The organism is Sorangium sp. So ce1014 (genome assembly GCF_051521505.1).
Classification (GTDB): domain Bacteria; phylum Myxococcota_A; class Polyangia; order Polyangiales; family Polyangiaceae; genus Sorangium.
In genome coordinates this window covers 4,879,382-4,937,052 of sequence record NZ_CP150356.1, presented here as the reverse complement: position 1 = coordinate 4,937,052, position 57,671 = coordinate 4,879,382, and the positions used below count along the sequence as shown (strand labels likewise).

Below are 57,671 nucleotides of genomic sequence, written 5' to 3'. Positions count from 1 at the left end.
TCACGCTGATGTCGCTCGCGATGGACGAGGCGGACGACCGCCCGCTCGATCCGAGCGCCCCGCCCGAGGCGCTCGGCAACACGCTGCGCAGCTACCGCGCCGACGCGACCGGCGCCTGGCTCTACCAGGCCTTCGCCGTCTTCGAGGCCCCCGAGATCGCGGCCAAGCACCTCGGGGTCTCGCCGGACGGCCTCGGCGTGGCCAGCGGCGGCCTGCCCGTGGAGGGCTTGCTCTACGGCGGGGGCCTCGCGAGCCTCCACCAGGCGCTCCTCGGGCTCCACACGGCCGGCTACGGCACCCGCGCCCTCTCAGGCCCTCCGATCGGCCTGCTGGGCAGCGGGTACTGGGACCGGTTCACGGACGGATTCCTGCACTCGATCGCGCCGGGCCCGGTCACCTACCCGTCGATGCCCGACCTCGGGCCGGTCTACGAGGCGGCGAACTACGGCGACACGTTGCGGCTCTGGGTCGAGCCGCGCTTCGCCGAGGTGTTCGGCTCGCTGGGCGTCTACGACCACCTCACGGGCAACACCGCGCGCTTGAAGAAGGCGCGCTGGATCGTGGCCAACGCGATCGAGGGCGGCGCGCCAGCGCTCTATGCGCGCACGTCCAAGGTCTGGGGCTCGCCGGCCCCGAGCCGGGCCATCCTGAGCTTCATGCTCTTCGACCCGGCCGCGCCCCTCCCGGCGGATCCTCGGCCCGCGATGCCCACCGCCTTCTTCGAGCGGGCGCCGGGCCGCGGCGCCGTCCTCGCGCGCTCGGACTGGACGAAGAGCGCGACGTGGTTCACCTGGCGGTGCGGCTGGGTCACCATCAACCACCAGCTCGGCGACTGCAATCAGATCGAGCTCTACCGGAAGGGAGAGTGGCTGACCAAGGAGCACACGAGTTACTCGAACAACCTCATCGGGACCACGGTCGACTACCACAACACGCTCTCCCTGCAGAACGACCAGCCGTCGCGGCTGCGCTGGTTCGAGAAGGAGCTCGCCCCGCGAGGCGGCCAGTGGCGCGAGGGGCGCGCCGCCGGCGATCCGACCGCGCGCATGAGCCGGGGCGCAGGCTACGTGTTCGCCGAGGGGATCGCGACGGATCTGTACAACACCCGCCCGAACGCCTGGACCCCATCGGACGCCGCCCTCGACATCGTCCACGCGAGCCGGTCGGTCGTCTGGCTGGAGCCCGATCACGTGGTCGTCTACGACCGCGCGGCGTCGCGCACCGCCGGCCGGTTCAAGCGGTTCAACCTGATGACGACCGCGGCGCCGCAGCTCTCGGGCCGGACGGCCAGCGCCGTGACCCCGAAGGGGCAGACGCTGTTCGTCCAGAGCCTCCTGCCGCTGAACGCCCGCATGACGGCCGTGCCGGTCGAGGACGTCGACGACGCGGCGCAGATGGAGCCGACGACCCACCGCCTCGTCGTGGAGGACCCGGCCGGCCCCGCGGACGTCCGCTTCCTCCACGTGCTGCAAGGCGCGGACGCGGGCGCGAGGATGGACGCGGCCGCGCGGATCGAGGGCGCCCAGGGCTCCGGCGTCGAGGGCGCCCTGGTGGCGGGCAGGGCCGTCCTCTTCCGCTCGGACCTGCGAGCGACCCCGGGGCCCGTGTCCTATCAGGTGCCCGGCACGACGCGCAGGCACGTGATCACCGGCCTCCAGCCGAAGGCCGGCTACGACGTGGCCGTCGTCTCCCGGGGCGCGATCCTGGAGGTCCGCGTCACGCCGGGCAGGGCCCACACGACCGACGACGCGGGCGTGCTGACGTTCGGCGCGCCGTAGCGCGCGGCCCGCGCAGGGCGGCGCGGCGGGCGCCGGCGCGATCCCGGCGCGGCGCTGCCTTCAGGGCTTCGCGGAGAAGACCCTGTCGAGCTCCTCTTTCCCGAACACCGGCGCCCAGGGCAGGAGCTCGTACTGCGCCAGCCCGTGCTTCGTGAAAGGATCGCCGTCCCGGATCTGATCCAGCGTCGCCCCGACCGCCTCGTCCGGCACCCGGAGCAGGACCACCCCGCCAGAACGTGGATCGAGCGGCCCTGACGCGAGCAGCAGCCCCTGCTCCATCAGCCTCTTCAGATAAGCGCGGTGGTCGTCGACGACCTTCAGCACCTCGTCGAGCGGTCGCCGGTAACGGATGATCGCAATCGCGTACATGATGTCTCGATTCCTCGGGCCGCAATCTACCAGAGCGCAGCGCCCGGCCGAGCCTGTTCCTGCCAGGCCGCCGTCCGGAGGAGATCGCGCGGCCGCGTAGGGCGCGAACGCGCGCCAGCGGGCTCGCCGCGACGGGCAGCGAGAAAAACCATTGCATCACCGGAATGTGCCACCATCGCGATCTCCAGGCTTGACTTGGCGGCCCGTCCTACGGAAGCGCGGCGGCGTGGCGGATCCCGCGCGGTCGCACGCCCCCCTTTCCCTTCGCGCTCTCGTCTGGCAGTGTGCGCGCCCTCCGCTGGAGACATCTGTATGGCGCGACCCCCGAAAGCAGCACCCGCTCCCATTCTCCCTTCCTCGCCTGCCGCCGCGCTCGCGGCGTACGGCCGTGTTGAGCCGAAGCTCCTCGAGCTCGGCCCTGACGACCTCGTGACCGTCTACGTCGAGGTCCCCAGGGCCGTGAGCTCCGTGCTCTCCGCCCTGCCCCACCTGCGCGAGCTCCGCGACGAGATCGTCCGCGATCTCCCGAACCACCCGATCGAGATGCTGGACGAGCTCGAGGACTACGCCCTCGCGGCGTGGTACTCCGACCTGCTCTACAGCACGCCGGCGAGCGAGCTCGACGCGAAGAAGCTCACCGACGACGCCGGCGCCGTGCGCGAGGGGCTCCTCGTCGCGGCCGAGGCGCTCGCGTACAGGAACCTGCTCGACAAGCAGCGCATCGCCGACATTCGCAAGGGCAAGGGCCACACGGATCTCGCGAGCGATCTCATCGCCCTGGTCGAGCTGTTCCGCAGCTCCTGGGACAAGGTCCGCGCGAAGACGGCGGTCGAGGACGAGGAGCTCGAGCGCGCCGCGGATCTCGGCGTGCGCCTCCTCGCCGCGCTCGCCGCGAAGCCCGGCAAGGGCTCGTCGGCGGCGCCGAAGATCACCGACGCGAGCGATCGCCGCGCGCGATCGATCTCGCTGGTCGCCAAGGCCTACGAGGAGTGCCGCCGCGCCGTCGCCTACCTGCGCTGGCACGAGGGCGGCGACGGCGACCTGGCCCCGTCGCTCCTGCAGAAGCCGCGCGGCCGCCGGCCGAACGCCGAGAAGGCCGCCGCGGCCGCGAGCGGCGCGTCCTCCGAGGCGTCGGCGAAGGCGACCGCCGACGAGGCGTCCGCCGCGGAAGGCGACGCGCTCTCGTCCTCCGAGCCGGCGAACGACGCCGCGCCGATCGCCAGCGCCTGAGCGCCGGCGCCTCGCGAACGCGACGAGGAAGGGCGCGGGGGCCCTCGAGCCTCCGCGCCTCTCCGCGCCCGCTCCCCTCCGGCGCTCTCTCCTCGCTCTCGACCCGCCGGCCGCGATCCGCGGGCTACCGGCTGCGGCTCGACTCCTCGATGAGCTCGACCTTGTAGCCGTCCGGATCCTCGACGAACGCGATCACCGTCTTGCCATGCTTCATCGGGCCCGGCTCGCGCGTGATCTTCCCGCCCGCCGCGCGGATGCGGTCGCAGGCCGCGCGGATGTCGTCCACCCCGAGCGCGATGTGCCCGTACGCCGTGCCGAGCTCGTATTTCTCCACGCCCCAGTTATGCGTGAGCTCGAGCTCCGCGTGCTCCGGGTTCTTCCCGTAGCCGAGGAAGCACAGCGTGAACTTGCCCTCCGGGTAGTCCTGCCGCGACAGGAGCTGCATCCCGAGCACGTCCCTGTAGAAGCCGATCGAGCGCTCGAGATCGCCGACCCGCAGCATCGTGTGCAAGATCCTCATGCCGACTCCTTCTCCTCCGGCGTCCGCGCCAGCGCGGCGCTCAGCCGTACCGCACCGAGATGATCTCCATCTCCGTCTCGCCCGCCGGGCGGCGCACCGTGATCACGTCGCCCGCGCGCTTGCCGAGGAGCGATCGACCGACCGGCGAGCGCCAGCTGATGCGCCCGACCGCGCTGTCGATCTCGTCCTCGCCCACGATCTGGTAGGTGTGGCGCGCGCCGTCCTCGTCCTCGATCTCGACCTTCGCGCCGAAGAAGACCTTGTCGCCGCGCTGCTCCGCCGGGTCGACCACCACGGCCTTCTCCAGCCGCTTGGTCAGGAAGTGCATCCGCCGGTCGATCTCGCGCAGCTTCTTCTTGCCGTAGATGTACTCGGCGTTCTCGGACCGGTCGCCCTGCGCCGCCGCTTCGGCGACCTCCTGGACGATGCGCGGCCGCTCCACGGAACGGAGCCGCGCGAGCTCCTCGGACAGCTTCCTCGCCCCGCCGGGCGTGATGTAAGCCGGGTCGGACATGGTTCGATCGCGACGGAGCCTACGCCGCGCCGCCCGCCAGATCCACCACCGTTGCGCCCGGTGCGGAGTCCCCAAAAACACCCCCGTCGGAGCCCCTGATCACCTTTGATTTCCACAAGATGGCCTCCCTGTCACGGACGGTTGTTGACGCGCCGCGGCGGCATGCTACGCGAATGAAGAACTGTGCCGCAGCTGCGCGGAAGACCGGGAAGGGAACCGGCTGCCAGCGCCCCTCGCCGCGGCAACGAGGAGGTCTCCCATGTCGAATGCCCAAACCCACCAGAACCGCTACAAGGCTGACCTCCGCGAGATCCGCTTCCTCCTGTTCGAGCAATTCCGCCTGGACGAGCTGCTCGGCAGCGCGCCGTACGACGGGTGGGGGCGCGACGAGGTCTCGATGGTCGTCGACGAGGCGTACAAGTTCGCGTGCGAGGTCTTCGGCCCGCTGAACGCGGTCGGCGATCGGGTCGGCTGTCGCATCGAGGCGGGGCAGGTCAAGACCCCGCCGGGGTTCAAGGGGGCGTGGGACAAGCTGTACGAGGCCGGGTGGAAGTCGGTCTCCGTCTCGCCCGCCTACGACGGCCAGGGCGGCCCCTTCACGCTCTACACGGTGGTCGAGGAGTTCCTCTGCGGCGCGAACGCGGCGCTCAACATGTACCCCGGGCTGACGTACGGCGCGGCGGAGCTGATCGAGCACTTCGGGACGCCGCGGCAGCGCGACATCTACCTGAAGCGGATGTACGGCGGGCAGTGGAGCGGGACGATGTGCCTGACCGAGCCCCAGGCGGGCTCGGACGTCGGCTCGTCGCGGACGACCGCGGTGAAGCAGAAGGACGGCAAGTACCTCATCCGCGGCACGAAGATCTTCATCTCCGGCGGCGACCAGGATCTCACCGAGAACGTCGTGCACCTCGTGCTCGCCCGCGCCGAGGGCGCTCCGCCGGGCACGAAGGGGCTCAGCCTGTTCGTCGTGCCGAAGCTCCGGGTGGACGACGACGGCGCGCTCGGCGAGCCGAACGACGTCCTCGTCGGCAACATCGAGCACAAGATGGGCATCAACGGGTCGTCGACGTGCGTGCTCAACTTCGGCGAGAACGACGCCTGCCTCGGGGAGCTCGTCGGCACCGTCGAGCACCAGGGCATGCCGCAGATGTTCCGGATGATGAACGGCGCGCGCATCTCGGTCGGCCTGCAGGGCGTGTCGGTCGCGTCGTCGGCGTACCTGAACGCGCTCGAGTACGCGAAGGACCGCAAGCAGGGCTCGTCGATCCTCCAGTGGAAGGACGCGACCGCGCCGCGCGTGCCGATCGTCGACCACCCGGACGTGCGGCGGATGCTGCTCGACATGAAGAGCCGCGTGGAGGGCATCCGCGCGCTCATCATCAAGCTCGCGCGCCACCAGGACGCGGTCGCCGTCTACCAGGGCAAGGACGACCGCGCGGCCGCGTACAACCAGGGCCAGGTCGACCTGCTCGTGCCGCTCGTGAAGTCCTACTCGTCCGATCAGGCGTTCCGCATCTGCGAGACGGCGATCCAGACCTTCGGCGGCGCCGGGTACACGAAGGACTATCCGGTCGAGCAGTACTGCCGCGACGCGAAGGTCTTCTCGATCTACGAGGGCACGAACCACATCCAGGCGATGGACCTCGTCGGGCGCAAGCTCGGCCAGGCCGGCGGGGTCAACCTGCAGGCCTTCCTGAACGACGTGGCCGAGTTCGTGAAGGCGAACGACAAGCACCCCGTCCTCGCCGCGAGCGTCAAGGAGCTGCGCGAGGCGCACGAGGCCGTCGCCGGCTCCGCGATGCGGCTGCTCTCGTGGTTCCAGATGGGCAAGATGCCGATGGTGCCGCTCTCGGCGAACCGCTTCCTCGAGATGATGAGCGAGCTCGCGATCGGCTGGCTCCTGCTCGACGGCGCGGTCATCGCGCTCAAGGCGCTGGAGGCCCTGCCGCCGGGCGACGCCGGCGCGAAGGACCGCGCCTTCTACGAGGGCAAGAAGCACGCGGCCCTCTACTTCGCGGCCAACGTGCTGCCGCACGCGAAGTTCTCCGCCGAGCTCCTCGGCCGCGAGGACTCGTCCGCCCTCGACATCCCGGTCGACGCGTTCGCGACCGTCTGATCTCCCTCCTCCCGGTCGAGGCGCTCGCGACCGTCTGACGTCCCTCCCCGCGCCGAGCCCGCCTCCGGGCGGGGTCTCGGCCGCGCGGGGCGGGTTCACTCACTCCGGGACCGTGAGCCGCTCCGCCAGGTTCCGGACGGGCACCGGCATCGTCGGGTCGCGCGACACGGCCATGATGTCGGCGCGGAGCGCGCGCACCTCCGTCAACCGGAGCCACGAGAGCGCGAGCCGCGTCATGCTCGGCAGGCCCCTCGCGAGCACCGTACGGACGACGTCGGCGGCGGGGAACGAGAAGGCCACCTCCTCGGGAGGCAAGCCCGCGGCCTTCGCTGCCGCCTCGATGCTCGCGTCGAAGTCGTCCCGCTTCGACTCCAGCACCTCGAAGTAGGCGCGCCCGCGCTCGGGCGCCAAGGCCTGAGCCGCCCCGCCGCCCTCGGGCGCGAAGACCCAGGTCGCCGAGCTGTCGAGCCCCACCCGCGCGCCCGACTCGAGCGTGACGAGCGGCAGGAAACGACCGCCTTCGAGCGGCTCCCCGCCGCCGGCCTCGAGCAGCTCGCGCACGAGGTCCTTCAGGTTCGCGCTCATGGGCCGATGTTCGCACGGAAACCCCGGCGGTGGGCAATTCGGCAGACACAGATACGCCCCCTTCCGGGCGCGCGGCCGCGCTTCCCGCCCCCGAAGCGCGCGGCGGTGACAATTCGCGGCGACTGCGGCGTGACGAGGAACGACGAGGAACGACGAGGAACAACCGTGGAGAACGCGCCGAGCGGACGCGCCATGTCGCTTTGCTTGGAAAACACGTCGGGTTGGCCGGAATAAGAATAGTATGGGGATTCAATTCAAAGTTGATGCACTGGTACTGCTTGGGTTCATTTCGGCTGCCGCGGCGATGAGCAGCGGTTGCGCGTTCGGGGGCGACTCCGTGGAGCTGCAGGTCCAGGATCGCTCGTCGGAAGATGCCTGCGTCCCGAGCAAGAACAAGAACAAGGTCGATTCGTCGTGCGGGCTGTGGGTCTCGAGCACGGGGAACGACGGCAACGCGGGGACCTCGGGGGCGCCCCTGCGGACGATCTCGAAGGCTCTCCAGCTCGTCTGGCACCAGGGAAAGCGCGTCTATGTCTGCGCCCAGGAGTTCGATGAGCCGCTGCTCGTGCCCGGAGGACACACGATCTTCGGTGGGCTCGATTGCCGCGACAACTGGCGCTGGATAGGCGACAAGAAGAGGACCACGCTCACCGCTCCTGAGGGCGAGACGCCGCTCAAATTCCACGGCGGCAGCGGCGTGGCGGTGATCGAGGACATCCACGTCATCGCGCGCTCGATCCCGCCGACTCACACCGAGCTGGCCGGCCGCTCGTCGATCGCCGCGAACACCTCGGGGATCGGGGTCGACTTCAACCGGTGCATCCTCGAGGCGGGCGACGGGGCGCCGGGCGCCCCAGGAGACGCGCTCGTGAACGACCCGGCCGAGGCGGGGACGTCCGGCACCTTCGGCAACGCCGCGTGCACGTCCGCGACGGTCGCCGGCGCTGCCCCTGTGAGCAACACCTGCGGTACGCCCGACGACCGCTCGGACGACTCGCGCAGCGGCGCCGGGGGGACGGGTCGGGTCGCGTCGGGCGCCGACGGGGACGATGGGGGCCCGACCGGCGCGACGAACGGCGGAACGGGCGAGACAAGCTCCAGGACCTGCACGCCAGGCAAGGTGGGCGCGGATGGCGCCGCCGGGCGGCCGGGCGCGGGGGCGACCGGCTTCGGCTCGCTCTTCCTGGACGGGTACACCGGCCCGCTCGCCGGCAATGGGTGGCCGGGGTTGCCGGGCCAGGGCGGCGGCGGCGGCGGCGGCGGAAAGGGCGGCACAGGCACGCTGATGTGCCCGTTCGCGAGCTCGGCGGGCGGCGCCGGCGGGGGCTCCGGCGGCGCAGGTGGCTGCGGCGGGCTCGGCGGCAACGGCGGAGGCGCCGGCGGGGCGAGCATCGCCGTGTTCGCGGGGAGCGCCCGGGTCGACCTCACCGACGTGGTGCTGAAGACCGGCCGCGGCGGCGACGGCGGAGACGGGGGCCAGGGCCAGGACGGCGGCCAGGGCGGCCAGGGCGGGCCAGGCGGCATCCTGGGCAAGGCCACCGCGCTGAACTTCGCCTGCGGCGGCGGCCCGGGCGGCCAGGGCGGTCAGGGAGGCCGCGGCGGCGGCGGGCTCGGCGGCCACTCGATCGCCATCGCCTATGCGGTCAGGGCGCCTCTCCTCAAGAACACGACCATCGAGATCGGCGAGGTCGGGACCGGCGGGCTCGGGGCCGCGCGGGCGTACAACGGGGCGGACGGCGTGGCGGCCGAGATCTACGATATCGAGCAGGGGCTCGGGCAGTAGCGGATAGGGCCTAATCCGGCGGCGGCGGCGGCGAGGGCCAGCTCCGATCCTCCTGCATGCAGCGGAGCTGCGTCACGCGCCGTCCCTCCGAGGTGCTCACCGCGATCTCCCGGACGGGCGCGTCGCGCCGCGCGCGCCGGCTCAGCTTCTCGACCACCAGAAACCCCTCCCGCTCACCCGCGAGGCGGAGGAACTCGTCGAACAGCGCGACGTGCCCGCCGCGCGCCCCGTCCTCGGCCGTCGCGATGCGCCGCTGCGTGGCGACGCCGATCGCCAGCGCGTCGCCGCGGGCGCGCACGACCATCGCCGGATCAAGGCCGCGCTGGCTCTCGTCAGAGACCGTCCAGATCTCGGCGACCCCCGCCTCGGCGAGGCGCCGCTTCATGTAGGAGAAGGCCGACTCGAGCGTGTTGTTCCGGTACGGGACCGCCCTCGACTCCATCGGATCGACGTGGTTCCGCCAGAACGCGATCAGCGCGTGCGCCCAGCGCCTGGCGTCGAGCCGGCGGTCCTGGAACGGCCAGTCCCCGGCCGTCGCCTCCGCGCAGGCACGGAGCAGCGCCTGCTCGTCGATGCCGCGCGTCGCCAGGCAGCGCGCGCAGTGCATGTACCCCGTGCCCCGCTCGAGGAGCGCGCCGCACATCGAGCAGATGTCGTTACCATAGCCAGGGCCCATGTACCGGAGCCAGCCGACGCTGAGCTGCTGGTGAGCCGCGCGGCGCTCCTCGTTCCACGCGATCTCCCGCAGCCCGTCCTGAAGGGCCCTCGAGGCCGCGCGCCGCTCATCATCTCGCTGCGTCATCCGCTGTCCTCCAGCGTGAGCCCTGTTCGCGCCGGCCCGGCAGTGTAACGCCTGGGCCTCCACCGCGCTTCGCGAGGCGACACAAACCGCCCGCACGCGATCCTCGTCGCGACGGCATCGGGCGCGTCGCCGGGCACACACAACGCCACATTGTTGACATTGACTTTCATTTGCCGTTACGCTATGCGTCGACAAGATGTCGCGGTTTGCCTCAGTTCTCGTGCTTCCGTTGCTCTTCAACAACGCCGGTTGCGGTGGAGAGCCTGCGCCCAGCGACCCGCTGGCGGGCGTCCAGCTGATCGGCGATGACCTCAGCGACATCCCTTTGCACGGCGCCTCGGCGGAGCAGGTAGCCCGGTTCAAGGAGGGCGACGCGCTCTTCGACTTCGTGTTTCGCGAGCGCGACGGGCTCGGTCCGCTCTACATCCGCGCCTCGTGCGCGGGGTGCCACGAGGGGGCCGCGCGCGGCCCGGGCGCCGTCCAGAAGATGGCGCTCGTCGACGACGACGGCGTGACGCCGGCGGTGGATCAGGCGGGGCTCCCCTACGGGCACACGATGCGGCCCTACGCGGTCGGCGGGGCGACGACGCTCTCGCGACCCGAGATCGAGGGGACGATCAAGCTCTCGCAGCGCCTCGGCCCGCCGGTGTTCGGGCGCGGTTACATGGAGGCGGTCGATGACGCCGAGATCGAGCGGGTCGCGGCCGAGCAGGCCGCGCGGGGCGACGCGATCCGCGGGCGCGTCAACCGCGTGGTGTTCCACTCGAAGAAGAACGCGGACGAGTCGTTCCACACCTTCGCCGAGGGCGACGAGGACCTCATCGGCCGCTTCGGGTTCAAGGCGCGGGTGGCCACGCTCGACGACTTCACGGCCGACGCCTACCAGGGCGACATGGGCATCACCTCGCCGCTCCGCCCGGAGGAGCTGCCGAACCCCGACGGGCTCACGGACGACGCCAAGCCGGGCGAGGACGTGGCCATCGACACGGTGAACGCCGTCGCCGACTACATGCGCTTGCTGGAGATCCCGAAGCGCGCGCCCGCCGACGAGCACGGTCAGGCGCTGTTCGCCGAGGTCGACTGCGCCGGCTGCCACGTCCCCTCGCTGAGGACGCGCGCCGACTACCCGATCGCGCAGCTCGCCGACATCGACGCCCCCGTCTACACCGATTTCCTCCTGCACGACCTCGGCCCGGACCTCGCCGACGGGCTGGCCGACGAGTCGGCGAGCTCCGCTTCCTGGCGGACGGCGCCGCTCATCGGCATGCGTCACAGCACCTCGTACCTCCACGACGGCCGCGCCATGACCATCGAGCAGGCCATCTTGCTCCACGACGGCCCGCGCTCGGAGGCGGCCGCTTCGGTCGCCGCGTTCCGCGCGCTCTCCCGCGAGGATCGCGAGGCCCTCATCGACTTCGTGCGCTCGCTCTGAACGACGTTCGAAGGCGCGCGCCCGCGCCCATCCACTTCGCGCGCTCGCTCCGGGCGAGCCGCGGCAAGGAGCTCGAAGATCCATGCAACTCCCCGCCTGCCTGCGGTCCGGTCTGGCCATCGCCGCCGCCGCCCTCTCGCTTCCCGCGTGCGGAAGCGACAACGAGACGCTGTACACCGACGCGGATTACGAGCGGCGGGCAGTGGTCGACGTGAAGGCATTCATCCAGGACAACCTCGACCAGTTCGCCGCCGCCACGGCCGCGCTCCAGGCGGCCGCGCCCGAGCCGGACGAGGACGGGTGGAGCGCGACGAGCGACAAGGAAGCCGTCGACGCCATGAAGGCCGAGTGGAAGAAGGCGCGTCAGTCCTACGAGCGCGTCGAGGGGGCCATCGCGGTCGTCTTTCCGGATCTCGACACCTCGACGGACGCCCGCTACGACGCGTTCATCGAGGTCAAGGCCGACGACGACCTCTTCGACGGCGAGGGGGTGACCGGCGTGCACGCCGTCGAGCGCATCCTCTGGGCGGACGAGATCCCGCAGCCCGTCCTCGACTTCGAGTCGGCGCTCACGAACTACAGCCCCGCCGCCTCCCCGGCCACCGAGGCCGAGGCGGCCGCGTTCAAGGACGAGCTCTGCGAGCGGCTCAGGGCCGACGCGGAGAAGATGCAGACCGATTTCGAGGGCCTCGCGCTCGACGCGCCGTCCGCGTACCGCGGGGTCATCAGCTCCATCCTGGAGCAGGTCGAGAAGACGAGCAAAGCGGCGACCGGAGAGGAGGAGTCGCGCTACGCGCAGTACACCCTCGCCGACATGCGCGCGAACGTCGCGGCCGGCGTGCAGACCTACGCCGCCTTCCAGCCGTGGCTGCTCACCAAGGGGGCCGAGGGCGCGGACGTCGACAAGGCGGTGCTCGCCGGCTTCGATCGGCTGTCGAGCGCCTACGACGCGATCGAAGGCGACGCGCTGCCGCCGCTGCCCGAGGGGTGGAGCGACGAGGCGCCGACCGAGGCGCAGCTCGCGACCCCGTTCGGCGTGCTGTTCTCGCTCGTCGAGCGCGAGAGCGACGACGCGACGCCGGGCACGCTCGCGCACGACATGACGCGATCCGCGGATCTCCTCGGGATCGACGAGCTGCCCTGAAGGCAATCACGCGTCAGGGGGGCGCGTCAGGGAGGGCGCGTCAGCCGGCGGCGTTCCAGCGCACGAGCACGCAGGTCACGTTGTCAGGGCCGCCGTGCAGGTTGGCGCGGTCGACGAGCGAGCGCGCCGTCGCCGCGAGGTCGTCGCCCTGCGCGAGCACCTCGATGATCTCCGGCTCGGGGACCGGGCCGGAGAGGCCGTCCGAGCAGATGAGCAGGAGATCGCCGGCCTCGGGCCGCTCGATGCGCGTGGCGACGTCGACGGTCTTCCCCATCCCGAGCGCGCGCGTCACGACGTTGCGGGCGAGCAGCGGATCCACGTCGTCGGGCAGCTCCTCGCCGCTGCGCAGGTGCTCGTTCCAGAGCGAGTGGTCCTCGGTGAGCCGCTCGAGCCGGTGCTGGCGGTAACGGTAGACCCGGCTGTCGCCGACGTGCGCGATGCACGCCGAGGTCGCGTCGGCGTAGACGCCCGCGAACGTCGTCCCCATCCCGTAGAAGCGCGGATCGCGCTGCCCGACCTCGAAGATCTGCTCGTTGGCGCGCCAGATGGACGAGACGAGGCGGAACTCGAGGGGCGCCGCCAGCTCGTCGTACCCCGTGGGCTGCGTGATCTCGCCCTCGCCGTCCTTGCAGCACGACTGCACGATGTCGACCGCCATCCGCGACGCGATCTCGCCGCCGGCGGCGCCGCCGATGCCGTCGGCGACGACGAAGAGGCCGAGATCCAGATCGACGGCGAAGCTGTCCTCGTTGTGCTCGCGCTGGCGGCCAACGTGGCTGTCACCGGCGGCTTCGATGCGGAGCGGGGGGTTCACGGAGCTTCCTCGTCGGTGACACGCGTGTCGACTCCGGGCAGCATCCAGCGGCCGGACGCCTTGCGCAAGTCAGGAAGGGGCTCAATTCGAGCGGAGAGCGCCGGGCCGCTCGGGCTCGCGCGGCCAGGCTAGGCTAGGCTACGTGCGCAGCGCGGCGGTCGCGGGCGACCGGAGCGGCGGGTGGGCGCCCTGCGGCCCGCGGAGCGGCTCGGCAGGGGGCGGGACGCTCGCCGCGCGGACCTCGAAGCGGCCGTTCTTCCAGGTCACGAGCCCGCCCGAGAGGCGCGCGGAGCTGCCCGAGCCCGGCTCGGACCTCAGCCAGACCAGGGGGCGCGCGGCGAAGACCGGCTTGGTGCAGGCGATGTCCTCGAAGGCGGCGGACCACGAGCCGGAGTTGCCGAAGAACAGCCCGCCCTCCCAGGTGCCCTCGGGCGTGTGCGTGTGGCCGAAGACGACCGCCCTGGCGCGGTGGGCGCGGGCGACCTGGCGCGCGGCGCGGCTGACCCGCTGCCAGGTCGCGTCGAGCGGGAGCTTCGGAACGAGGCGCTCGTAGACGACGAGCCCCGCCGGCGCGACGAGCGCCGCCGGCGTGAGCCAGCCCGGCACGAGCAGCAGCCACACGAGGGCGACCGCGACCGCGAGCAGCCCCAGGGCGGCCCGGTCGAGCCAGAGCTCGCGCGCGACGAGCCCCAGCCGGTCCTCGGCCGGCCGCGCGAACAGGCGGGCGTGGCGGGCGACGGCGCGGAGCGGGGCGCCCGTCTCCTGCGCGGCGGCCGCGAGGCACTCGCGCAGGCGGGCGCGCCGCTCCGGCTCGCGCCGGCGCACGAGCTCGACGACGGTGCGGAGCGCGCCGAGCGCCCAGGCCCCCGCGAGCGTGCGGCGCGAGAACATGTAGTAGCGCGCCCAGTGCGCGAGGTAGCCGAACGCGGACAGCATGAACGAGGAGTCCACGTGCGGGTTGAAGTAGCCCATCCGTGAGACGAGCAACCGGCACACGAGCGAGCCCATGGTCGGCTGGATCTCGCCCGGCTTCCGTCCGAACGGGACCATCGGGTAGCGGTAGCTGCAGTAGGCGTCGTACTGGTTGCCGTGCTCCACGATGATGCCGTCGGGCGTCTTGTGGAACCAGGCGCGGAACACGACGCGAGCGCCCAGCGCGGCGCGCGAGATCGCGCCGGGGCGCGAGACATCGGCCAGCGCGGCGAGCGCCGCCTCGACCACGCGGGCCCGGACCAGGTCGCGCACCTCGGGCAACGTGAGCTGGACGTCGTGGTTGCCCGAGATGAACACGACGGTGTGTCCATCGGCGACGACGCGGCCCAGCGCCTCGATGAACACCGGGTGATCCGCGAGGATCGCCGCCATCGCCGGGACCGCGTGCTCGGCGCTGCGCGGGAGGTCGTGAAAGACGCTCTGCTGGTCGATCACGCGCGGCGCGTCGAAGTCGAACACATCGCCGTTGAGCACCAGCGTGAGCTCATGCCGCCCGGCGTCGCGCGCCGTGCCTTGCTTCATCTCGTCCCGAAGCGCGTCCAGCATCGCCGCGACTTCGCTGTCGGGGGAATACGGAGCCTGACGGTAGCGCATCCACAGACCGTCACCCGGCTCGAGCTCACAAAGATGGATATCTGAGATTGCCACCGTATGGAGCATCTCGTCAAGGTGACACACGCGCCTGTCCACGGCCTGTCAGGGAATGGTCACGACTCGGTGTCGGGCGGCGCGGAGGGCGCGTGCGGACGCGGCGCTGCTGCGTCGTCCTGGGCTCCTGGCTTCCTGGTTTCCTGGCTCCCTGGCTTCCTGGCTCCCTGGCTAGGCCTTGCGAGGGCTTGATCCTCGGGCGCCCTCGGGTGGCGACTGTCGGGCTGTCGGGGAGTGTGGTGTCTTGGGCGCCGTGTCGTCCGCGGCCGTCGTTATGACGACGACGCCTGCTCGCTACGGCTGTCCCTTGCGCTTGATGATCATGAACTGCACGCGGCGGTTCTTCTGGCGCCCTGTCTTGACGCGGTTGTCCCCGAGCGGCTGCTCGAAGCCGTAGCCCCTGGCGACGAGCTTCTCCCGCGGCACCCCGGCGGCCACGAGCCACGAGAGGACGGCCTCCGCGCGCTGCTGGGACAAGCGCAGGTTGTACCCCTCGGTCCCGCTGTCGTCCGTGTGGCCTTGCACCTCGACGAGCTCGATATCCGGGTTCTGCTGGATGGCGTCGCGCACCTCGTACAGAATCTCGTCGGAGACAGGATCGACCGTCTGGGTGCGCGTCTTGCCGTAGACGACGAACTGCACCGGCCTCGACGTCGTGATCTCGTCAGCGCTCACGCGGACGAACTTCGGGCAGCCGTTCTGCCGTGGATCGGGATCGGAGAGCCCCCGCTCGTTCGGGCAGGCGTCCGCGGCGCCGCGGACGCCGTCGCCGTCCGGATCGTCCGGGCAGCCGTTCTGCTTCGGGTTCTTGCTCGCTGGCCCCTTGAGCTTCGGGCAGGCGTCCGAGGCGTCGGCGATGCCGTCGCCGTCCGCGTCGCCCGGGCAGCCCACCTTCTTCGGGTCGTCGCTCGGGCCGCCGCGCACGCTGGGGCAAGCGTCGATGCCGTCATGGAAGCCGTCGTCGTCCGAGTCGTCCGGGCAGCCGTTCTCCGTGGGGTCGGCGCTGCGAGCACCCGGGGTGGACGGGCAGGCGTCGTCGATGTCGAGCACGGCGTCGCCGTCGCGATCCGCTGGAGGGCAGCCGTCCTTCGCGGGGTCGGGCGACGGATCGCCCTTGACGTCGGGGCAGGCGTCGATGTGGTCATCGATGCCGTCGTCGTCCTTGTCGCCCGCGACGGCGGAGGCCTGCGCGCGCTCCGGGGCAGGCGCCGGGAGCGGCGCCCAGCCCACCATGCCGACGGCGCGGACGGTCGGCGAGCCGACGGCCGTCAGGAGGCCGGGCCCGACCGCGGCCCCGAACGTCAGGCCGCCGAGGACGCGCAGCTTGGCGCCGAAGAGGAGCTCGGCGTTGACGCCCGCATCCGCGGGCGTGGCCGGCACGCTCGATAACACGAGCTCCTCACCGAGCGGAGCTGCGCCGTACAGCTCGGCGCCGAGCTGGAGGAGATCGCCGCTCATCAGGAGCCCCGCGGCGCCGCCGAACGTGACCAGCGGCGGGCGGTTGGCCCCTCCGCCGAGCTCGACGCCGCCGCTCGCATTCCACAGGAAGCCGAGCGTCGAACGGGCCGAGCCGACGCGCCCGCCGACGCTCGCGTGAAAGGCGCCGCGGACCTCCGCGTCGCCGGTGTACTGCGCCGGCGAGCCCGTGGGCAGGAACAGGTAGCCGCCGAGCCCGAGCTGGACCGGACCTGCGTCCTCGCCGAGCAGACGGAGCCGCGCGCCGAGGCGGAAGTCGCCGAGCTCCGGCGCCGTCAGCTCGGTGAACTGGACGCCGGGGATGGCCGGGTCGTCGCCCGTTTGCGCGATGGCGAGCGGCGCATCGATCGAGAGCAGAAAGCGCTCCCACAGCGCGAGCGAGGCGTCGAGGCGCAGGTACGCCTGCGAGGAGACGATCGCGACATCCGTCTCGCCGCCGCTCGTGCGGATCGGCTGGTGGGAGTAATCGAGCATCGCGTGGACGCGCGCCGCGAGGTGGCCGGGAGCGGCGGGAGACGGCACGCCGAAGAACGCGTCTCCGGCGGGCGCCGGCTCGAACCGGTTGAGGGAGAAGCCGCCGGTGGATTGACCTCGCGAGGCGCTGGCGAGCGTCATGAGGAAGGCTGCTGACGCTGCCGCTGCGACGGAGGTAGACCTCATCGGCTGGCCACGATAGCGGGGGCGTGAGGCGGGGGGCAACATGCCGTCGCGCCTCGGCGCGTGGGGGTTCATCATGGCCCTCTACCGCTGCTCCCATGGGCAGCAGCGATTGCGCGAAGCCGTGAAGGTCAGTGGCCGACCGCGTCGACGGCCGTGATGTGACGGCGCGCCGCGGATCGGTGCTCTCAGAACTGGTGCCGCAGGCTCGCCCCGGGCGCGATCATCAGGACGAAGTCGCCCATGAGCGACTCCGGCGCGTAGGTGCCGATCCCGTCGGTCGACGCCGCGAGCTCGATCGTCCTGTCCCACGCCGGCTTGCTGAGGCCGATCAGGAGCAGCAGCTTCACGCTGGCGGAGAGCTCCCAGCGCTCCCCGAGCCGCAGGCCGAGCCTCGCCTCCGGATCCACGTAGAAGTACGTCGCCGAGGCGAAGTCGACCACCGGGTACGTGTTGAACCACGCCCCCTCGGCCGTCCTGAACCGGCCGTTCCGCTCGTCGCGGACCTCCCCCACGAGCACCCCGGCGCCGAGCCGCAGCAGCGCGGGGAAGCGATCGCCGAGGTGGTACCCGAACGTCGCGCCGGCGAGGAAGCCGCCCAGCCGGAGCGCGTCGCTCGCCGTGCCGCCGAGCGGCTCCCGGTAGCCGATCGGCCTGAGCTCCGCCGGGCGCTCCTCGAGCTGCTGCGTCGCGACGAGGCCGCCGATCTCGATCCCCACGCCGATCCCCGAGCCGAGCTCGTAGCCGCCGTGGATCATGCCGAGCCCGCCGAGGCCGATCGAGCTCGAGCAGCCCGAGCGACAGCCGCTCGCGATCTCGCCGCCGAGCGTCGGCGCCACAAGGAACGAGGCGCTCGCGTCGAGCGTGAACTTCGGCGGCTTGCGCCAGATCTCCGCGTCCTCGTCGCGCTCGAGCGGGAGGCTCAGGCTCTGGCGCTGGCCCTTCTGCAGCGTCACCGTGCGCGCCTCGGTGACGAACCCGTCAGCCTTCACCTCGACCCGGTGCGCGCCGGCCTTGAGCCGGCCGAGCCAGACGCCGTTGCCCACGTTGACCGAGTTGATCCAGACGCTCGCGCCGGGCGGCGTCGGGTCGACCCGGAGCGACGCGTCGAGGTCCTCGGCGAGGAGCGACAGCGTGGTGAGGTCCTGCGGCTTCACGGGCGCCGCGGTCGGCTGCGTCCCGAGCTTCCCCTCGCCGCGCAGCGCCACCATGTGGTCGCCGACCGACAGCGCGCCGATCCACGGGGTCTGCCCCACGACGACGTTGTCCACGAGCACGTCGACCGTCTTGCCGGCCCGCTCGACCACGCGCAGCCGACCGGAGCGGACCAGCCTGCGGAGCTTCGCGTTCACCGTGACCGTCTGGCCCCCGGCGACGTCGACGCGCGTCTCCACCGGCACGTAGCCCTCCTTGAAGACGCGGACGACGTGCGCGCCGGCGGCGACGCGGATCGGCTTGACCGGCGGGTACTGCCCGCGCTCCTCGCCGCTCACCACGATGGACGCCCCGGGCTCGGCGCTCGTGATGTCGAGCGTCCCCACGAGCGCGCGCAGCTCGGCGATCTCGCGCTGCGCGACCGCGCGCTCGGCGGCCGACATGGTGAAGTCGCGCAGGAAGGTCTCGAACATCTCGAGCGCCTCGTCGTAGCGCTGGAGCTTGCGCAGCGCGATCGCGGCGTTGTTCGTGGCCGCGCGCGTCGGGTAGAGCTTGCGCGAGAGGAGGAACTCGGCGAGCGCGGGGCTCCAGGCCTCCTCGCGGAGCAGGGTGAGCCCCTTCTCGAAGTGGAGCCGCGCGACCTGCCGGTCCGTCTCGGAGACGGGCGCCTCCTCGGCCGGCGCGGCGTCCTCCGTGCCGGCCGGCGCCGGCCCCTCCGCGCCGGCCGGCGCCGGCTGTGCGAGCGCCGGTCCCGCGGCGACCGCGACGGCGAGCGCGGCCGAGAGCGCGCGCAGCTGCCGCGCCGTCCGCGGATGCCGCACGAGGGAGAGAGGGCACGAGCCGCCGCGCCGCGTACGCAGATCCATTCGATCGAGCACCGTACTCAGCCTGTTCTTCTGCTGTTATTTTCCGAACTCTTCGGTGTTGTCGATGATCCCCTTGGGGGTCGTCGGCGCGGGAGGCGGCGGTGCGGCGGAGGCGCTCTTCGCCGGAGGCGCCGGAGCGCCCTTCGCCGAGGGCGGGGCGAGCTCGATCTTGAGCGGCCGCGCGCCGCTTGTGGTCACGAACACGTCGGTCACCACCTCGTTCGCCCCCTTGAACACGCGCACCCTGTGCTCGCTCCCGAGCGGCCCGGTGATCTCGAGGATCCCGTTCCTGGTCCTCGCGCGCGCGCCCTCGATCTCGACCGAGGCGTCGGCAGGCAGGATGACCACCTGAACGCGCCTCGGATGCGACTCGGCGGCCTCGACGACCTCCGACGTCCCCGTCGCGGCCGGCGGCGGCATCGGCGCCGGCGCCGGGGTGGCCGCCGGCGTCGGGAGCGCCTCGGCCGTCGCCTGCGCCACCGGCGGCGCGACGGGCTCGGGCGACCGCTGGCTGCTGACGAAGTACACGCCGGCCGCGATGACCGCGGCGAGCAGCGCGGCGCCGGCCACGACCGGCACCCGCGACGCGCCGGGCTGCGTGCCGCGCTGCGACTGCGTGAGCGCCCCGGTCGTCGCCGCGCCGACGTGGTTGCCGACCGGGACGACCGCGCCGAGCGGCCCGCTCTGGTTCGCCGGCGGCGCGAACGACGGGTGCGATCCGCCGCGGTGCTCGTGCGGGGCCGCGGGGTAGCCGCCGCTCTGGTTCGCGGGCGAGGCCGCGAGCGCCGGGTAGCCGCCGCTCTGGTTCGCGGGCGAGGCCGCGAGCGCCGGGTAGCCGCCGCTCTGGTTCGCGGGCGATACGGCGGCATACGCGCCGCTCTGGTTCGCCGGTGGGATGCTGACGTTCACCGAGAACCGCGGCGCGGACTGCCTGTGCACGGCCTCCGGCAGCGGCACGAGCATGCTCTCGTGGATGCCCCAGCCGTAGGGGAGCAGCGGCCGGATGGCGCCGAACATCTCCTGCGCGCTCTGGTAGCGCTGCCCGGGCGCTTGCAGCAGACAGCGATGCACGATCGCCGCGACCTCCGGCGGCACCCAGGGCGCGAAGTCCTGCACCGGCGGCGGGGGATCCGAGCAGATGGAGATGATGAGCTCGCCGAGCGCGGTGATGTGATGGTACGGGGTTCGCCCGGTGAGCGCCTGGTAGAGCACGGCGCCGAGCGACCAGATGTCGGTGCGGTGGTCGATCTCCTTCTGGCCGCGCGCCTGCTCGGGCGACATGTAGAGCGGCGAGCCGATGAGGTTCCCGGTGCGCGTGAGATCGGCGCCCTCGGTCTCGTTCGCCCGGTCCATCTTGACCTTGGCGATGCCGAAATCGAGCAGCTTGACGAGGATCTCGCCGGCGTCGCGCCGCGCGAGGAACAGGTTGTGCGGCTTGATGTCGCGGTGGACGACGCTCGCCTCGTGCGCCTTCTGAAGCCCGAGGCACGACTGCGCGACGATGCGCAGCGCGAGGTCGGGCGCGAGCGGCCCGACGCGCTTGATGAGCTGGTGGACGTCCTCGCCGGCGAGGAACTCCATCGCGAGGAAAGGCAGGTTCGAGCCGCGATCGACGCCGGCGTCGAGCACCTGGGTGATGTGCTGCGTGTCGATCGCGCCCGCCGCGCGCGCCTCGCGCTGAAAGCGGCTGACCACCTTCGGATCGCGGGTGAGATCGGCCGAGCTGATCACCTTGACGGCGCAGCGACGACCGGTCCCCGTGTGCTCGGCCTCGTAGACCGAACCCATGGCGCCCTCTCCGAGGAGCTTGCGAATCTGATATTTGCCGTCGATGATCGTGCCGATCACAGCGTTAGGGGCACTCTAGGGGATTGCGCACGGGGGAGCAATGTCCGCGAACGCGCGCGCGCTCGAGGCTCGACCTGTCGCGGATTCGCGTACAGCTCGGCGGGACAGGTCGCGCTCCTGAGGGTGAGCCCACCCCTGAAACGGGGCGGCCGCGCCCCGTCAGGTCGAGGCGCCGGCCGCCCGCCTCCGCCGCCGTCACGTCCCCGGGCGCCGCCGGCCGCCTGGGGGTGGACCCCAGGCGGCCGAGGGGATGTCTGCGCGAGGGCTGGCGACGGAGGGGGCGGCGCCCGCACGGTCCTCGAGGACGGGCGACTCGCGCGCTCCCGTGACCGCCCGTGCCCCCGCAGAGGCATGCCGTCAGGCGGTCGAGGGCGCCGCCAGCCGCGTGAGCGGGCGTGGCGCTAGTAGCTGCCGAAGCCCGAGGGCCCGTTACCAGCCGAAATCGCTGCCCGGGCGCCTACCGCAGTCGTGGTGGTGGCGGTGCGGGCAGAAGGGGTCGAAGCGGTTGTCGAAGCGGTTGTCGAAGCGGTTGTCGAAGAACGACGAGTTGGGGCCGCGATGGCAGTCGTCGAAGTGCGGGAAGCGGTTATGGCAGTCGTCGAAGTGCGGGAAGCGGTTATGGCAGTCGTCGAAGTGCGGGAAGCGGTCACGGCAGTGGTCGAAGCGGTCGTCGAAGAACAGGTTGTTGTTGATGATGTTGATGGAGGGGCAGCAGGGGAAGCCGCCGCCGACGAAGCGCGAGCCCACCCCGCCGAAGCCCACCCCGCCGAAGCCCGCTCCGCCGAAGCCCGCTCCGCCGAAGCCCGGCACACCGACCCCCGGCACGCCACCCGGCACGCCACCCGGCACGCCCATGGGCGCCTGGCCGACCTGACCAATCGGCGCCTGGCCGACCTGACCAATCGGCGCCTGGCCGACCTGACCAATCGGCGCCTGGCCGACCTGACCAATCGGCGCCTGGCCGATCTGGCCAGTCGGCCCCTGCAGGCCGGGACCCACCGGCGCCTGCCCGCCGACCGGCGCTTGGCCGAGATCGGTGGGCATCTGCGAGCCGATGTCGAGCGGCCCCTGCTTCCCGAGCGGCCCCCCCTTGCTAGGCCCGAGCGGCCCCCCCTTGCTCGGCGCCTGGAACCCGCCCCTCGCCTCCTCGTCCCCCTCGAGGGCCTCGGCCGTCGAGTCGACCAGCTCGATCTCGTCGAGACCGGCCTCGTCGAGGTCCGCGGCGCCCGCCGAATCGACGGCGCACCCCGTGCCCAGAGCCGCCATCACCATCGCGAGTCCCATCACCTTGCCATGAATCGAGAGCATGTGTTGTCCTCCTCAATATCCCGTGATGGCCGGAAGCCCCGAGCCATCTTGGGTTCACCGAAGAGCAGGCTGTGTGCCTCAGCGCTCGTGTGCAGACACTGCCGCTGCGAGCTCGCGTCGCCGGCCTCGCCGCATCGGCGAAAAGACATTCTCTGGATCAGCGCCGGCTCTGGTTTTCCGATATCTCAACGCGAGGACCGGCCGGACGGCCCCCCGCGCCGCGGCCCCAGCGCGCGGGCTGCGCGCATCCGCTGGAGATGGCGAACTCACCGCCTCGGCGGCCGGCGCTCGAGCGGGGCGCGCAAACCCATCTCTCGCGCGCGTTCGAGCAGATCACGTGCGCTCTCGCCCGCGCCGCGGCCGTCGCGAACGAGAGCAGCTGGGCCCCCCCGGCGACGCGCAGACGGCCGCCGCGCGCCGCCTCTCCGCCGCTCGTATGACCCGGCCAGAACCCCCCGTACCGCCCCGGAGATATGGCCCCTTCTGCGCCTGACCTGCTCAGGATGCGCCGTTTGTGACCAATGAAGGCAGAGCACGAGAATCGATCGACTCGGGCCGTAACCATCCGCCTCCGTCACCGCAGCTCCGCGATGGGCGCTCAAAACGAAACGAGCCCGGCCGGCGCGCTCCTGCGCTGGTAGACCACCAGATGCGCGCAAGTGAGCTCATGTGAGTAAATATGCGTTCGGTGGATCCAGGCGCCGTTTACGTACGGCCGGCGGGTTGGTAGAACTTTTCTCCGGAGGACGCATGAACAACGAGCCGAGCGAGACGGAAGGGGCAGACACGGGTCGTCGCGGGGTGTTGCGAGCGGCCGCCACGACCGAGGCGGCGATGGCGGGCGGGGCTGTCGGGGGCGCGCCGCCCGGGGCGCCTGCGGCCCCGCGAGATACCGCGGCGGCGGCGCCGCTGCGCATGCTCGGGCGGACCGGCGCGCAGGTGGAGCCGGTGTCGCTCGGCGGAGAGGGGATCCTCCGGACGACCGGTCGCCACCGCGAGGCGGTGCCGGTGATCCTGGAGGCGCTGCGCCTCGGGGTCAGGTACTGCGACACTGCGCCTGCGTACCAGCAGAGCCAGGACTACTATGGTGAGGCCTTCCGCGCCGCCGGACCGAGGGCCCGCGAGCAGGTATTCCTCGCCTCGAAGACGCACGCGCGCGATCGCGACGGCGCGCTCAGGCTGCTCGACGACAGCCTGCGCCGCCTCGGGACAGACCACCTCGATCTGTGGCAGTTGCACGATCTGCGCGAGAGGGACGAGCTCGACGCGATCTTCGGCAAGGGGGGCGCGATCGAGGCCGTCGAGCAGGCCAGGGCGGACGGTCGCGTGCGCCACGTGGGGATCACCGGGCACCACGACCCGCAGATCCTCGTCGAGGCGATGCGGCGCTATCCGGTCGACACCGTGCTGTGCGCGATCAACCCCGCGGATCCGGCGCGGCTCCCCTTCCTGACGACGGTGGTCGAGGAGGCGCGGCGGCGCGGCGTCGGCGTCATCGGCATGAAGATCATGGCCGCGGGCCGCCTGCTCCAGGATCGCGCCGCGAGCCCGGGCGAGCTCATCCGCTACGCCGCGAGCCTCGCCGACACGGTGATCATCGGCTGTTCCTCGATCGCCGAGGTGCGCGAGAACCTCGGCGCGAGGGCCCTGCCCTTCCCCATGCCGCCCGCCGAGCGCGGCGCGCTCGAGGCGCGCGTCGCGCCCCGAGCCGGTCGTTACGACACGTTCAAGGCCTGAACGGCGCGCGGGCGCCCGGGCGCGCAGACCGCGGAGCGCGCCTACGCGCGAGCGCCGCGAGCAGCAGCAGCAGGCTGGCACCGGCGCCCTCGCTGGCGCCTCCGCCGGCGATCATCCGGCAGTCGCAGCCCCCCTCGAACTCCGGGCTGTCGAGCGGCTCCTCGCCCGCGCCGCCTGCGCCGCCCTGGCCTCCGCCGGCCCCGGCCTCACCGCCGCCACCTGCGCCGCCTGCGCCGCCTGCGCCGCCCGCGCCGCCCTGGCCGGTCGACATGCAGGCCTCGCCCGGCTCATCCGGGCACGGATCGCAGGCGTTGCCGAGATCGTCCCCGTCCGTGTCGGACTGGTCGTTGTCGACGAGGGGGCAGTTGTCCTCGCCGTCGAGCGTGCCGTCGTTGTCGTCGTCGTCATCGCACGCGTCGCCCTCGCCCTCACCGTCGGTGTTCGTCTGATCGTCGCTCGGATCGTCCGGCGTCGGCAGGGCGGGCCCGTTCGCCACGAGAGGGCAGTTGTCCTCGCCGTCGGGCGTGCCGTCGTTGTCGTCGTCGTCGTCGCACACGTCGCCCTCGCCGTCCTCGTCGGCGTCGAGCTGGTCGTCGCTCGGGTCGTCCGGCGTCGGCAGAGCCAGCCCATTCGCCACGTACACGCAGTTGTCCTCGAAGTTCAGGACTCCATCGTTGTCGAGGTCCTCGTCGTCGCACGCGTCGCCGCGCCCGTCGCGGTCCTCGTCGTACTGCTCCGCGTTGCGGTGGGACCTGCAGTTGTCCTCGTCGTCGCGGACGCCGTCGTTGTCCGAGTCCGGATCGCGATAGTCGGGGATCCAGTCGCGGTCGGCGCCGTTCGAGTCGGTGTCTGCCGGGAGGCCCTCCGGGGTCAGCGGCTGCGCCTCATCCCGGTCGAGCACGGAATCTCCATCGCTGTCGACGTCGACCGCGTCGATGCCCCCGTCGTCAGGAGCGGTGCCATCGAGATCATCCGTGTCGGTCGGCTCCGTGAAGTAGCAGCCCCCTGCCTCGCACGGCGTCAGGCTGTCGCGGAGCGCGTCGTCATCGTTGTCGACCGGGATCAGGGCATAGCAGGTGCGCGGTTCGCTCTCCGAGCACACCTCGAGCGCGTCGGGGATGCCGTCGTTGCGAACCGTATCGACGGCCCTGGCGATATAGCAGCTCCGCGGGTCATCGTCCTGGGTGCAGATCCGCAGGCTGTCGATGATCCCGCTTGTGTCTCCGTCTCCGGCGACGCTGTTCCACGGGACGCACGTCACGAAGTTCGGGCACACCTCGGTGGCGTCGTCGATCCCGTCAGCGTCGGTGTCCGCGTTCAGCGAGCTCGTGGTCCAGAGCGTCTCCAGCTGGTTGTGAATGCCGTCGTTGTCAGCGTCGTCGTCGCACGAGTTACCGAGACCATCGCCGTCGGTGTCGGCCTGCGGGGCGCCCGGACCCGGAGGCGGGTTCGCGGCGAACGCGCAGTTGTCGACCTCGTCGAGGACGCCATCGTTGTCGTCGTCCGGGTCGCAGGCGTCACCGCCGCCGGTGCGATCGTTGTCCGCCTGGGGCTCGCCGGGGATCGCGGGCGGGTTCGCGACGAACTGGCAGTTGTCGACGTCGTCGAGGACGCCATCGTTGTCGTCGTCCGGGTCGCAGGCGTCACCGCCGCCGGTGCGGTCGTTGTCCGCCTGCGGCTCGCCTGGGATCGCGGGCGGGTTCACGACGAACTGGCAGTTGTCGACGTCATCGAGGACGTCGTCGTTGTCGTCGTCGGGGTCGCAGGCGTCGCCGCCGCCGGTGCCGTCGTTGTCGGCCTGCGGACCGCCGGGGATCGCGGGCGGGTTCGCGACGAACAGGCAGTTGTCGACGTCGTCGTTGACACCATCGTTGTCGTCGTCGAGGTCGCAGGCGTCGCCGCCGCCGGTGCCGTCGTTGTCGGCCTGCGGACCGCCAGCGATCTCGGGCGGGTTCACGACGAACTGGCAGTTGTCGACGTCATCGAGGACGTCGTCGTTGTCGTCGTCGGGGTCGCAGGCGTCGCCGCCGCCGGTGCCGTCGTTGTCGGCCTGGGGCCCGCCAGCGATCTCGGGCGGGTTCGCGGTGAACGGGCAGTTGTCGATGTCGTCGTCTACACCATCGTTGTCGTCGTCGAAGTCGCAGGCGTCGCCCCCATCCTGGCCATCGCTGATGTCGTTGTCGGCTTGCGGCGCGCCGGGGGTCTCGGGCGGGTTCACGACGAACTGGCAGTTGTCGACGTCGTCGAGGACGCCATCGTTGTCGTCGTCGAGGTCGCAGGCGTCGCCGCCGCCGGTGCCGTCGTGGTCGGCCTGCGGACCGCCAGGAGTCCCCGGCGGGTTCGCGGCGAACGGACAGTTGTCGACGCCGTCGAGGACGCCATCGTTGTCGTCGTCGGGGTCGCAGGCGTCACCGCCGCCGGTGCCGTCGTTGTCGGCTTGCGGCTCGCCAGGGATCTCGGGCGGGTTCGCGGTGAACGGGCAGTTGTCGACGTCGTCGAGGACGTCATCGTTGTCGTCGTCGGGGTCGCAGGCGTTGCCCAGGCCGTCGCCGTCGTTGTCGGTCTGTATATCCAGATCGGGCCCCGGCTCCAGCGGTCCATTGTCGTCATCGGGGCAGTTGTCGCACGCGTTGCCCAGGCCGTCGCCGTCATTGTCGGCTTGCGGCTCACCCGGAATCGCAGGCTGGTTCGCGATGAACCGACAGTTGTCGAGCGGCTCATCCCCCTCGCCGAAATCTGGGACGCCATCGTTGTCGTCGTCGGGATCGCAGGCGTCGCCGTCGCCGTCGCCGTCGTTGTCGGCTTGCGGCTCACCCGAAATCGCAGGCGAGTTCGCGACGAACTGGCAGTTGTCGACCTCGTCGACGACGCCATCGTTGTCATCGTCGTCGTCGCACGGATTCCCTATTGTGTCTCCATCGTTGTCGCCGAAATCGTCGCTCTCTACGCCAGGGCAGTTGTCGCAGGCGGTGCCCCTCTTGTCATTGTCCGGGTTCGCCTGGTCCTCGTTTGCGACGCTCGGGCAGTTATCGCATTCATTGCCGCGCGTGTCCCCATCGTCGTTCTCCTGACCGGCGTTGGGAATGTTGGGGCAGTTGTCCGCGCGCGCACCGACGTTGCTGACGCAGTCGCCATCGGAGTCGTTCGGCACGGGCGGAGTGCACTGGGCCCACGCGCTCCGCGCACTCAGGACCGTCGCCGCGAGGATCGACAAGCCCATGACGAGCAGGCGGGAATGCCACATCACGGCGGACGAGAGCGTGCCATCACGCAGAGAGTACCGGCGAGAGAAAGGGGACAGGAGGTGATGAGCCACGACGAACCCTCCGCGATATGTGTAGGAGAACACGATCGAAAGCGCTGCCCTGATCCGGGAGGCCCATCCCCTGCGAGCTGCGCGGCGTCGCCGGGCGTCCATCACAGGGCAGACGCGTCGGCGCTGCTACCGCCGCCTCTCACGGTCGCGGTCCTGGTGCTCGATGCGCCCGCCGTGGCGGTCACGCAGCGGGGGGAATCCTCGCCGCAGCTCGTCGGGTCGCAAGCGCATGCGACCAGGTTGAAGATTGCCGTTGCGGCGAATGAAAGACACCCCAATCGTCGCATGAGCCCTCGCTCGGTTCGGCCGAGATCTTCGTTTTACACCCCTGTTCTCTCCGGCGGCAAGAGGGTGTGACGAGGGGGGTGTCTTTGTGTGGGCCGGTGTGGTGCCCGAGCAACTTAACCGGCGGCGCGACGCCCTCTGGTTCCGACAAGAGCCAGAAGCATAAGCACGGGCCATGCCGGGACGCCGCTGGCGTCTCGGGGCGTGGCGCCCAACGCGCAGCCGTTTCCGTGGAGACGCGCCGTTCCTGCATCTTCGATGGCGGGAGGAGGCGTCCAGGCGGCGCCGCCGGTGCCGGTCGCCTCCCAGGAACCCCCGCCGTGGCCGGCTGCGTCGCCTCCGGTCGCGCCACCTGCCCCGGCGCTGCCGGCGCTGGCCGCTCCCCCGCCGGTCACACCCTCCCCACCTGCCCCGTCTCCCCCTCCGTTCCCGCTTGCCCCGTCCCCGTTGAGCGACTCCATCCAGCAGCCCCCTGCGATACAGATGCCGCCGGAGCAGGGGGTCCCCTCCTGGCGGGGCACGAGCCGACAGGCGCCGTCATCATCGCTGCACCAGCCTTGCTTGCACACTGCCTCAAGAGGATCGGGGCAGACCACGGCGACGCCCGGCGTGCACTCGCGATTCTGGCACGTATCGTTCAGCGTGCATGGATTGCCGTCGTCGCACTCAAGCTGCGCTGCATCCATGCATTCGCAGGCATCACCGATGCCGTCGTCATCGAGGTCGACCTGCTCGAGGTTTGGGATGAGCGAGCAGTTGTCGGAGGCGTTGGGAACGCCGTCGTCGTCACGATCGGCGTCACAGGGATCGCCTTCGCCGTCGTCATCGGTATCGAGCTGCTGCAAGCTGCCGGGCTGAACGGGGTTGGAGAGGAGCGGGCAGTTGTCCATGACATCGAAGACGCCGTCGTTGTCATCGTCGGGATCGCATGCGTTGCCCTCACCGTCGCCATCCGTGTCAATCAGGGAATCGTCCGGTGAGGCGAGGCAATTGTCGACGTCGTCGGGAACGCCATCGTTGTCGTCGTCGGGGTCGCAGGCGTCGCCGCCGCCGGTGCCGTCGTTGTCGGCCTGCGGCGCGCCTGGGGTTCCGGGCGGGTTCGCGACGAACTGGCAGTTGTCGACCTCGTCGAGGACGCCATCGTTGTCGTCGTCCGGGTCGCAGGCGTCACCGCCGCCGGTGCCGTCGTTGTCGGCCTGGGGCCCGCCAGGAGTCACGGGCGGGTTCGCGACGAACGGACAGTTGTCGACCTCGTCGAGGACGCCATCGTTGTCGTCGTCGAAGTCGCAGGCGTCGTTGTCGGCCTGGGGCCCGCCTGGGATCGCGGGCGGGTTCGCGGTGAACGGGCAGTTGTCGAAGTCGTCGAGGACGCCATCGTTGTCGTCGTCGAGGTCGCAGGCGTCGCCGCCGCCGGTGCCGTCGTTGTCGGCCTGGGGCCCGCCAGCGATCTCGGGCGGGTTCACGACGAACTGGCAGTTGTCGACGTCATCGAGGACGTCATCGTTGTCGTCGTCGGGGTCGCAGGCGTCGCCGCCGCCGATGCCGTCGTTGTCGGCCTGGGGCCCGCCAGCGATCTCGGGCGGGTTCGCGGTGAACGGGCAGTTGTCGAAGTCGTCGCCGACACCATCGTTGTCGTCGTCGAGGTCGCAGGCGTCGCCCCCATCCTGGCCATCGCTGATGTCGTTGTCGGCCTGCGGCGCGCCGGGGGTCTCGGGCGGGTTCACGACGAACTGGCAGTTGTCGAAGTCGTCGTCGACGCCATCGTTGTCGTCGTCGAGGTCGCAGGCGTCGCCGCCGCCGGTGCCGTCGTTGTCGGCCTGGGGCCCGCCAGCGATCTCGGGCGGGTTCGCGGTGAACGGGCAGTTGTCGATGTCGTCGCCGACGCCGTCGTTGTCGTCGTCGAGGTCGCAGTCGTCGCCCCCATCCTCGCCATCGCTGACGTCGTTGTCGGCTTGCGGCGCGCCGAGGGTCTCGGGCGGGTTCACGACGAACTGGCAGTTGTCGACTTCGTCGAGGACGCCATCGTTGTCGTCGTCGGGGTCGCAGTCGTCGCCGTACCTGTCTCCGTCTCCGTTATCCTGAAAGGGATTTGGAATAGAGGGACAGTTATCCGCGACCGCGCCAACGTTGCTGACGCAGTCGCCATCTGAATCGTTTGGCACGGGCGGAGTGCACTGGGCCCAGGCGCTCCGCGTGCTCAGGACCGCCGCCGCGAGGATCGACAAACCCATGACGAGCAGGCGGAAGTGCCATGTTACAGCGCCGGAGCGACGGCCACGACGCGGAGCGCACGGGCGAGAGACACGGGACAGGAGGTGATGGGCCACGTCGATCCCTCCGCGATGGTGGTGGAAAGACACGATCGAGAGCGCCGCGCCTGCTGCGAGTACGTCCGTCGCGACCTGCGCGGCGCCGCGCGGCGGTTACCGCAAGGCGCAAGCGTTCGCAGAAGGGTCCGTGCAGTCGCCGTCGCCCTCGCATACGCATGCGCCTTCCACGCACTTGCCCGAGCCGCCACATTCGTCGGTGCTGGTGCACACGAACGGCTCGGATGCGATCCGGCAGAACTTGCTACCGGCATCGTCAACCCCGACGCACGTGGCTCTCCCTGAGCAGTCCGTGTCGAGGGTGCAGGGGGTGACGCACTGGCTCACCCCGCCGGATGGCACGCACTGCTTGTTCGGATTGAGACCACCGTTCGTACACTCGTCGTGGCTCGCGCACTGCGGCGCCCCGCAGATGCCGTTGTCGCAAGTATAATTGGTGGGATAGCTGTCGCTCGGACAGTTGCCCTGGCCCGGCGCGCAGCAATCAGCGGGGGTCGTGCACCCCTTGGCGCAGTAGCCATAAGTCGCCCCGCCCCTGCCGCCTGCGCCTCCAGCTCCGCCTGCGCCCGCGCCTCCAGCCCCGCCTGTGCCCGCACCGCCCGTGCCGGTGCCACCCGTGCCCGTTCCACCCCCCTCGCCTCCCTCGCCGCCGCCGCCGGCGCTGCTCCCACCGCCGCTCGTCGTGGAGGCGCTGGCGCTCGCTGCCCCCGCGCCGCCGGTCCCGCCGTTGGACGCGCCGGGCGCGCCCTCATCCTCACCGCACGCGGCCCCATGGAGGAGCGCCGTCACGACAAGTGAAAGTAAGCCCAATCGTCGCATGAATTCCCCTCTGAGTTCGGCCGAGATCTCCATTTACACCCCGGCTCTCGCCCGCAGCAAGCGCGTCCGGCGACGGGATCGCCGCGATGTGGTCCCGTGTGGGGCCGGCGCGATCCGCGCTGCCCGCGCCGTCCCCGCTCCGCGCGCCGCGAACCGTGATTTCCGCGGCGTGGCGCGCTCCGGTTCTGTTATCGTGCGGCCTCCTCGTCCGGCAGCGCCATGCGCCGGCCACCGCTGCGCGGGCCGGACGGGCTCCCGAGGAAGGACCACGACTCCGTGCTCAAGCTCAAGCGCGATCGCGCCGCGCCGCTCCCGCGACCTGCCAGGTTCCTCGCCGGGGCAGGCGCCGTCCTGTTGCTGGCGGTCTGCTCCGAGCGCCCCCGCGCGCCGGCGGATCCGCCGGGAGCTCCGCCCGCGCCGGTCGACGCGGCGGACAGCCGCGCCCGGCTCACGGCGATCCGCGCGCGCCTGCCCGGCACCGGCGCCGCGCTCGCGCTGCGCCCCGGGCCGGCGCGCATCGCCGTCTCGCCGGGCGCCGTCCGGCCGCACGTGCCGCGCGCGCTCGCGGCCGTGGAGCTCTCGCCCCGCGCCTCCGGGCCGGTGCGCCTCACCGACGTGGCCTCGGGCCTCGGCGTGGCCTTCTCGCTGGACGGCGCCGCGGACGCGCCGCTCGCCGAGGCGGACGGCATCGCGATCTACGCGGCGGGCGGCCCCGGAGGCGCGGATCTGCTCCACCGCGTCGACCGCGCAGGCACCGAGGACTTCGCGTTCTTCGAGCGCGCGCCCGCTCGCGAGGAGCTCCGCTACCGCGTCGACGTGGGCGGCGCCGCCGGCCTGCGCCTCGTCGCGAGCACGCTGGAGTTCCTCGACGCGGGCGGCGCCCCGCGGCTGCGCATCGCGCCGCCATACGTGCTCGACGCGGACGGCGAGCGGCGGCCGGCGCGGCTCTCCGTGGAGGGCTGCGCGGTCGACACGAACCCGCGCGCGCCGTGGGGTCGCCCCGTCACCGCGCCGGGCGCGCCGTCGTGCGCGGTGACGGTCGCCTGGGCGGACGCGGGCGTGCGTTACCCGGCGCTCGTGGACCCGTACTGGCAGGTCACCTCCGAGGCGATGGCGGTGGCGCGCACGCGGCACACGGCGACGCGGCTGCACGAGACCGATCCGCGGAGCCGGGTGCTCATCGCCGGCGGCTTCGGCGCCTCGGGCGCGGCGCTCGCCTCGGCCGAGCTCTACGATCAGCAGAGCCGCTCGTTCAGCGTGATCGCCCCGATGCCTCAGGGGCGCGGCGGTCACACCGCGACGCGGCTCGACACGGGTGCGGTCTTCCTGGCCGGCGGCAGCGGGTCGGCCACCGGGACGGCCAGCACCACCACGCTCGTCTACGCCGACGGCGCGTTCTCGTCGGGCCCGTTGATGCGCGCCGCGCGGATCGCCCACACCGCGACGCGGCTCGCGAACGGCCGCGTGCTCCTCGCCGGCGGCGCGAGCTCCTCCGTGAACGTGTTCCCGATCGGGACCTTCGATGTCTACGACCCGGAGAGCGGTGCGTTCGTCTCCGGCGACGGCGTGATGCAGGCGTCGCGCATGGCGCATACCGCCGTTCTGCTGAACGACGGCCGCGTGCTCATCGCCGGCGGCTTCGTGGACGCCGTCCTCGCCGGGCAGACGCTCGAGCTCTACGATCCGGCGGAGGGCTCGCGGGGCACGTTCACCCGGCTCCCCCAGCGGCTGATCGGCAGCCGGGCCCGGCACACGGCCACGCTCCTCAACCCCGGCTCGGGGGAGAGCTCGTCGCGCGTCCTGTTCACGGGCGGCGTGACCGCGGCGAGCGGCAACCGCACCTACCTGAGCAGCGCCGAGCGCGTCACGATCACGGGGGACGCCGTCGCCGTCGGCGCGGCGCCCGCGATGGGCGCGCGGCGGTCCGCGCACACGGCGACGCGGCTCTCGAGCGGGGACGTCGTCCTCGCCGGCGGGACCGACGGCGCCCCGCTGGCCAGCGCGGAGATCTACTCGGCGCTGACGGGCAGGTTCGGCTCGCTCATCCCGGGCGCGAGGGACCAGCACCATCACGACCATGCGGCCGTGCGGGTCAGCGGCGGCGACTCCATCGCGTCCGGGGACGGCGTGCTCGTGACGGGCGGCGACGGCCTCGCCCTCGCGACGGACGATGTCGTGGTGCAATCCAGCGCGGAGGTGCTGGTCAGGGGGCTCGGGGACGCCTGCCGAGAGGACAGCGACTGTCTGTCGGGGTACTGCACCGAGGGCGTGTGCTGCAGCGAGCGCTGCGCCGGCCAGTGCATCTCGTGCCGGGCAGAGCGCAAGGAGAACGACGGCGACGACGACATCCACGACGACGAAACGGGGTACTGCGGGACTGTTGTGGCCGAAGAGGCGCTCCTCGTGGATCCCGTGGAGTGCGTCAACGGCATCGAGGTGCACAAGAAATGCAACGACGCCGGCGAGGTCGTGGCGGACCCCGGCAAGACGCGCAGCTGCGCTCCCGGCGTGTGCGGACCTGACAACCGGTGCAGCAGCCGGTGCACGACGAGCGCCGATTGCGCAGCGGACGCCTGGTGCGACCTCTCTGCGCGCGCAGAGGGCGAGGGAGGCGCTGGGGGTGCCGGCGGTGCGGGTGCTGGAGGTGCCGGCGGCGCGGGTGCCGGCGGTGCGGGTGCCGGCGGTGCGGGTGCCGGTGACGCGGTGGGCGCTGGCGGTGCGGGTGCCGGCGGTGCGGCGGGCGGCGGTGGTGCGGGCGCTGGAGGTTCTGGCGGCGTTGCGGGCGCCGGGGGTGCCGGCGGTTCGACGAGCGCTGCGGGGGCTGGCGGCGCAGGGGCCGGGGGCGGCTCTCCGGCGAGCGCCGGCCTGTGCACGCGCAAGCTGCCTGTCAGCGCGAGCTGCACCGACGACGAGCAGTGCGCATCCGCGCACTGCGTCGATGGAGTCTGCTGCGACAGCGCATGCGGAGCCCCCTGTCAGGCCTGCGACATCGCGAGCTCGCTTGGCAAGTGCACGTCGGTCGGAACGGACGAGCGACGAGAGGCCCCGCACCCCAACGCCGGCGCTGACGGAGCCCCGCGGCGCGAGGGCTGCATCGGTGACGAGAGCTGTCGCGGCTACTGCGGCGGGAACGCCGACGGATCGTGCAAGTTCCCCCAGCGCGATGAGGCCCTGAAGGAGGGCGAATGCACGTGTGCTGGCGGCGACTGCGCCGTCGGCGCTGGCACCCAGGCGCGCTTCCTCTGCGACGGCGAGGGTAGCTACACGACCGAGACCTCGTCGTGCCGCGGTTTCCGCTGCGCTGAGGAGGGCACGGCGTGCCGGACGACCTGCACGTCGGACGCGGAGTGCATCCTCGACTTCATCTGCCAGGAGGGCGCCTGCGCCGATCTGCGCGAGACCGGCCCGAGCTGCGACGGCGATCGCACGCTCCGCACTGCGGACGCGGCGGATCCAGACTGTTCCCCCTACCGCTGCCCTTCCGGCGCCGGCGATTGCTTGAAGCAGTGCAGGTCGACGGACGACTGCGTCTCCCCGTCGGTGTGCAGCCTGGCCGGCGAGTGCGTTGCTCCGCTCTCGCCCCCCGGTGTCCCGTCCTGCTCCTGCCGGGTTCCGGGCGCGGTGGACCTGGGCGAGCGAGGCGCCGGCTCTCCGCTGCTGGCCTTGCTTGCCGGGCTCGGCGTCGCTGCGGCTGCGCGCCGGCGTCGCCGCTGAGCCCGCGGCGAATCCCGGCAACCACGGGAAGGGCGCGAGGCCCGGCGGCATCGCGCCCTGCGGCTCGCCGGGGCTGGGCGGCGCAGCCTCGCACCGGGGGCCACCGCCGCGCGCTGCGGGAGGGGCGCGCGCTTACGGCGGCGTGATGTCCTTGCAGCAGCGGAATCCAAGGTGGTAGTTCGCGTGGCTGCCCTTGCTCATGAGCCGCGTCGCGTGCCAGTCGGGCGCGCGAAAGCGGCAGTCGTCGGCGTGGACCTCCATCGACGAGAACGCGAACCAGCTGCCCTTCATCTCGGTGAAGCCCCGATCGCCGCGCCGCGCGAGCTCCCCGGGCAGGATGGGCAGGCTCATGTGCTCGGCCACGTTGCCGTGCAGATCGAAGACCCCGAGGCTGCTCCGGCACGCGGGGAAGGCGCCGGTCGGATACGTGTTGGAGCCGCAGCGGTCCCACCCGCCGCCCGGGCATCCCGGCGTGCGGGAGCTCTCCGTGCCGCAGAGCGCGTGGTTCTTCTCGGGACCGTAGCTCCACACCTTCTCGCGCAGGAGGTTGTGATGCCAGCTCGCCTCGCTCCGGGGCCTCTCCCACTCGTACTCGACGTCGGGCTCCCTCAGGGCGCCGGCGCACGCCCCCTCCCACTCGTGCGCATCGCAGATCCGCTCTCCGATCGCCCTGCACAGGAGCGCCGCTTCGCGCGCCCGGACGTGCACCACGGGGTACTCGCAGGGGATGTTCGGGAACTCGAGCTGATCGATGCAGGCAGGGGCGTTCTCCGCCGTCTGCCCGCGCGTGGGGTCGAAGAGCGGCACCATCCCCGGCGCGCCGCAGGCCGGCTCGCGCGCCCGCTCGACGCCCGCGATCTCCCGGATGCGGCGGCACTCCGAGCGCGACATCGGGTGGCGCGTGAGCGCGGGGTTGCCCTGGCCGAGCACCGGCGACGCTGCGAAGATCGCCTCGACCTGCCGCATCGCCTCGTCCGAGAGCGCGAGCTCGCGCCGCATCCGCGCGAAGAGCCGGGCGCGCTGCTCGTCCAGCGTGGCAGGCGCGATGTCCTCGTCCTCCATGGTGGGCGCCACGCGCTCCGCCGGCGCGGCCGACGCGGCGGGCGGGCGCTCCGGTAGCGCGCCTGCGAGGAGCGGCGCTGCGGCGCGCGCCGCCGGCGCTCTCGACAGGCGCGCGCGTGCCCCGGTCCACCCGGCGGCGGCTGCGCCGATCCACACGGCGGCGCCCGCGACGAGCGCGCCCGCGGCAACGAGGGCCGCTATCTTTCCCCGGCAGCGCCCGCGCCCGCGCCCGGGCTCCCTGTCGGCGCGCACGCCCGTCGAGAGCGCCGGCGGCGGCTCGCTCGGCGCGGGCGGTCGCGGCGCGGAGGCCGGATCGTTCGGCGTCTCGGGGCAGGACATCGGCGTGCGACCTCGCGCTTACTGCTACGGACATCCATCGATTTCGGCAACTTTCACAGCGCGCGCGATCGTCGGCCGACCCGAGCGGCGCCTTGACGGTCCTGCCCGGGGCACGTCAAATGGGGCCATCGTGCGAAGGGCGGCCCTCCGAATTCTCTACCTGGCGCTCCTTCCGGCGCTCGTCCTGTTCGCGCTGATCGTCGCCCCCGCCGTGGTCGTCTCGCGCATCGCGAGCCGCGCCCGCGTGTGGCGGCCCGAGACGTGGAAGAAGATCTCCTACGGGAGCCGGTACTTCGGATCGTCGTTTCGGGGGCGGCTCGGCGAGGTCGTCGACGTCATCGACGTCGTCCGCGATCGCGTGATCCTGCTGGTTCTCCTCATCGTCGCGATCAGCCTCGCCGGCGGGCTCATCGTGCATCTCCTGGAGATCGGGGTCCCGAGCTGGGTCTCTGCGCGGCCGGACGGGCCTTTCGCCTCGTCCGTCGGGTCCGATCTCGCGTGGTTCCCTGCGGGCGGCAGGCTCTCCTTCGGGGGCGGCGCGGCGCTCGTCCTGGTCGGCTGCGTCGCGCTCGCCCTGCTCGCCCTCGGGATCACGCTCTACGCCTGGCTCGCGTTCGCCATGGGCGAGGCGATCCGCGTGATCCTGCGCTATGGCGGCGCGGCGACGCTCTTCCCCGACCCCGGGGACGCGATCCCCGGGGGGCGGCTCGTGCTCTGCCAGCTCTCCGATCTGCACCTCACGGCGAACGGCCGCGAGCCGTACGAGATCGAGGAGAGCTCGGCCGCGTGGCCCGAGGGGGTCGCTCGCCCCGACACCGCCGATCTGACAGGCCGTCTCCGGCGGCTCGTCGCGGAGATCGCGGCCATGAGGCCGCCGCTCGTCGCGCTGACCGGCGACATGACCGATCTGGGAGAAGAGGCGCAGTGGGCCGAGCTCGAGGCGGCGCTCGCCGGCATCCCGGCCTCCACGCAGGTGCTCATGGTGCCTGGCAACCATGATATCGCCATCAACATCGGCACGTCGCCCGATCCGTACCTCACGAAGCGGGCGGAGCGCGAGCAGCGCTTCATCGAGGTGCTCACCCGGGTCGAGCGCGGCCCGTTCCAGCCCCCCTTGCACATCCCGGCCCGCAAGCGCGCGCGGCGCCGGCTGCGCGCGATCGCCGGCCTGTATCCGAGGCGGCTCGATCTCGAGGGGGGTATCCGGATCTTCGGTCTCAACTCGAACCGTTACCGCTCGCGCTTCGTGGGGTCGAACGCGATCGGGCAGATCGGCGGCGGTCAGCTCCGGCGCCTGGCCCGCGCGCTCAGGCGGGGCTCCGGCCCGGTCGTCGTGCTCCTGCACCACCACGTGGCGCGCCTCGCGGGGCCGATCTCGCTCAACGACACGTTCATGATCGCGATGGATGGCCCGCGCCTGCTCGAGATGCTCGCGGCGTATCAGCAGAAGAACCCGAAGAAGAACAGCGCGCTCGTGCTGCACGGGCACAAGCACCTCGCGTTCTTCGGCCATTACCGCTCGAAGAGCGGCGGTCGCGTCAGCGTCTACGCGCACCCCTCGTCGACGCTGGGCCACGAGACGGACGGCCACCTCGACGGCATCGCCCGGTTCGCGGCCATCCGGCTGACGGACGAGGGCATCTGGCGCGTCGAGACGCACCCGCTCCGCCCCGCGCGCGTGGACGAGGGCGCCCGCGCCCCTCGCGGAGCCCGGGCAGAGCTCGGCCGATGAGGATGTAGCGCAGCGCATTCTCGGCCGCGTTCGCGATGAGGAGCGGCGCACGATCCATGGCTTCGGACAGCGTGCAGGGAGCCTCGAGGATGGACGAGTACGAGTCGATGCCGCACGCATAGTTCACGCGCGCACCCTCATCGACGGTCCCCGCCAGGGCAATGACCGGCAGCCCGAAGTGCTTGGCGCGCCTGGCCAGCTCCGCCGGCATCTTGCCGCGCGAGGTCTGGGCGTCGAGCCCGCCCTCCGCCGTGACGACGAGATCCGCGTCGCGCAGGAGGCCGTCCAGGTCCAGGTAGCGGACGAGGACATCGTAGCGAGGCAACAACGTTGCTTTCAGCAGGGCATGAAGCCCCGCGCCGAGGCCTCCGGAGGCGCCTCCTCCCGGCAGGGCTCTCACGTCCACGCCCACATCGCGCGCGACGATGGCGGCATAGCGCTCCAGCGCCGCCTCCAGCCGCGCGATCATCTCCGGCGAGGCGCCCTTCTGCGGGCCGAAGACGCGCGACACGCCGCCAGGATTGCAGAGGACGTTGCGCCAGTTGCACGCCACGTCGATCCGCACGTGGGGGATGCGGGGGTCCCTGCCCGAGAGATCGATCCGGTCGAGCTGCAGCAGCGCTCCTCCGCCCGCTCCGATCTCGATCCCCGCCGCATTCAGCAGGCGGATGCCCAGCGCCTGGGCCATGCCCGCCCCGCCGTCGTTGGTGCCGGAGTCGCCGCAACCGATGAGCAGCCGCTCCGCGCCCGCGTCGAGCGCCGCGCGGATCAGCTCGCCGACGCCGCGGGTCGTGGTGACCATCGGGTTGCGCGCGTGAGGCGGGACGAGCCGGAGCCCGCCGGCAGCGGCCATCTCGAGCACCGCGGTCCGTGGTCCGTCGCCGCCGAGGAAGCCGAAGTGCGACGCGACAGGCTGGCCCAGCGGACCGGTCACGATGGCGGGGCACAAGCAGCCGCCCGTCGCCTCGACAAGCCCTCTGGAGAAGCCCTCCCCGCCGTCCGCGAGCGGCGCCTTCAGGAGGCGCGCTCCCGGCAGCGCGCGCCGGATGCCCGTCGCGATCGCCTCCGCGACCTGCTCCGCGTCGAGGCATTCCTTGAAGCCCGACGGCGCGATCAGGATGCGCAAGGGGCGCGTCATGGCACGAGCCCTGTCCAGCGCCAGTAGGTGGAATAGAGGACGACGATCAACCCCAGGTGGACCGGGAGCATGACCGCGCTGAGGAGCACGAGATCCGCAGGCCGGAACGTCTCGCCCTCGAGCCCCTGGAACATGAGGAGCGCCTTGGAGCTGACGGGGAACGTCAGGCAGTAATCGATGCCGACCGTGCTGATGAAGACCACCGCCGCGGGGTCGAGATCGGTATCGGCGGCGAGGTGCAGCAGGATGGGGCCGAGCGCCGCGGCGCGAGCGACATGCGAGGTGAGATAGAGATGGGATGTCAGCGACACCACCCCTACCGCCAGCACGAGGAACAGGCGCCCTCTGGCGCTTGCGATACCGCTCTCGTGGAGCAGCGCCTGGAAGATCCAGCTGGCTGCGCCCGTGTCGATCAGCGCTCCGCCCAGGACGAGCGCCGCTCCGACGAAAAGGAGGAGGTTCCAGTCGACCGCCTCGACGCCTTCCTTCCAGCTCAACGCGCCGCGAGGTGCCGTGAGCACGAGCGCGCCGGCCAGCGTGACCGTGGCGCTCTCGTACCCGTGCCACCGCTCCGAGAGCCAGAGCACGACCATCGCCGCGCCGACGGCCAGGGTGATCCGCTCCGATCGCGAAAAGGGGCCTCTCGGACGCCGGGGAACCTGGATGCGCCGCCCGCGGCGCTCGCCATCGAGGAAGAGCGCCATGATGACCGCGCAGGCGGCGCCGCTGGCCACCATGCCGAACGGCATCCCGTAGAGGATCCACGCGCCGAAGGACAGCCGACGACCGGTGACCTCGCTCAGCAGCTTGTTCGCCACGAGGTGAGAGCCCGCGCCGACCAGCGAGCCGATGGTGCTGACCAGGATCACGGTCGGGAACAGCAGCGCGAGGGCGCGGGTGATGCGCCGGTCCGCCGCGATGGAAGAGATGCTGCGGAAGATGGGAATGGCGATCACGGCGCGGCCGGAGACGGATGGGATGAAGAGCGACGACGGGATGATCACGGCCGTCAGGAACCAGAACAGGCCGCGCACGGTGCGGGCGCGCTCGACCACGCGCTGCGCCAGCCGCATCGCCAGGCCGGTCTTCTCGACGGCGCCGCCCAGGATGAACGCCCCTATCATCAGCCAGATGACGTCGGATGCGAGCGATTCGAAGAGCCGCTCCTGGGGGCTGACGCCGGTCAGGAGAAGGAGCATCGTGGCGCCGAGCCCGACGTACGCCACGTTGAAGGATGTCGTCGACCAGAGGATGATCGCCAGCAGCACGGCGAAGAGCGCGATCCGGGCCGGCGCCGGCAACGTCGCCGGCAGCACGACGGCGAGCCCCGCAGCGAGGGTCAGCGAGACGGGCAGGAGGACGCGAGCCCGATTGCCCGGGTGCGGCGGGGTCGGCAGCGAGCGGGGCGACGGGCGCACGACCGCAGCATCGACGGCATCCGCGGCGCCTGCGAGACCAGACGAATCATCACTTCCTTGGCTCGATGACATGTGGATCGCCCACTCGAGTTGAAGGCATAAGCCATGCCCCATCCTGCGCTCGTGCTCGTCCCTCCGAGCCTGATCCTCGCAGCGGCCTTCAAGCACTGGCCTCGGCCGTACGCTCTCGACGCGCGCGGCGGACCCATGGCCGGAGGAGCGCTCGCGGCGCTCCCATCCCCTCGCCACCGCCCCCGGCGCCGCCCACCGAGCGGCAGTGAGAGGAAAAACCACACTTCAAGGAATGCTGGGCCGCGGTAACCCCATTGCCGGGCCGCATTGCCGGGGAGCATCATTTCCACACCAGACGCAGGCCAGCGGGCAGCTCCGTCAGCTATGCTGCCCGGGCCACGGCATCACGAAGCCAGCTTCGCGGCCGCGTCTGCTTTGACTATCTCACGCACCATTGACGGCTCCGGCGCGCCACACCGCGCCGGACCGCGCTCATGGAGGATCCAGCTGATGAAATTACCCACGATGACCATTGTGTTGCTGACAGTGGGTGCGATCGGTGTCGCATGTGGGGGCAATGGCGCCGGGGACGGGAGCTCGCAGGCCGGCTCCGGGAACGGGAGCGCGAGCTCGAGTTCGGGCACGAACGGCGGCACGGGCGAAGGGGGCGCGGGCGAAGGGGGCGCTGGCTTCGGGGGCTTACCGGGCTTCGGCGGCGATCTCAGCCCGGGCGGCACGAGCAACGGCGGCTCCTCGGGCGAAGGCGGGGCGTGCGCCACCGAGACGGCCAGGGCCGATATCGAGCCCGTCTACCTGGCCTTCGCGTTCGACGTGTCCGGCAGCATGGGCATGGGCGACGCCCTCTGGCACGACAAGTCGCTCAAATGGGATCCCGTCGTCGCGGCGACGAAGCAGTTCTTCGACGATCCCCTGTCCCAGGGGCTCAGCGCGTCGCTCAGGTTCTTTCCGAGCGAGGGCGACACCGACACCAAGTGCACGGCCGACACCTACTTGACACCGGAGGTCACGATGACGCCGCTGCCCTCGCGCGCCTTCGCCGACGCGATCGACGCCGTCACGCCGCAGACCACCAACGACTGGCGCGGCGGCACGCCCACGCTGTTCGTGATGCAAGGGACGATCTCGTACGTCGCCACGCAGCGAATGGACACGCCCGGGAGATATGCCATCGTCCTCGTCACGGACGGGTATCCGCAGGGCTGCGGCTCGCGCTACAACAAGGTCGAGCTCGTCGCGGACGAGGCCGCGAGCGCGCTCGATGACGGCATCCCGACGTACGTCATCGGGGTCGCCAACCCGCCCATCAAGGATGCGCCGGAGACCGTGAAAGGCATGAACGAGGTCGCCGTGGCGGGCGGGACGGACCACGCCTACCTGATCGACACCGGCAACCCCGCGGCGACCACGGCGGCCTTCAAGGCCGCCGTCGACGCGATCCGCGGCGCGTCCGTCTCCTGCACGGTCGCGATCCCGCCCGCGCCCGACGGGAGGAGCTTCGACGCGCAGAAGGTCCGCGTGACGACCACGAGCGGCGACGGCGACCCGACCGCGCTCACCTACGACCAGGAGTGCGCGACCGAGAGCGCCTGGCGGTACGACAGCGCCGAGAACCCGGCGCAGATCGTGCTCTGCGACAGCACGTGCGCCACGATCCAGGCCGACCCGAAGGCGGCCCTGGGGGTCGATTTCACCTGCGAGGACGTGATCACGATTCCACGGTAATTTCAGGGCAAACGCCGGGCGCCGCCCCGCGCACCGCCGCCGGGGCGGCCCGGCCGACGCCAACGCAGGTTCTTGACACTCTGCGACATTCCCGCCCACGATGACCGCGTGATCCCTCACCCGCCGAAGTCGCCCGCGGCATCCGCGGTTCCCCGCCCCTCCTCCGTCCTGGCCGTCGCGCTGTCGCTGCTCGCCGGCGCGTGCCAGAGCTCGTCGACGAGCTCGAGCCCGCCTGCGGAGAAGACCGCCGCCCCCGGCGCCGCGGCCTCGGCGAGCGCGCCGACCGCCCCGCCGGCCGCGGCGTACAAGGTCGGCATGGTGCTGGTCGGCCCCTACAACGACAAGGGGTGGAATCAGGCCCATTACGACGGCATCCGGTCGGTCCTCGCCGGCATGCCGCAGGTCAGCTTCGAGTATGTCGACAAGGTGAACCCGGCCGATCGCCCCAACGTGAAGGGCTCCCAGGTCGCGGACGACCTCATCTCGCGCGGCGCGAAGCTCGTCGTCTACAACTCCGACGATTACAAGGACGACGCCCTCGAGACAGCGCGCAAGCACCCGCAGGTCACCGTCCTCCACGTCTCCGGCGACTACGCCTGGAAAGAGGGCAAGAACCACAAGCCCCAGCCGAACCTGGGCAACCTCATGGGCCGTATCGAGACCGCCCAGCACATCGCCGGGTGCGCCGCGGCGCTCGGCACCGAGACGGGCAAGATCGGGTATCTCGGCCCGCTCGTGAACGACGAGACCCGGAGGCTCGTCACCGCCGCATACCTCGGCGCGCGGTACTGCTGGGAGACGTACGAGAAGAAGAAGCCGGAGCAGCTCACCTTCAAGGTCACGTGGATCGGCTTCTGGTTCAACATCCCGGGCGTCACCCTCGACCCCACCAAGGTGGCCGACGACTTCTACAGCAGCGGGTTCGACGTGCTGATGACCGGGCTCGACACGCCCGAGGCCGCGCTGCAGGCCAAGAAGGCGAGCGGCGCCGGCAAGCGGGTCAAGTACGTCCATTACGACCACAAGGCCGGCTGCGACCTGGCGCCCGAGATCTGCCTCGGCGTCGCCTACTACAACTGGGCGCCGCTCTACCGCAGCGCCATCGAGAAGGCGCGCGCGGGCAAGTACACGAGCGAGTTCGTCTGGGAAGGGCCGGACTTCCGCGATCTGAACGGCGAGGCGTCGGTCGTCGGCTTCCTGCCCGGCGCCGCGCTGGGCGAGCGGAAGGCGCAGCTCGGCGCGTTCGTCCTGTCGCTCGCCAACGGGCTCGACCTCTTCAAGGGGCCGCTCAAGTTCCAGGATGGCACCGACTTCCTCAAGGACGGCGAGACCGCGACGCCCCAGCAGATCTGGTATCTGCCGCAGCTGGTCCGGGGGATCACCGGTCCGAGCAAGTAGCCGCCGCCGCGCGGTGCTTCCATGCGGATCGAGATCGAGCGCGTCGCGAAGCGGTTCGGCCCCGTCAACGCCAACGACGACGTGTCGCTGACGATCCAGGCGGGCGCCGTCCACGGGCTGCTCGGCGAGAACGGCGCCGGCAAGAGCACGCTGCTGCGCATCCTCGGCGGGCTCCTCCGCCCGGACGCCGGTCGTCTTCGCTTCGACGGCCGCCCGGTGGCGCTCGACAGCCCGGCCGACGCCCTCGCCGCCGGCGTCGGCGTGCTCCACCAGGAGCCGCTCGACTTCCCGCCCCTCACCGTCCTGGAGAGCTTCCTCGTCGCCCGGCCTCGCGCCGCGCGCGCGGGCGGCGGCGCGCGCTCGCTCCTCCCGGGCCGCGGCCGCGCCGCCGGCGTCTTCCTCCCCCGCCGCGCGGCGCGCGAGGAGCTGCTCGCGCTCGCGGCGCGGTTCGGCTTCTCCGTCGACCCGGACGAGCAGGTCGCCCGGCTCACCCTGGGAGAGCGCCAGCAGATCGAGCTCCTGCGGCTCCTCTCGCTGGGCGCCCGCGCGCTCCTCCTGGACGAGCCCACGACGGGGATCTCCGGGGCGCAGCAGGAGGCCCTGTTCTCCGCGCTGCGGCGGCTCAAGCAGGACGGCAAGGCGATCGTGCTCGTGTCGCACAAGCTCTCGGACGTCGAGGCGCTCTGCGACCGCGTGACGGTGCTGCGGCAGGGCAAGGTGGCGGGCGAGGCGGAGATGCCGGCCGGGGCCGCGCGCCTCGTCGCGCTCATGTTCGGCAAGGCGCTCGCCCTCCCGGAGCGGCTCCCGACGGCCGGCGATGGGGTCGCGCTCGCCCTCGAGGACGTCGGCTTCGGCGATCACCGGCTCGACCTGCGCCTCGCCCGCCTGGCCGTCCGCCGCGGCGAGGTGATCGGGCTCGCGGGCCTCGAGGGGAGCGGCCAGCGCCTCCTGCTGCGCGCCTGCGCCGGCCTGCTCCGGGTGCGGCAGGGCCGCGTCGCGATCGGCGGGGCCGACCTGACCGGCCGCCCCTACCCGGCCTTCCTGCGCGCCGGCGCGGGCTACCTGCCCGCGGATCGCCGGCGGGAGGGCCTCATCGCGGGCCTCTCCATCGAGGAGCACGTCGCGCTGCGCGCGCCCCGGCCGGGCGTGTTCCTCCGCCCGCGCGAGATCCGCCGCGCGGCCGAGCGGGCCATCGAGGCGCTCCGGATCCACGGGCGGCCCGAGACCCCCGTGGAGGCGCTCTCGGGCGGCAACCAGCAGCGCGCCCAGCTCGCGCTGCTCCCCGGCGACCTCGCGCTGCTTCTCCTGGAGCAGCCGACCCGGGGGCTCGACATCGCGTCGGCGCGCTGGGTCTGGGAGCAGCTCCTCGCGCGGTGCCGGGCCGGCACGGCGCTCCTGTTCGCGTCGTCCGAGCTCGACGAGCTCATGCGCTACAGCGACCGGATCCTCGTGTTCAGCGGCGGGCGCGTCTCGCCGCCCGTCAGCGTGGCCGATCTCACCCTGGACCGGCTCGGCCGGATGATCGGCGGCGAGCTCGACGAGCCCGCGCCGGCCCCGGCGGAGCCCGCGGCGCCCGCGAGGTCCGATCCATGAGCCCCGAGCCCGCCGACCGTCCCGGGTCCAGCGCGCCGCGCTCCGCAGGGGTGCGGCGCGCGTGGGCGGCGTGGCCCGGCGAGGTCGCCTCCCGCCTCGCGCCGCTCGCCCTGGCGCTCGCGCTCGTGGCGGGCCTGTGCGCGCTCCTGGGCGCCTCGCCGGTGGCGGTGGCCGCGGCCCTGTGGGACGGCGCCTTCGGCTCGGCGGATCAGGCGGCGCGGGTGCTCGCCACCCTGGCGCCGCTGCTCCTCTGCGGCAGCGGCCTGCTGTTCACATTTCGCGCTGGGCTGTACCACCTCGGGGTCGAGGGGCAGCTCGTCCTCGGCGCCCTCTGCGCCACGGGCGCGGCGCGCGCGCTGTGGCCGGGCCTCCCCGCGGGGCTCGTCGTCGCGCTCTGCGTCGCCGCGGGGGCGCTCGGCGGGGTGCTCTGGGGCGCGCTCACGGGCGCGCTGCACACGCGCGGCCGGGTGAGCGAGATCTTCGCGGGCCTCGGCATGAATTTCGTGGCGCAGGGGGTGGTCCTCTACCTCGTCTTCGGGCCGTGGAAGCGGCCTGGCGTCGCGTCCATGGCCGGCACCGAGCCGCTGGACAGCGCGCTCTGGCTCTCCACGCTGGGCGGCACCGAGCTGAGCCCGGCCGCGCTCCTGCTCGCGGCGCTCGCGCTCGTCGGGACGGCGGTGGTGCTCGGGCGGACCCACTTCGGGCTCCGGTTGCGGGCGGTGGGGCTGAGCCCGGAGGCCGCGCGGGTGCTCGGCGTCCCGGCGGCGCGGGAGATGCTCGCCGCGTTCGCGATCTCGGGCGCGCTCGCCGGCGTCGCCGGCGCGCTGCAGGTGCTCGGGACGTTCCACCGGCTCCTCCCGAACGTCTCGAGCCACCTCGGTTTCCTGGCGCTGCTCGTGGTGATGCTCGCCGGCCGGCGCGCGGCGCTTGTCGCGCCGATCGCCCTGTTCTTCAGCGCGCTCAACGTCGGCAGCCTGAAGCTCCCGATGACGCTCGGCCTGGAGTCCTCGCTCTCGGGCGTGCTCCAGGGCGTGCTCGTGCTGCTCGCGCTGCTATCGCCCTGGAAGGCGCGCGTGGGGCGCGGCGGCGGCCGGCCGGAGGAGGCCTGATGGACGACGGCGGCGAGCTCCTCTCGCTCCTCGCGACAGCGCTCGCGGCGTCGACCCCGCTCGTGTACGCGGCGGTCGGCGAGACGCTGACCGAGCGGGCCGGGGTCATCAACCTCTCGGCCGAGGGGTCGATGATGCTCTCGGCGATGGTGGGCTTCGCGGCCGCGCTGACGACCGGGAGCGTCCTCGCCGGCTTCGCGGCCGCGGCCGCGACCGGGGCGCTCGTCGCGCTGGTCGTGGCGATCGGCGGGATCCATCTCCGCCGCTCGCAGGTCGCGATCGGCTTCGTGCTGGCGATGCTCTGCGCGGATCTCTCGTCGGTGCTCGGGGGCCCGTTCGTGCGCGTGCCCGGGCCGACGGTGCCGGCGATGTCGATCCCGGTGCTGCGGGACGTGCCGATCCTCGGCCCGCTGTTCTTCCGGAGCGACCCTCTCGTGTACGCGAGCTACCTGCTCGTCGCCTGCGCCTGGGTGTTCCTGTACCGCACGCGCGCGGGGCTCCTGGTCCGGGCCGTGGGCGAGCAGCCCGCGGCGGCGCACGCGCGCGGGGCGCACGTGACGCGGGTGCGCACGGCGGCGACGGTCGTCGGCGGGGCGCTGGTGGGCATCGGCGGCGCGGCGTACTCGCTCGACTTCAAGGCGGGCTGGAGCCACCGCCACACGGCGGGTTACGGCTGGATCGCGCTGGCGATCGTGATCTTCGGCGGCTTCGATCCGGTGCGCGCGGCGCTCGGCGCGTGCCTCTTCGGCGTGCTCTCGTCGATGGCGAGCCTCGGCCAGAGCGCGCTGCCGTCGGTGCCGGCGCAGGTCTTCAGCGTGGCGCCGTTCGCGCTGATGATCGTGGTCCTGGGGCTCACCTCGAGCGGGCTCCTGGAGCGCCTCGGCGCGCTGCTGCCCGACGCGGCGCGCCGCCCGCTCCTGCGCGCGTTCGACGCGACGCCCCCCGCGGCGCTCGGGAAGCCCTACCCGGCGGCGGCGGACGGCGCGGAGGCGAGGCCGCGCGGCGCGGATCAAGGAACGAAGTAGCAGATCTCGAGCCAGGGTCGGTCGCTCTGGAGGGGGTGGTCGCTCGACCTGTACGACGTGCGCCCGTGCGGATCCTCCTCGACGAGGAAGCCGTGGTTCGGGGCGGAGCCCTCGACCCACGTCTGGACGAGGCCGGTCAGATCGGCGGTCATTTCATCGGGGCCGACCCAGGTCAGGTCGGCCTCGACGGCCTCGTCGTAGCTCGCGGCGAAGCGGTTCCAGGTGACGGCGTCCTCGCTCCAGGGCGCGGTGATCCGGTGGATACGGACGCGCTGATCGCCGGCGCCGTAGGCGACAACGCCGAAGTCGGCCGAGGTGACGGTGGCGCCGGCGGGGATGCTGTCGAGCCCGAACCTGTAGAGCGCCTGCTTGCGGAGGCCGTCTGCGGAGCCCGAGTCGTTGTAGGGGACGCGGCCGTCGCCGTAGTCGGGGAACGCTTCCCAGAGACCGGCGTCCGCGACCTCGCCGGCGGTGCCTCGCTGCACGGTGACGCACGCGTCCACGCACGCGTCGCCGGTGCCGTCGCCATCGCTGTCGGTCTGGTCCGGGTTCGCGGCGGCCGGGCAGTTGTCGACAGCGTCGCAGACGGCATCGCCGTCGCTGTCGCCGCGCGGACACGGGTCGCAGGCGTCGCCGATGCCGTCGGCGTCGCTGTCCGCCTGGTCCGGGTTGTTCACGCTGGCGCAGTTGTCGCAGCCCGTGCCCAGGCCCGGCGCGACGCCGTCCCCGTCGTGGCTCCCGAGCGACGTCATCCCGCGGTTGTAGCCGTCGCAGACGTCGCGATCGCCGCACGGAAACGTACCGGAGACCGCGTCGTGCAGGCACATGAACGACGAGCCTTCGGTCCCATCGACGTGGATGCGCGCGAAGCCGACGAGCAGATTCTGGCCCCTGGCGATATCGACCCGGACATCGTTGCACGTCGCCGGATTGTAGAGGGCGAGCACCTCGGGCTCGGTGAACCTCCTCTGGAGCGTCGTTGTGTTGCACTCGCAGCCGTTGACGCTCGGGATCGTGTCGAGGTGGACCCCGTTCAGGTACAGCGAGAACTCGGCGTCGCCGCAGTCGGCGTGGCTGATAATGAGCGTGATCGCGGTCGTCGCCCCGGACGCCGTCCCGGGGAACGCAGCAAGCACGAGGAGGGAGAGGCAAGCGTGAGCGGCGCTTGTACGGATGTATCGCATGATCAACTTTATATCCCTCCTTTGCACGGTATACAACGCTCCTGGCCGGGCCAGGCGTGCGCGTGTTCACGCGTCGGCGCGGGGGGTTGGGCCGGGGTCCGGGGGTGCCGGTCGCGTCGCGGGGCATGTTGCGTCGCGGCTTTGCGATGATGCCTCTTTACGGCCGGCTGATGCTCTTGAACTCGACGATCGTGTCCTTACGACAGCAGCGCCCACCGATGGCCACACGCTTCACGCCGCCGCCCTCCCCCTCCGCGCGGCCCGGCGCAGCGGCGCGACCGCGGCCAGGAGCAGCATGACGAGCGCCGCCTTCGGCGAGGAGCTCCGCGCGAACGCGCAGCCTGCCGCCTCGTGCTCGACCTGCAACACCTCGCTGCGCTCGCTCTCGTTGCCGGCCTCATCGATGGCCGACACCGCGATGTACACGTCGCGCCCCACGTGGTCCTCGTCCACGTAGAGGAACATCGAGTCGCCCTCCAGCCACGCGTCCGGCTGGGACTTGGTGAGCGCTTGCTCCGGGCTGAAGCCGATGTACACGGCGTAGACCAGCGACTCAGCAGGCGTGTGGTCGTCCTCACCGCGCGTGGCCAGATCGAAGGTCAACGTCGTCATGTCCGGGCAACCGCCGGAGCCACACGCAGGCTCCTGGGCGTGGAACTCGACGTCACCGCTCGCCAGCACCGGAGCGCTCGGCGCGGAGTCGTCGATGACATCCGACGTCCGGACGAGGCGCTCGACGGTCGGCCTCAGGCGCAATCGGTACGTGGTATCAGGGGCCAGCGTCTCGGCGGGGCGAATCACGCTGTAGCCCGGCGGGGCGACGGGAACGTCGGAGCCCGCCCCGGCGACGGCGGCGCCGGTCGCCTCTTCGACCAGCAGGTGCGAGAGCTCGGGGAGGTCGCCCCAGATCACGATCGCCACATTGCGTGGCACCGTGGTGGGCTCTCCCGGAGCGGCAGCCCGCAGGAAGCCCTCCGAGACGCTGGTATCCACGGGTTCGCAGGCGCTCGCGCGCCCGCCGGCAGTCAGCACACCGAGCGCGATGGCGAGGGTGAGGCACGTTCCCAGGTTCATGCGGGGTCAACAGAGCAAGCCGCACGCCATGCGAGCGCGTGACGTGAACCGGCGTGGCCGAGCGCCGCCGAGGTCTGATCGCCGCGTCGCGTCTTGCCCGTGAGGTAAGCGGCGAAGTCGGATCAGCGACCCTCGTGGAATCCGGCGATACCGACCCGCGCCTGGGTGCCACCACACCGCGGTGCGGCGATGCACCGCGTGGGAGCTCGGCGGGTCAAGGGCGCCGCCGCGCCAAGCAGCGGGGCGGCGCTCTCGCTCCCCGTGAACGATTCAAGATAGGTCGCGTACACCGCGCCGTCGATCCGGCCGTAACCTCCGCCCAGGCGCGCCAGCGACCAGTCCATTTCGGCGAGCTCCCGGACCAGCGTGCGCGTAACGCTCGCGACGACGAGGACCAGTCAGGTTCGCGAAGCCCAGTTGCCACAGGTTCCGAGATGTCGTTGCCATGAAAGGACATCCAGAGGACGCCGGAGAGCGGCGCGCGAGATTGCGCGCAGGCTGCCGCTGCGGTGCAGCGGGTCGACGTCGTTGATGGGTTCCGGGCAGAGCGACCGCGCGGTCTCGGAAACGACGCGCGGCCAGGATCAGCTGATGCCCATGGGCGCGCCGCCCTCGGCGACGAACCGATCGGCGATGTCCACGAGGAGCGCGTCGGTGGCGGGCTTGCTCTTCACGGTGACCTGCGTCTCGTCGGCCAGGAGCACGAACGAGCCGACCACCTTGCCGTCGAGCCGCACCTCGTGGCTCCCTCCGGGCGGAGCGGGGGCGACCTCGTAGACCTTGCCGTCACGTGCCTTGATCTTCATGCCCTAGCGGTAGCACGCGACGGCCGCGCGCGGCGCACACCGCGCCGCGGCGTGCGAGCGCGACGGCGTCCCCGACGGCCGGCGGGGCGAGAGACCCTCCACCGCGGGCTGGTTGCGCGGTAGGATGCGGACGCGCCGCGCGCGAGGAGTATGCACCGTGCCGAGATTCGATCTGGTCCTGATCCCGTCGCTCGCCTCGGCGAGGCGGGGCTCTGCGCGGAAGCGTCCCGGGGGAGCGTCATGACCGCGGCCTCCTCGCAGCGCACCGAACCACGGACCTACGCAGCGGGCCCCGCGCTCGACGTCGATTGCTGATGCCGACGCCAGAGTCTGGCCAGCCCCCGGAGGCCGGCGGCGGGTGGATCGTCCTCGGCGTCCTGAACGAGATCCTCCTCAAGCTCGCGAGCCAGCCGGATCTGAGAGCGCTCTGGGAGGAGGTCTGCTCGAGCGCGCGCTGGATCGTCCCGTCCCAGCGGCTCTGCGTCGTGCTCGGCAACGACGGCGGCGGCGCGCGGATCGCGGCGCGGTACGAGCGCGGCAACTTCGAGTACGGCGCGCCCGAGGGCGGCGGCGTCGTCGTGGACGCATGGATGGTCGCGGCGCTGGAGGCGCAGCGCGCCGCGTGGTTCAAGGGGCCGTGGGCCGAGGCGCGGGAGGCGGACAGCGCGCGCGCGTGGCTCCTCGCCGACGACCCCGACGTCGTCTTCCACGTGCCGATCCAGGTCTACAAGAAGACGATCGGCACGATGCTCTTCGCCCTGGAAGACCAGCGCCAGATCGACCGCAAGGCGCTGGCGAGCGCGACCACGTACGCGCTCTACGTCGGGGCGACCTACACGATGCTCAAGAACTCGCTCGATCTCGCCGCCGCGAGCGCGCAGCTGCGCGCGCAGAACGACGAGCTCGAGCGCGTCCAGCTCGAGCTCAGGCTGCAGCTCGACCGGGCCCGCGCGCAGCACGAGGCGATGCTCGAGATGTCGACGCCGCTCATCCAGGTGTGGGACAGCGTGCTCACGCTGCCCGTGATCGGCACGATCGACGGCGTGAGGGCGGCGCGCATGATGGAAGAGGTCCTCGGCGCGGTCGTCCAGCACGCCGCCCGCTTCATGATCGTCGATCTCACCGGCGCGCACGCGACCGACGCCTCGACGATCGAGCACCTCCTCCGGCTCTTCGCGGCGACGAGGCTGCTCGGCAGCCAGTGCATCGTCTCCGGCGTCCCGGCGGGGATGGTCGAGCACATCGTGGAGGCCGGCGGCAGCCTGGACGGGATCCCGGTGTTCAGCACGCTGAAGAGCGCGCTCGAGCACGTGATGGGCGCCCTCCGGCCGAAGCCGCGGTAGCCGCCTCCGGCCGCCTGCGGCAAGAGCGCCCGGATCGGAGCGGCGCCTGCCGCGCGCGGCGCGCAGCTCCCTGTGATACGCCCGCCGTCGCACACAGGAGCGTGACAGATGAAGCTCGCAATGATCGGACTCGGAAGGATGGGCGCCAACATGGCGCGCCGGCTCATGCGCGGCGGCCACGATGTCGTGGCGTTCGATCTGAACCAGGACAGCGTGAAGCAGCTCGGCGAGGAGGGCGCAGGGACGGCCACCTCGCTCGACGAGGTGGTGGCGCAGCTCGCATCGCCGCGCGTGGTCTGGGTCATGCTCCCCGCGGGCGCCCCGACCGAGCACGTCATCCAGGAGCTCGGCGAGAAGCTCGGCGCGGGCGACGTGATCATCGACGGGGGCAACACCTACTTCAAGGACGACGTCCGCCGCGCCGGGGCGCTCGCCCCGAAGGGCATCCGCTACGTCGACGTGGGGACGAGCGGCGGCGTGTGGGGGATCGAGCGCGGCTACTGCCTCATGGTCGGCGGCGCCCCCGAGACGTTCGCCCTCGTCGAGCCGATCCTGCGGACGCTCGCGCCCGGGCCGGGAGACATCCCGCGCACGCCGGGCCGGCGCGCGGCAGAGAGCACGTCGGAGGAGGGCTTCCTCCACTGCGGCCCGGTCGGCGCCGGCCACTTCGTGAAGATGGTCCACAACGGCATCGAGTACGGCCTCATGCAGGCCTACGCCGAGGGGTTCGACATCCTGAAGAACGCGGCCACCCCGCGCCTGCCCGAGGAGCACCGGTACGATCTCGACCTCGGCGAGATCGCCGAGGTGTGGCGGCGCGGCAGCGTCGTCGGCTCGTGGCTGCTCGATCTCACCGCGATCGCCCTCACCGAGAGCCCCGACCTCGGCGGGTACAGCGGCTTCGTGCAGGACTCCGGCGAGGGGCGCTGGACCGTGATGGCGGCGATCGAGGAGGCGGTGCCCGCCGAGGTGCTCTCCTCGGCGCTCTACGCGCGCTTCCGCTCCCGCCACGATCACACCTTCGCCGAGAAGGTCCTGTCGGCGATGCGCCACAAGTTCGGCGGGCACCTGGAGCGCCCGACCGGCGGCTGAGCGGCGCCCCACCGGCCGACCTGGACACAGTCCGCGGCCGCGCCCCCGGCGCGCCGGGGGCGTCGCTCCCGCCGGGGAACCTCTCATCCTCTTCAAGAAGTTTACAAATTGTCGGTAAACTATTGAGAGTATTGTCGTTTTAGCTGATATCCCCGGTCCGGAAGCTCTCCGGTGGGTCGCACTCCTCGGGCTGAGCTCGCTGCCCCGCGGCGAGGAGCGCCTCGGCCAGGAGCATCGCATCGACCGGCCAGAGCTCGGGCGGGCGCCGGTGCTTCGCCCCTGCCTCGGGGAGCGGCCGGCAGGAGAGCACGAGGCGGCGAAAGCGATCCGGGACCGCGTCCCGGCCGTGCGCCGCCCCGAGCAGCGCGCCGGCGATCGCGGCGTTCGTGTCCGTGTCCCCGCCGGCCATCACCGTCTCGACGAGCCCCTGCTCGAGCGAGGGCGCGTGGAGGAGCTGGTAGAAGGCGTTCTGCAGGGCGATGAGGACCCAGCCGGCCTGGTGCGAGAAGCTCCGGGGCGGCGCACGGCGCGCAGCTTCCAGCGCGGCGAGGACCGCGCGCTCGCCGCTCCGCTCCGCCTCGGCGCGGCCGGTCGCGAAGGCGCCCTCGACGCCGGCGCCCCCCACGGCGGCGGCGATGGCGGCGACGAACGCGGCGGAGGCGGCGCAGCAGACCGGGTGGGGGTGCGTGAGCGCGCTGTCGTCGCGCGCCCAGGCCGCGGCCTCCTGCGGGCGGCCCGCGCCGAGGATGCCGAGCGGCGCGGCGCGCATCACCGAGCCGTTCGCCTCGCTGGTCAGGCTCGCGGCCGCCCTCGCGCGGTCGCGGCGCGCGCCGGGCGAGGGCGCGGCCGCGGCGGCGGAGAGGGCGGCCGCGGTGGTGTTGCCGATGTCGAACGGGCGGGAGCCGTACCAGTGCACGTAGGCGTCGAGCGCGGCCTCGGCGACGAAGCCGCGCTTGCGGACGATCGACCGCGCCAGCATGAGCGCCATCTCGGAGTCGTCGGTCGGCTGCCCGGCGAGGGTGTTCCACGTCCCGCCGTCGGCGAGATCCTGGACCCCGCCCGGATAGAGCCCCTCGATCTGCTCCGCGGTCCGGAACTCGACGAGCGCACCGAGCGCGTCGCCCGCGAGCTGGCCGAGCAGGCAGCCCTGGGCCCGGGAGAGCGCGCCGGCGCCCTCGATGAGCAGGCTGCGGGACGGGCGCAGGAGCCCGTACGTCCCCTGCGGCGCCGGGATGCGGCCGTGGATGACGGCGCTCCACGGGCGCCGCGCGAGCTCCCGGACGACCGCGGGGGCGCCGCCGAACAGGCGGCAGATGTCGCCCTCGCCCTGCGCGGTGTACGCGATGGGCGCGCCGTCATCGTCGACGAGCTCGCCGCCCGCGGCGCGCACGAGGGCGTGCCCGGCGGCGTAATCCCAGCTCTGCGGCCGGCTGAGCGAGACCGCGGCGACGCCCTCGCCGACCGCCGCCAGCGCGAGCCGGTAGGCGAGGCTCGGGAGCGAGAGGAACCGCGCCGGGGCGACGCACCGGGCGTTGCGGGCCGGGAGGAAGTCGGCCGACTGCGAGAGCAGCACGACGGCGTAGCGATCGAGCGCGCCGCCGGCGAGCGAGGCCGAGACGGGGGCGCCGTTGCGCCGGATCGGCCCGGTGCCCTCCGCCCAGGCGATGAGATCGCCGTCGTCGTCGGGGTAGGCGTACGCGTAGACGACGCCGAGCACCGGCGCGCCCTCGCGCAGGAGGCCGATGGAGACCGAGGCGCCGCGGTAGCCGTGCAGGAACGACGCGGTGCCGTCGTTCGGATCCACGATCCAGCGGTGCGACGGGTCCGCGCCGTCCAGGGCGCCGGTCTCCTCGCCGAGGAACGCGTAGGGGGTGGCGCGGGTGAGCGCGGCGCGCAGCAGGAGCTCGACCTCCACGTCGGCGTCGGCGTGCGTCCCGGCGCCGCGGGGGCCCCCGGGGCGGTGGAACTCCGCGCGGAGGAGCGAGCCCGCGCGGCGCGCCGCCTCGACGGCTAGCGCGAGCTCAGCGTCGTAGCCCATGCCGATCCCGTGGCTCCACGCGAGGCAGCCTAGGCCAGGTCGGCGCGCCGGCAGCCGCCAGGGTCGAGGTCCCCGCCAGGAGGCGCGGCGCCGTAGCTGCGCAGGTCGGCGACGGCCGCGTCGACCTGCGCGACGATGGTGCGGGCGTGGTCGAGGAACGCCGCGCCGGCCGGCAAGAGGCGCATGCCGCGCGCGGTGCGCTCGAACAGCTGCGCGCCGAGCTCGTCCTCCAGGCCGCGGATCTGCCGGCTGAGGGGCGGCTGCGCGATGTGGAGCCGGCGCGCGGCGCGGCCGACGTGGCCTTCCTCGGCGACGGCGATGAAGTAGCGGATCTGCGACAGGCTCACGCGGCCGATTCTACTCGAACGCCGCCCGGGCGAGGAGCCGCGCGCGGGCGCCCGAGATCAAAACAGTATTGGAGGGTCGCGCGCGGCGCGCGCATACGCCTCGCATGAACGTGGACATCCTTGGGCCTCGCGCGTGCGAGGCGATGCGGCGCGCGGGGCGCGCGGCCGCGGCGACCCTCGCCGCCGTCGGGGCGCGGCTCCAGCCCTTCGTGACGACCGCGGACATCGACCGGTGGGTGCGCGAGGACACGGCGCAGCGGGGCGGCCGCCCGAGTCAGCTGGGATACAAGGGCTTCCCGGCGGCGGTGTGCACCAGCCGGAACCACGTCGTCTGTCACGGGATCCCGCGGCGCGACGAGGTGCTCGCGCCGGGCGACATCCTCAACGTCGACGTGACGACGGAGCTCGACGGCTACCACGGCGACACGTCGGCGATGTTCTTCATCGGAGAGCCGAGCGCCGAGGCGCGGCACGTGGTGGACGTCGCCCGGCGCTGCCGGGACGCAGGGGTCGCGGTCGTGCGCGACGGGGCGCGGCTCGGCGATATAGGCGCCGCGATCGAGGAGCTCGCGCGGGCCGAGGGGTGCAGCGTGGTCCGCGAGGTAGGCGGGCACGGCATCGGGCGGAGGATGCACCTGCCGCCGCACGTCGCCCACACGGGCGTGCGCGGCGCGGGCATGCGGCTCCGCGCCGGGATGGCGATCACGATCGAGCCGATGGTGAACCTGGGCTCGCAACGCATCCGCACGCTCGACGACGGGTGGACCATCGTCACGGAGGACGGCAGCCTCTCGGCGCAGTTCGAGCACACCGTGCTCGTCACGCGGGACGGCTGCGAGATCCTGACGCGCTGAGGGCGCGGGGGCCGCGGTCAGGGCGCCCGCGGCGCCGCGGCGGCCGCGGGGTCACCTCCCCTTGGTCACCCACGCCCACACGAACTCGCACTCCATCGGCGTCGCGCCGCTCTCGTCCGTCACCGTGACCGCGACGGTCACGTCCCCCTTCGGCTGGTCCTCGAACGACCGGCGCTGCTCGGGCGTGAGGGTCGCGACAGCGCGCAGCCCGCCCTGGGCGCGGCGCTTGTAGTCGACCTTCATGCTGCGCAGGAGCGGCAGCTTGTCGTCGGGCAGGTTGACGGCGACGACGAAGCCGGTCGCCGTCTCGGCCAGGAGCCCCGCCGCGGCGGCGTGCACGCCGCCGATGTGGTTCCGCACCCTGCGCCCGTTGGCGAGCCGCAGCGCCACCCGGTCCGAGCCCACCTCGTCGAACTGGATGCCGGCGGTCCCCGTGAACGGCACCATGCGCTGGAACAGCACCGTCTGCGCGCGGGAGCGCAGGAAGGGCGGGAGGACCTGGAGCGGGGCGAGCGAGCGGGCGATGAGGTTCAGCTTGGACATGACGGCCTCCGGAGGCGGCGAGCGACGAGGGCGGCGAGCTTAGCGCATGCGGGCCCGGCGCCGCGCTCGGGGTGGGCTGCGCGCGGAGCTGCTGGACGCGGAGCTCGGGACAGCGCTGCCGCCGCTGCGTCCTTCAGCGCCGCCGCCGCTGCGACTTGCTCACCGCGGCGGCGGCCTCTTCCTCGGCCTGCTCCCCCTCGACGCGCGCCGTGTCCGTCTCGACGCGCAGCCTGCCCCACCGGTCCGCGCGCGCCGCCTCGATGCGCTGGGGCACGGCCGCAGCGGGCGGCAGGCCCTGCCCGGCCACCTTCGCCATGGCGAGCTCATGCCTGCGGCGATGGTGCTCGTGCCACCACCGCATGCCCTCGACCTCCTGCTCCCAGTCGTCCTCGTTCGCGGTGAACGCGACGAGGGCGTGGATGCCGAGGCCGATGGCCCAGAGCAGCGGGACCAGCGACACCCAGAAGGCGACGCCGAGCACGGCGCCGATCACGAGCAGCACCGAGTTGACGATGAAGTAAACGCCGAGGTGCCGGTAGAAGTCGCGGCGCTGGCGCCGGAGCCACGCGGCGCGCTCGGCGGCGGTGGCGAGCCCGGTGTTCTGCTCGGCGTCGCGCGCGCGCAACGCCCGGCTCGCCTCGCGCACCGCCTCCGGGTCCACGCCCACCTCTTCCGCCGCGGCGAGCAGGTCGTCGAAGCCGAGGCGCGCGTCGCCCCGCGGCGCGCCCCCGTCCGCCGAGGCCTGGCGCTCGATCGCCCGCGCGAGGACGTCGCGCACCTGCTCGGTCGAGAACCGCTGCGCGGCGGTCTCCCCTCCCCGAGGCGCCTCGCTCGCCCTCGAGGCGCGCGCCGCTGCGGCGGGCGCGACGGCGGCGGGCGCCTCGCCCCTGCCGGCCGCCTCGATCGCGCGCACGAGATCGTCCATCGACGCGAACCTCTCCTCGGGGCGCTTCGAGAGGGCGCGCAGCACGACCGCGCTCACCGCGGGCGGCACCGAGGCGGCTTCGAGCAGGGTGCGGTCGGCCTCGTCCGTGAGGATCGAGGCGACCACCGCGAGCATGTCGCCGGCGCCGCGCCAGGGCAGCCTGCCCGTGAGGAGCTCGAACGCGAGCACGCCCCACGCGAACTGGTCCGCGCGCCCGTCGAGCTCCCCGCCGCGGATCTGCTCCGGGGCCATGTACACCGGCGTCCCGAGCTTGACGCCCAGGGCGGTCAGCGTCGGCAGCGCGGGCGCCTCGGTCGAGGCGCTCGGATCGGCCTCGCCGGCGGCGCGGCGGGCGATGCCGAAGTCGAGCACCTTGATCACGCCGTCGTCGCGGACCATCACGTTCTCCGGCTTGATGTCCCGGTGGACGAGCCCGCGCCGGTGCGCCGCGGCGAGCGCGCGGCCGACATCGGCCAGCCAGGCGACCCGGAGCGAGCCCGGCACCTCGGGGCCGTCGATCGCGCTGCGCAGGGTGCGACCGGCGACGAGCTCCATCACGATGAACGGCGTCCCATCGAGCTCGCCGACGTCGAAGATCGAGACCGCGTTCGGGTGATCGAGCGCGGCGGCCGCGCGCGCCTCGCGGAGAAGGCGCGC

The 57,671-nt window shown here is 72.3% G+C and carries 42 protein-coding genes and 1 pseudogene (2 of these 43 running past the window's edge); 17 read left to right on the top strand and 26 right to left on the bottom strand.

Annotated elements, in window-relative coordinates; all coding sequences use genetic code 11:
• Nucleotides 1-1,778, top strand: the 3' portion of a protein-coding gene (locus WME75_RS18765) for a hypothetical protein (protein WP_437492721.1). Its footprint begins 739 nt before the window's first position; the window shows 1,778 of its 2,517 coding nt (coding positions 740-2,517); the start codon falls outside the window, past its left edge; it ends in the stop codon at nt 1,776-1,778.
• Nucleotides 1,779-1,838: 60 nt separating this feature from the next.
• Here the strand turns inward: WME75_RS18765 and WME75_RS18760 are convergent, their stop codons facing one another.
• Entirely contained in the window at nt 1,839-2,147 is a 309-nt protein-coding gene (locus WME75_RS18760) for a YciI family protein (RefSeq protein WP_437492719.1), read from the bottom strand.
• 312 nt (nt 2,148-2,459) lie between these two features.
• On the opposite strand from WME75_RS18760, the gene WME75_RS18755 reads away from it, so the two are divergent.
• Complete coding sequence (locus WME75_RS18755; protein WP_437492717.1) at nt 2,460-3,377, top strand: hypothetical protein; 918 nt, start codon at nt 2,460-2,462, stop codon at nt 3,375-3,377.
• A 124-nt stretch (nt 3,378-3,501) separates the two neighbouring features.
• Here WME75_RS18755 and gloA read toward each other — a convergent pair whose 3' ends face one another.
• Nucleotides 3,502-3,897, bottom strand: coding sequence for a lactoylglutathione lyase (gloA, locus tag WME75_RS18750; RefSeq protein WP_437492715.1), 396 nt, complete (start codon nt 3,895-3,897; stop codon nt 3,502-3,504).
• A gap of 40 nt (nt 3,898-3,937) precedes the next feature.
• Nucleotides 3,938-4,411, bottom strand: a complete 474-nt coding sequence (gene greB / locus WME75_RS18745; protein WP_437492713.1) for a transcription elongation factor GreB — start codon at nt 4,409-4,411, stop codon at nt 3,938-3,940.
• 259 nt (nt 4,412-4,670) lie between these two features.
• Between greB and WME75_RS18740 the strand changes: the two genes are divergently transcribed.
• Nucleotides 4,671-6,530: an acyl-CoA dehydrogenase gene (locus WME75_RS18740; RefSeq protein ID WP_437492712.1), complete on the top strand. Its 1,860-nt coding sequence runs from the start codon at nt 4,671-4,673 to the stop codon at nt 6,528-6,530.
• Between the two features lie 99 nt (nt 6,531-6,629).
• On the opposite strand, the gene WME75_RS18735 is transcribed toward WME75_RS18740, so the two are convergent.
• On the bottom strand, nt 6,630-7,115 hold the full coding sequence (locus WME75_RS18735; RefSeq protein WP_437492711.1) for a hypothetical protein: 486 nt from the start codon (nt 7,113-7,115) through the stop codon (nt 6,630-6,632).
• A gap of 304 nt (nt 7,116-7,419) precedes the next feature.
• Between WME75_RS18735 and WME75_RS18730 the strand changes: the two genes are divergently transcribed.
• Nucleotides 7,420-8,898: a PGRS family protein gene (locus WME75_RS18730; RefSeq protein ID WP_437492709.1), complete on the top strand. Its 1,479-nt coding sequence runs from the start codon at nt 7,420-7,422 to the stop codon at nt 8,896-8,898.
• 10 nt (nt 8,899-8,908) lie between these two features.
• Here WME75_RS18730 and WME75_RS18725 read toward each other — a convergent pair whose 3' ends face one another.
• Complete coding sequence (locus WME75_RS18725; protein ID WP_437492708.1) at nt 8,909-9,700, bottom strand: hypothetical protein; 792 nt, start codon at nt 9,698-9,700, stop codon at nt 8,909-8,911.
• A gap of 220 nt (nt 9,701-9,920) precedes the next feature.
• Here WME75_RS18725 and WME75_RS18720 point away from each other — a divergent pair, with 220 nt between their 5' ends.
• Both WME75_RS18720 and WME75_RS18715 read left to right on the top strand, forming a co-directional pair.
• A complete protein-coding gene (locus WME75_RS18720; protein ID WP_437492707.1) occupies nt 9,921-11,132 on the top strand; it encodes a di-heme oxidoredictase family protein in 1,212 nt (403 codons plus the stop codon).
• An 82-nt stretch (nt 11,133-11,214) separates the two neighbouring features.
• Complete coding sequence (locus WME75_RS18715) at nt 11,215-12,276, top strand: EfeM/EfeO family lipoprotein (RefSeq protein WP_437492705.1); 1,062 nt, start codon at nt 11,215-11,217, stop codon at nt 12,274-12,276.
• A 40-nt stretch (nt 12,277-12,316) separates the two neighbouring features.
• On the opposite strand, the gene WME75_RS18710 is transcribed toward WME75_RS18715, so the two are convergent.
• The 6 genes from WME75_RS18710 to WME75_RS18685 form a co-directional block, all read right to left on the bottom strand.
• Nucleotides 12,317-13,090: a PP2C family protein-serine/threonine phosphatase gene (locus tag WME75_RS18710; RefSeq protein ID WP_437492703.1), complete on the bottom strand. Its 774-nt coding sequence runs from the start codon at nt 13,088-13,090 to the stop codon at nt 12,317-12,319.
• A gap of 138 nt (nt 13,091-13,228) precedes the next feature.
• On the bottom strand, nt 13,229-14,629 hold the full coding sequence (locus WME75_RS18705) for a hypothetical protein (protein WP_437492701.1): 1,401 nt from the start codon (nt 14,627-14,629) through the stop codon (nt 13,229-13,231).
• A gap of 396 nt (nt 14,630-15,025) precedes the next feature.
• Entirely contained in the window at nt 15,026-16,822 is a 1,797-nt protein-coding gene (locus WME75_RS18700; RefSeq protein ID WP_437492699.1) for an OmpA family protein, read from the bottom strand.
• A 230-nt stretch (nt 16,823-17,052) separates the two neighbouring features.
• Nucleotides 17,053-18,897 (bottom strand): PEGA domain-containing protein, encoded by a 1,845-nt coding sequence (locus WME75_RS18695; protein ID WP_437492697.1) that lies wholly within the window; start codon nt 18,895-18,897, stop codon nt 17,053-17,055.
• Nucleotides 18,898-18,921: 24 nt separating this feature from the next.
• Complete coding sequence (locus WME75_RS18690; RefSeq protein WP_437492695.1) at nt 18,922-20,733, bottom strand: serine/threonine protein kinase; 1,812 nt, start codon at nt 20,731-20,733, stop codon at nt 18,922-18,924.
• Between the two features lie 429 nt (nt 20,734-21,162).
• Nucleotides 21,163-22,041 carry a hypothetical protein gene (locus WME75_RS18685; RefSeq protein ID WP_437492693.1) on the bottom strand — a complete coding sequence of 293 codons (879 nt, stop codon included), beginning with the start codon at nt 22,039-22,041 and terminating at the stop codon, nt 21,163-21,165.
• A 750-nt stretch (nt 22,042-22,791) separates the two neighbouring features.
• Here WME75_RS18685 and WME75_RS18680 point away from each other — a divergent pair.
• Nucleotides 22,792-23,778, top strand: a complete 987-nt coding sequence (locus tag WME75_RS18680) for an aldo/keto reductase (RefSeq protein ID WP_437492691.1) — start codon at nt 22,792-22,794, stop codon at nt 23,776-23,778.
• Here WME75_RS18680 and WME75_RS18675 read toward each other — a convergent pair.
• From WME75_RS18675 to WME75_RS18665, 3 genes are all read right to left on the bottom strand, one after another.
• The gene (locus tag WME75_RS18675) at nt 23,768-26,998 is read right to left on the bottom strand and encodes a thrombospondin type 3 repeat-containing protein (protein ID WP_437492689.1); all 3,231 of its coding nucleotides are present in this window, start codon (nt 26,996-26,998) and stop codon (nt 23,768-23,770) included. The two genes, WME75_RS18680 and WME75_RS18675, sit on opposite strands and share 11 nt — an antisense overlap.
• A gap of 497 nt (nt 26,999-27,495) precedes the next feature.
• Nucleotides 27,496-29,706, bottom strand: a complete 2,211-nt coding sequence (locus tag WME75_RS18670) for a thrombospondin type 3 repeat-containing protein (protein ID WP_437492687.1) — start codon at nt 29,704-29,706, stop codon at nt 27,496-27,498.
• A gap of 96 nt (nt 29,707-29,802) precedes the next feature.
• A complete protein-coding gene (locus WME75_RS18665) occupies nt 29,803-30,495 on the bottom strand; it encodes a hypothetical protein (RefSeq protein ID WP_437492685.1) in 693 nt (230 codons plus the stop codon).
• Between the two features lie 249 nt (nt 30,496-30,744).
• Here WME75_RS18665 and WME75_RS18660 point away from each other — a divergent pair, with 249 nt between their 5' ends.
• Complete coding sequence (locus WME75_RS18660; protein ID WP_437492684.1) at nt 30,745-34,239, top strand: Kelch repeat-containing protein; 3,495 nt, start codon at nt 30,745-30,747, stop codon at nt 34,237-34,239.
• 132 nt (nt 34,240-34,371) lie between these two features.
• On the opposite strand, the gene WME75_RS18655 is transcribed toward WME75_RS18660, so the two are convergent.
• The gene (locus WME75_RS18655) at nt 34,372-35,640 is read right to left on the bottom strand and encodes an SUMF1/EgtB/PvdO family nonheme iron enzyme (protein WP_437492682.1); all 1,269 of its coding nucleotides are present in this window, start codon (nt 35,638-35,640) and stop codon (nt 34,372-34,374) included.
• A gap of 619 nt (nt 35,641-36,259) precedes the next feature.
• On the opposite strand from WME75_RS18655, the pseudogene WME75_RS18650 reads away from it, so the two are divergent.
• Nucleotides 36,260-37,123, top strand: a pseudogene (locus WME75_RS18650) (metallophosphoesterase family protein); the annotation flags it as partial.
• Between the two features lie 55 nt (nt 37,124-37,178).
• Here the strand turns inward: WME75_RS18650 and WME75_RS18645 are convergent.
• Together WME75_RS18645 and WME75_RS18640 are read right to left on the bottom strand one after the other, a co-directional pair.
• Nucleotides 37,179-38,510 (bottom strand): glycerate kinase family protein, encoded by a 1,332-nt coding sequence (locus WME75_RS18645; RefSeq protein ID WP_437492680.1) that lies wholly within the window; start codon nt 38,508-38,510, stop codon nt 37,179-37,181.
• On the bottom strand, nt 38,507-39,928 hold the full coding sequence (locus WME75_RS18640; RefSeq protein WP_437492678.1) for an SLC13 family permease: 1,422 nt from the start codon (nt 39,926-39,928) through the stop codon (nt 38,507-38,509). Before WME75_RS18640 ends, WME75_RS18645 begins: the two co-directional genes overlap by 4 nt.
• Nucleotides 39,929-40,450: 522 nt before the next feature.
• On the opposite strand from WME75_RS18640, the gene WME75_RS18635 reads away from it, so the two are divergent.
• Nucleotides 40,451-41,683 (top strand): vWA domain-containing protein, encoded by a 1,233-nt coding sequence (locus tag WME75_RS18635; RefSeq protein ID WP_437492676.1) that lies wholly within the window; start codon nt 40,451-40,453, stop codon nt 41,681-41,683.
• A gap of 116 nt (nt 41,684-41,799) precedes the next feature.
• On the opposite strand, the gene WME75_RS18630 is transcribed toward WME75_RS18635, so the two are convergent.
• Complete coding sequence (locus tag WME75_RS18630; protein ID WP_437492674.1) at nt 41,800-42,000, bottom strand: hypothetical protein; 201 nt, start codon at nt 41,998-42,000, stop codon at nt 41,800-41,802.
• On the opposite strand from WME75_RS18630, the gene WME75_RS18625 reads away from it, so the two are divergent.
• The 4 genes from WME75_RS18625 to WME75_RS18610 are packed head-to-tail and all read left to right on the top strand — an operon-like array spanning nt 41,999 to nt 46,808.
• A complete protein-coding gene (locus WME75_RS18625) occupies nt 41,999-43,081 on the top strand; it encodes a BMP family lipoprotein (protein ID WP_437492672.1) in 1,083 nt (360 codons plus the stop codon). The genes WME75_RS18630 and WME75_RS18625 overlap by 2 nt on opposite strands.
• A gap of 21 nt (nt 43,082-43,102) precedes the next feature.
• Entirely contained in the window at nt 43,103-44,674 is a 1,572-nt protein-coding gene (locus WME75_RS18620) for an ABC transporter ATP-binding protein (RefSeq protein WP_437492670.1), read from the top strand.
• Nucleotides 44,671-45,783 (top strand): ABC transporter permease, encoded by a 1,113-nt coding sequence (locus WME75_RS18615; protein ID WP_437492668.1) that lies wholly within the window; start codon nt 44,671-44,673, stop codon nt 45,781-45,783. The genes WME75_RS18620 and WME75_RS18615 overlap by 4 nt, the downstream gene beginning before the upstream one ends.
• The gene (locus WME75_RS18610) at nt 45,783-46,808 is read left to right on the top strand and encodes an ABC transporter permease (RefSeq protein WP_437492666.1); all 1,026 of its coding nucleotides are present in this window, start codon (nt 45,783-45,785) and stop codon (nt 46,806-46,808) included. Before WME75_RS18615 ends, WME75_RS18610 begins: the two co-directional genes overlap by 1 nt.
• On the opposite strand, the gene WME75_RS18605 is transcribed toward WME75_RS18610, so the two are convergent.
• From WME75_RS18605 to WME75_RS18590, 4 genes are all read right to left on the bottom strand, one after another.
• Entirely contained in the window at nt 46,793-47,992 is a 1,200-nt protein-coding gene (locus WME75_RS18605) for a DNRLRE domain-containing protein (protein ID WP_437492664.1), read from the bottom strand. The two genes, WME75_RS18610 and WME75_RS18605, sit on opposite strands and share 16 nt — an antisense overlap.
• A gap of 231 nt (nt 47,993-48,223) precedes the next feature.
• Complete coding sequence (locus tag WME75_RS18600) at nt 48,224-49,066, bottom strand: hypothetical protein (RefSeq protein ID WP_437492662.1); 843 nt, start codon at nt 49,064-49,066, stop codon at nt 48,224-48,226.
• Between the two features lie 122 nt (nt 49,067-49,188).
• The gene (locus tag WME75_RS18595; RefSeq protein WP_437492660.1) at nt 49,189-49,410 is read right to left on the bottom strand and encodes a hypothetical protein; all 222 of its coding nucleotides are present in this window, start codon (nt 49,408-49,410) and stop codon (nt 49,189-49,191) included.
• Between the two features lie 240 nt (nt 49,411-49,650).
• A complete protein-coding gene (locus WME75_RS18590) occupies nt 49,651-49,872 on the bottom strand; it encodes a hypothetical protein (RefSeq protein WP_437492658.1) in 222 nt (73 codons plus the stop codon).
• Nucleotides 49,873-50,186: 314 nt separating this feature from the next.
• Between WME75_RS18590 and WME75_RS18585 the strand changes: the two genes are divergently transcribed.
• Both WME75_RS18585 and gnd read left to right on the top strand, forming a co-directional pair.
• On the top strand, nt 50,187-51,215 hold the full coding sequence (locus WME75_RS18585; RefSeq protein WP_437492657.1) for an STAS domain-containing protein: 1,029 nt from the start codon (nt 50,187-50,189) through the stop codon (nt 51,213-51,215).
• A gap of 108 nt (nt 51,216-51,323) precedes the next feature.
• Complete coding sequence (gene gnd / locus WME75_RS18580; RefSeq protein ID WP_437492655.1) at nt 51,324-52,307, top strand: phosphogluconate dehydrogenase (NAD(+)-dependent, decarboxylating); 984 nt, start codon at nt 51,324-51,326, stop codon at nt 52,305-52,307.
• Between the two features lie 139 nt (nt 52,308-52,446).
• Here gnd and WME75_RS18575 read toward each other — a convergent pair whose 3' ends face one another.
• Both WME75_RS18575 and WME75_RS18570 read right to left on the bottom strand, forming a co-directional pair.
• Nucleotides 52,447-54,345 (bottom strand): inositol monophosphatase family protein, encoded by a 1,899-nt coding sequence (locus WME75_RS18575; protein WP_437492653.1) that lies wholly within the window; start codon nt 54,343-54,345, stop codon nt 52,447-52,449.
• A 29-nt stretch (nt 54,346-54,374) separates the two neighbouring features.
• A complete protein-coding gene (locus WME75_RS18570; RefSeq protein ID WP_437492651.1) occupies nt 54,375-54,692 on the bottom strand; it encodes a LysR family transcriptional regulator in 318 nt (105 codons plus the stop codon).
• A 104-nt stretch (nt 54,693-54,796) separates the two neighbouring features.
• On the opposite strand from WME75_RS18570, the gene map reads away from it, so the two are divergent.
• A complete protein-coding gene (gene map, locus WME75_RS18565; RefSeq protein WP_437492649.1) occupies nt 54,797-55,546 on the top strand; it encodes a type I methionyl aminopeptidase in 750 nt (249 codons plus the stop codon).
• 51 nt (nt 55,547-55,597) lie between these two features.
• Here the strand turns inward: map and WME75_RS18560 are convergent, their stop codons facing one another.
• Together WME75_RS18560 and WME75_RS18555 are read right to left on the bottom strand one after the other, a co-directional pair.
• A complete protein-coding gene (locus WME75_RS18560; RefSeq protein ID WP_437492647.1) occupies nt 55,598-56,089 on the bottom strand; it encodes a hotdog fold domain-containing protein in 492 nt (163 codons plus the stop codon).
• A gap of 133 nt (nt 56,090-56,222) precedes the next feature.
• Nucleotides 56,223-57,671 carry the 3' portion of a protein kinase domain-containing protein gene (locus WME75_RS18555; RefSeq protein WP_437492645.1) on the bottom strand. Its footprint extends 156 nt past the window's final position, so only the last 1,449 of its 1,605 coding nucleotides appear in the window; its start codon lies off the right edge, out of view — the gene reads right to left on this strand; the stop codon is at nt 56,223-56,225.

Excerpts from the sequence above, each read along its gene's own strand:
- WME75_RS18685 (WP_437492693.1), bottom strand. The coding sequence starts at position 22,041 with ATGCTCTCGATTCATGGCAAGGTGATGGGACTCGCGATGGTGATGGCG.
- WME75_RS18575 (WP_437492653.1), bottom strand. The coding sequence starts at position 54,345 with ATGGGCTACGACGCTGAGCTCGCGCTAGCCGTCGAGGCGGCGCGCCGC.
- WME75_RS18595 (WP_437492660.1), bottom strand. The coding sequence starts at position 49,410 with ATGGACTGGTCGCTGGCGCGCCTGGGCGGAGGTTACGGCCGGATCGAC.
- WME75_RS18605 (WP_437492664.1), bottom strand. The coding sequence starts at position 47,992 with ATGCGATACATCCGTACAAGCGCCGCTCACGCTTGCCTCTCCCTCCTC.
- WME75_RS18700 (WP_437492699.1), bottom strand. The coding sequence starts at position 16,822 with ATGACGCTCGCCAGCGCCTCGCGAGGTCAATCCACCGGCGGCTTCTCC.
- WME75_RS18585 (WP_437492657.1), top strand. The coding sequence starts at position 50,187 with ATGCCGACGCCAGAGTCTGGCCAGCCCCCGGAGGCCGGCGGCGGGTGG.
- gloA (WP_437492715.1), bottom strand. The coding sequence starts at position 3,897 with ATGAGGATCTTGCACACGATGCTGCGGGTCGGCGATCTCGAGCGCTCG.
- WME75_RS18755 (WP_437492717.1), top strand. The coding sequence starts at position 2,460 with ATGGCGCGACCCCCGAAAGCAGCACCCGCTCCCATTCTCCCTTCCTCG.
- map (WP_437492649.1), top strand. The coding sequence starts at position 54,797 with ATGAACGTGGACATCCTTGGGCCTCGCGCGTGCGAGGCGATGCGGCGC.
- WME75_RS18630 (WP_437492674.1), bottom strand. The coding sequence starts at position 42,000 with ATGCCGACCTTGTACGCCGCGGCCGGCGGGGCGGTCGGCGCGCTCGCC.
- WME75_RS18725 (WP_437492708.1), bottom strand. The coding sequence starts at position 9,700 with ATGACGCAGCGAGATGATGAGCGGCGCGCGGCCTCGAGGGCCCTTCAG.
- WME75_RS18635 (WP_437492676.1), top strand. The coding sequence starts at position 40,451 with ATGAAATTACCCACGATGACCATTGTGTTGCTGACAGTGGGTGCGATC.
- WME75_RS18610 (WP_437492666.1), top strand. The coding sequence starts at position 45,783 with ATGGACGACGGCGGCGAGCTCCTCTCGCTCCTCGCGACAGCGCTCGCG.
- WME75_RS18660 (WP_437492684.1), top strand. The coding sequence starts at position 30,745 with ATGCGCCGGCCACCGCTGCGCGGGCCGGACGGGCTCCCGAGGAAGGAC.
- greB (WP_437492713.1), bottom strand. The coding sequence starts at position 4,411 with ATGTCCGACCCGGCTTACATCACGCCCGGCGGGGCGAGGAAGCTGTCC.
- WME75_RS18560 (WP_437492647.1), bottom strand. The coding sequence starts at position 56,089 with ATGTCCAAGCTGAACCTCATCGCCCGCTCGCTCGCCCCGCTCCAGGTC.
- WME75_RS18730 (WP_437492709.1), top strand. The coding sequence starts at position 7,420 with ATGAGCAGCGGTTGCGCGTTCGGGGGCGACTCCGTGGAGCTGCAGGTC.
- WME75_RS18715 (WP_437492705.1), top strand. The coding sequence starts at position 11,215 with ATGCAACTCCCCGCCTGCCTGCGGTCCGGTCTGGCCATCGCCGCCGCC.
- WME75_RS18655 (WP_437492682.1), bottom strand. The coding sequence starts at position 35,640 with ATGTCCTGCCCCGAGACGCCGAACGATCCGGCCTCCGCGCCGCGACCG.
- WME75_RS18740 (WP_437492712.1), top strand. The coding sequence starts at position 4,671 with ATGTCGAATGCCCAAACCCACCAGAACCGCTACAAGGCTGACCTCCGC.
- WME75_RS18645 (WP_437492680.1), bottom strand. The coding sequence starts at position 38,510 with ATGACGCGCCCCTTGCGCATCCTGATCGCGCCGTCGGGCTTCAAGGAA.
- gnd (WP_437492655.1), top strand. The coding sequence starts at position 51,324 with ATGAAGCTCGCAATGATCGGACTCGGAAGGATGGGCGCCAACATGGCG.
- WME75_RS18705 (WP_437492701.1), bottom strand. The coding sequence starts at position 14,629 with ATGCTGGACGCGCTTCGGGACGAGATGAAGCAAGGCACGGCGCGCGAC.
- WME75_RS18625 (WP_437492672.1), top strand. The coding sequence starts at position 41,999 with ATGGTGCTGGTCGGCCCCTACAACGACAAGGGGTGGAATCAGGCCCAT.
- WME75_RS18675 (WP_437492689.1), bottom strand. The coding sequence starts at position 26,998 with ATGGGCTTGTCGATCCTCGCGGCGACGGTCCTGAGTGCGCGGAGCGCG.
- WME75_RS18615 (WP_437492668.1), top strand. The coding sequence starts at position 44,671 with ATGAGCCCCGAGCCCGCCGACCGTCCCGGGTCCAGCGCGCCGCGCTCC.
- WME75_RS18735 (WP_437492711.1), bottom strand. The coding sequence starts at position 7,115 with ATGAGCGCGAACCTGAAGGACCTCGTGCGCGAGCTGCTCGAGGCCGGC.
- WME75_RS18680 (WP_437492691.1), top strand. The coding sequence starts at position 22,792 with ATGAACAACGAGCCGAGCGAGACGGAAGGGGCAGACACGGGTCGTCGC.
- WME75_RS18760 (WP_437492719.1), bottom strand. The coding sequence starts at position 2,147 with ATGTACGCGATTGCGATCATCCGTTACCGGCGACCGCTCGACGAGGTG.
- WME75_RS18600 (WP_437492662.1), bottom strand. The coding sequence starts at position 49,066 with ATGAACCTGGGAACGTGCCTCACCCTCGCCATCGCGCTCGGTGTGCTG.
- WME75_RS18590 (WP_437492658.1), bottom strand. The coding sequence starts at position 49,872 with ATGAAGATCAAGGCACGTGACGGCAAGGTCTACGAGGTCGCCCCCGCT.
- WME75_RS18620 (WP_437492670.1), top strand. The coding sequence starts at position 43,103 with ATGCGGATCGAGATCGAGCGCGTCGCGAAGCGGTTCGGCCCCGTCAAC.